General features: G+C 43.2%; 70 protein-coding genes, 2 rRNA genes and 2 other annotated features (2 of these 74 cut by a window edge). All 72 genes read left to right on the forward strand.

Annotated elements, in window-relative coordinates:
• Positions 1–560: ribosomal RNA gene (locus M1J35_RS03270) — 23S ribosomal RNA — on the forward strand (it extends 2,377 nt beyond the left edge of the window).
• 102 nt (positions 561–662) lie between these two features.
• Positions 663–779: ribosomal RNA gene (gene rrf, locus M1J35_RS03275) — 5S ribosomal RNA — on the forward strand.
• A gap of 562 nt (positions 780–1,341) precedes the next feature.
• Positions 1,342–1,803 (forward strand): CtsR family transcriptional regulator, encoded by a 462-nt coding sequence (locus M1J35_RS03280; protein WP_034766034.1) that lies wholly within the window; start codon positions 1,342–1,344, stop codon positions 1,801–1,803.
• A gap of 20 nt (positions 1,804–1,823) precedes the next feature.
• Positions 1,824–2,372 (forward strand): protein-arginine kinase activator protein McsA, encoded by a 549-nt coding sequence (locus tag M1J35_RS03285; RefSeq protein WP_224522363.1) that lies wholly within the window; start codon positions 1,824–1,826, stop codon positions 2,370–2,372.
• Complete coding sequence (locus M1J35_RS03290) at positions 2,369–3,451, forward strand: protein-arginine kinase McsB (RefSeq protein ID WP_079534447.1); 1,083 nt, start codon at positions 2,369–2,371, stop codon at positions 3,449–3,451. Before M1J35_RS03285 ends, M1J35_RS03290 begins: the two co-directional genes overlap by 4 nt.
• 1 nt (position 3,452) lies before the next feature.
• Complete coding sequence (gene clpC, locus M1J35_RS03295; protein WP_254652759.1) at positions 3,453–5,900, forward strand: ATP-dependent protease ATP-binding subunit ClpC; 2,448 nt, start codon at positions 3,453–3,455, stop codon at positions 5,898–5,900.
• Positions 5,901–6,356: 456 nt separating this feature from the next.
• On the forward strand, positions 6,357–7,733 hold the full coding sequence (gene radA / locus M1J35_RS03300; RefSeq protein ID WP_034766026.1) for a DNA repair protein RadA: 1,377 nt from the start codon (positions 6,357–6,359) through the stop codon (positions 7,731–7,733).
• Positions 7,734–7,736: 3 nt separating this feature from the next.
• Positions 7,737–8,810 (forward strand): DNA integrity scanning diadenylate cyclase DisA, encoded by a 1,074-nt coding sequence (gene disA / locus M1J35_RS03305; protein ID WP_034766024.1) that lies wholly within the window; start codon positions 7,737–7,739, stop codon positions 8,808–8,810.
• Between the two features lie 213 nt (positions 8,811–9,023).
• Positions 9,024–10,115, forward strand: coding sequence for a PIN/TRAM domain-containing protein (locus M1J35_RS03310; protein ID WP_060674161.1), 1,092 nt, complete (start codon positions 9,024–9,026; stop codon positions 10,113–10,115).
• 80 nt (positions 10,116–10,195) lie between these two features.
• On the forward strand, positions 10,196–10,900 hold the full coding sequence (ispD, locus tag M1J35_RS03315) for a 2-C-methyl-D-erythritol 4-phosphate cytidylyltransferase (protein ID WP_254652760.1): 705 nt from the start codon (positions 10,196–10,198) through the stop codon (positions 10,898–10,900).
• Positions 10,893–11,369 (forward strand): 2-C-methyl-D-erythritol 2,4-cyclodiphosphate synthase, encoded by a 477-nt coding sequence (ispF, locus tag M1J35_RS03320; RefSeq protein WP_229597117.1) that lies wholly within the window; start codon positions 10,893–10,895, stop codon positions 11,367–11,369. Before ispD ends, ispF begins: the two co-directional genes overlap by 8 nt.
• Positions 11,370–11,454: 85 nt before the next feature.
• Entirely contained in the window at positions 11,455–12,912 is a 1,458-nt protein-coding gene (gene gltX / locus M1J35_RS03325) for a glutamate--tRNA ligase (RefSeq protein WP_254652761.1), read from the forward strand.
• A gap of 43 nt (positions 12,913–12,955) precedes the next feature.
• Positions 12,956–13,173 (forward strand) — a binding site (T-box leader).
• A gap of 67 nt (positions 13,174–13,240) precedes the next feature.
• Positions 13,241–13,891: a serine O-acetyltransferase gene (gene cysE, locus M1J35_RS03330; RefSeq protein ID WP_254652762.1), complete on the forward strand. Its 651-nt coding sequence runs from the start codon at positions 13,241–13,243 to the stop codon at positions 13,889–13,891.
• Positions 13,888–15,288, forward strand: coding sequence for a cysteine--tRNA ligase (gene cysS / locus M1J35_RS03335; RefSeq protein ID WP_254652763.1), 1,401 nt, complete (start codon positions 13,888–13,890; stop codon positions 15,286–15,288). Before cysE ends, cysS begins: the two co-directional genes overlap by 4 nt.
• On the forward strand, positions 15,288–15,713 hold the full coding sequence (locus tag M1J35_RS03340; RefSeq protein ID WP_034766015.1) for a Mini-ribonuclease 3: 426 nt from the start codon (positions 15,288–15,290) through the stop codon (positions 15,711–15,713). Before cysS ends, M1J35_RS03340 begins: the two co-directional genes overlap by 1 nt.
• Entirely contained in the window at positions 15,710–16,453 is a 744-nt protein-coding gene (gene rlmB, locus M1J35_RS03345) for a 23S rRNA (guanosine(2251)-2'-O)-methyltransferase RlmB (protein ID WP_034766014.1), read from the forward strand. The genes M1J35_RS03340 and rlmB overlap by 4 nt, the downstream gene beginning before the upstream one ends.
• 5 nt (positions 16,454–16,458) lie before the next feature.
• A complete protein-coding gene (locus tag M1J35_RS03350; protein ID WP_224522355.1) occupies positions 16,459–16,968 on the forward strand; it encodes an NYN domain-containing protein in 510 nt (169 codons plus the stop codon).
• A 116-nt stretch (positions 16,969–17,084) separates the two neighbouring features.
• A complete protein-coding gene (gene sigH / locus M1J35_RS03355; protein WP_229597131.1) occupies positions 17,085–17,690 on the forward strand; it encodes an RNA polymerase sporulation sigma factor SigH in 606 nt (201 codons plus the stop codon).
• A gap of 72 nt (positions 17,691–17,762) precedes the next feature.
• Positions 17,763–17,909, forward strand: a complete 147-nt coding sequence (gene rpmG, locus M1J35_RS03360) for a 50S ribosomal protein L33 (protein WP_224522353.1) — start codon at positions 17,763–17,765, stop codon at positions 17,907–17,909.
• A gap of 46 nt (positions 17,910–17,955) precedes the next feature.
• On the forward strand, positions 17,956–18,135 hold the full coding sequence (gene secE, locus M1J35_RS03365; protein ID WP_034766010.1) for a preprotein translocase subunit SecE: 180 nt from the start codon (positions 17,956–17,958) through the stop codon (positions 18,133–18,135).
• A gap of 170 nt (positions 18,136–18,305) precedes the next feature.
• A complete protein-coding gene (gene nusG / locus M1J35_RS03370; protein ID WP_034766009.1) occupies positions 18,306–18,839 on the forward strand; it encodes a transcription termination/antitermination protein NusG in 534 nt (177 codons plus the stop codon).
• A gap of 177 nt (positions 18,840–19,016) precedes the next feature.
• Positions 19,017–19,442, forward strand: a complete 426-nt coding sequence (gene rplK, locus M1J35_RS03375; protein WP_032085258.1) for a 50S ribosomal protein L11 — start codon at positions 19,017–19,019, stop codon at positions 19,440–19,442.
• Positions 19,443–19,522: 80 nt separating this feature from the next.
• Positions 19,523–20,269: a 50S ribosomal protein L1 gene (gene rplA / locus M1J35_RS03380; RefSeq protein ID WP_269146717.1), complete on the forward strand. Its 747-nt coding sequence runs from the start codon at positions 19,523–19,525 to the stop codon at positions 20,267–20,269.
• 51 nt (positions 20,270–20,320) lie between these two features.
• Positions 20,321–20,465: a sequence feature (ribosomal protein L10 leader region), on the forward strand.
• A 42-nt stretch (positions 20,466–20,507) separates the two neighbouring features.
• On the forward strand, positions 20,508–21,008 hold the full coding sequence (gene rplJ / locus M1J35_RS03385; RefSeq protein WP_034766005.1) for a 50S ribosomal protein L10: 501 nt from the start codon (positions 20,508–20,510) through the stop codon (positions 21,006–21,008).
• A gap of 58 nt (positions 21,009–21,066) precedes the next feature.
• A complete protein-coding gene (gene rplL / locus M1J35_RS03390; RefSeq protein ID WP_034766003.1) occupies positions 21,067–21,426 on the forward strand; it encodes a 50S ribosomal protein L7/L12 in 360 nt (119 codons plus the stop codon).
• Between the two features lie 122 nt (positions 21,427–21,548).
• Positions 21,549–22,157 (forward strand): class I SAM-dependent methyltransferase, encoded by a 609-nt coding sequence (locus M1J35_RS03395; protein ID WP_254653679.1) that lies wholly within the window; start codon positions 21,549–21,551, stop codon positions 22,155–22,157.
• A gap of 232 nt (positions 22,158–22,389) precedes the next feature.
• A complete protein-coding gene (gene rpoB, locus M1J35_RS03400) occupies positions 22,390–25,947 on the forward strand; it encodes a DNA-directed RNA polymerase subunit beta (protein ID WP_034766001.1) in 3,558 nt (1,185 codons plus the stop codon).
• Positions 25,948–25,998: 51 nt separating this feature from the next.
• Complete coding sequence (rpoC, locus tag M1J35_RS03405) at positions 25,999–29,598, forward strand: DNA-directed RNA polymerase subunit beta' (protein ID WP_034765999.1); 3,600 nt, start codon at positions 25,999–26,001, stop codon at positions 29,596–29,598.
• Between the two features lie 160 nt (positions 29,599–29,758).
• Positions 29,759–30,007: a 50S ribosomal protein L7ae-like protein gene (locus M1J35_RS03410; RefSeq protein WP_034765997.1), complete on the forward strand. Its 249-nt coding sequence runs from the start codon at positions 29,759–29,761 to the stop codon at positions 30,005–30,007.
• A gap of 99 nt (positions 30,008–30,106) precedes the next feature.
• Entirely contained in the window at positions 30,107–30,529 is a 423-nt protein-coding gene (rpsL, locus tag M1J35_RS03415) for a 30S ribosomal protein S12 (RefSeq protein WP_034765995.1), read from the forward strand.
• A 44-nt stretch (positions 30,530–30,573) separates the two neighbouring features.
• A complete protein-coding gene (gene rpsG / locus M1J35_RS03420; RefSeq protein ID WP_034765993.1) occupies positions 30,574–31,044 on the forward strand; it encodes a 30S ribosomal protein S7 in 471 nt (156 codons plus the stop codon).
• A gap of 51 nt (positions 31,045–31,095) precedes the next feature.
• Positions 31,096–33,174 (forward strand): elongation factor G, encoded by a 2,079-nt coding sequence (gene fusA / locus M1J35_RS03425; RefSeq protein ID WP_034765991.1) that lies wholly within the window; start codon positions 31,096–31,098, stop codon positions 33,172–33,174.
• Between the two features lie 128 nt (positions 33,175–33,302).
• Complete coding sequence (gene tuf, locus M1J35_RS03430; RefSeq protein ID WP_034765989.1) at positions 33,303–34,493, forward strand: elongation factor Tu; 1,191 nt, start codon at positions 33,303–33,305, stop codon at positions 34,491–34,493.
• 1,006 nt (positions 34,494–35,499) lie between these two features.
• The gene (gene rpsJ, locus M1J35_RS03435) at positions 35,500–35,808 is read left to right on the forward strand and encodes a 30S ribosomal protein S10 (protein WP_007085291.1); all 309 of its coding nucleotides are present in this window, start codon (positions 35,500–35,502) and stop codon (positions 35,806–35,808) included.
• Between the two features lie 35 nt (positions 35,809–35,843).
• Complete coding sequence (gene rplC / locus M1J35_RS03440) at positions 35,844–36,473, forward strand: 50S ribosomal protein L3 (protein ID WP_060674124.1); 630 nt, start codon at positions 35,844–35,846, stop codon at positions 36,471–36,473.
• Between the two features lie 30 nt (positions 36,474–36,503).
• Positions 36,504–37,127 carry a 50S ribosomal protein L4 gene (gene rplD, locus M1J35_RS03445; RefSeq protein ID WP_034765984.1) on the forward strand — a complete coding sequence of 208 codons (624 nt, stop codon included), beginning with the start codon at positions 36,504–36,506 and terminating at the stop codon, positions 37,125–37,127.
• Positions 37,127–37,411 (forward strand): 50S ribosomal protein L23, encoded by a 285-nt coding sequence (gene rplW / locus M1J35_RS03450; protein ID WP_034765982.1) that lies wholly within the window; start codon positions 37,127–37,129, stop codon positions 37,409–37,411. The genes rplD and rplW overlap by 1 nt, the downstream gene beginning before the upstream one ends.
• A 31-nt stretch (positions 37,412–37,442) precedes the next feature.
• A complete protein-coding gene (gene rplB / locus M1J35_RS03455) occupies positions 37,443–38,273 on the forward strand; it encodes a 50S ribosomal protein L2 (RefSeq protein ID WP_034765980.1) in 831 nt (276 codons plus the stop codon).
• A 60-nt stretch (positions 38,274–38,333) separates the two neighbouring features.
• On the forward strand, positions 38,334–38,612 hold the full coding sequence (rpsS, locus tag M1J35_RS03460) for a 30S ribosomal protein S19 (protein WP_034765978.1): 279 nt from the start codon (positions 38,334–38,336) through the stop codon (positions 38,610–38,612).
• 19 nt (positions 38,613–38,631) lie between these two features.
• A complete protein-coding gene (gene rplV / locus M1J35_RS03465; protein WP_034765976.1) occupies positions 38,632–38,973 on the forward strand; it encodes a 50S ribosomal protein L22 in 342 nt (113 codons plus the stop codon).
• Positions 38,974–38,976: 3 nt separating this feature from the next.
• Positions 38,977–39,633, forward strand: coding sequence for a 30S ribosomal protein S3 (gene rpsC, locus M1J35_RS03470; RefSeq protein WP_034765973.1), 657 nt, complete (start codon positions 38,977–38,979; stop codon positions 39,631–39,633).
• 2 nt (positions 39,634–39,635) lie between these two features.
• On the forward strand, positions 39,636–40,070 hold the full coding sequence (rplP, locus tag M1J35_RS03475; RefSeq protein ID WP_034765971.1) for a 50S ribosomal protein L16: 435 nt from the start codon (positions 39,636–39,638) through the stop codon (positions 40,068–40,070).
• Entirely contained in the window at positions 40,060–40,263 is a 204-nt protein-coding gene (gene rpmC, locus M1J35_RS03480; RefSeq protein WP_032085278.1) for a 50S ribosomal protein L29, read from the forward strand. The genes rplP and rpmC overlap by 11 nt, the downstream gene beginning before the upstream one ends.
• Before the next feature lie 20 nt (positions 40,264–40,283).
• Positions 40,284–40,547, forward strand: a complete 264-nt coding sequence (gene rpsQ, locus M1J35_RS03485; protein WP_032085279.1) for a 30S ribosomal protein S17 — start codon at positions 40,284–40,286, stop codon at positions 40,545–40,547.
• Between the two features lie 44 nt (positions 40,548–40,591).
• Positions 40,592–40,960 (forward strand): 50S ribosomal protein L14, encoded by a 369-nt coding sequence (gene rplN, locus M1J35_RS03490; RefSeq protein WP_032085280.1) that lies wholly within the window; start codon positions 40,592–40,594, stop codon positions 40,958–40,960.
• 40 nt (positions 40,961–41,000) lie between these two features.
• A complete protein-coding gene (gene rplX, locus M1J35_RS03495; RefSeq protein ID WP_034765969.1) occupies positions 41,001–41,312 on the forward strand; it encodes a 50S ribosomal protein L24 in 312 nt (103 codons plus the stop codon).
• Between the two features lie 26 nt (positions 41,313–41,338).
• Complete coding sequence (gene rplE / locus M1J35_RS03500) at positions 41,339–41,878, forward strand: 50S ribosomal protein L5 (protein WP_034765967.1); 540 nt, start codon at positions 41,339–41,341, stop codon at positions 41,876–41,878.
• Positions 41,879–41,902: 24 nt separating this feature from the next.
• Complete coding sequence (locus M1J35_RS03505; protein WP_010191505.1) at positions 41,903–42,088, forward strand: type Z 30S ribosomal protein S14; 186 nt, start codon at positions 41,903–41,905, stop codon at positions 42,086–42,088.
• A gap of 30 nt (positions 42,089–42,118) precedes the next feature.
• The gene (gene rpsH, locus M1J35_RS03510) at positions 42,119–42,517 is read left to right on the forward strand and encodes a 30S ribosomal protein S8 (protein WP_034765964.1); all 399 of its coding nucleotides are present in this window, start codon (positions 42,119–42,121) and stop codon (positions 42,515–42,517) included.
• 30 nt (positions 42,518–42,547) lie between these two features.
• Positions 42,548–43,087, forward strand: coding sequence for a 50S ribosomal protein L6 (gene rplF, locus M1J35_RS03515; protein WP_034765962.1), 540 nt, complete (start codon positions 42,548–42,550; stop codon positions 43,085–43,087).
• Positions 43,088–43,120: 33 nt separating this feature from the next.
• Positions 43,121–43,483 (forward strand): 50S ribosomal protein L18, encoded by a 363-nt coding sequence (gene rplR, locus M1J35_RS03520; protein WP_034765960.1) that lies wholly within the window; start codon positions 43,121–43,123, stop codon positions 43,481–43,483.
• A 23-nt stretch (positions 43,484–43,506) separates the two neighbouring features.
• Complete coding sequence (gene rpsE / locus M1J35_RS03525) at positions 43,507–44,007, forward strand: 30S ribosomal protein S5 (protein ID WP_034765958.1); 501 nt, start codon at positions 43,507–43,509, stop codon at positions 44,005–44,007.
• 13 nt (positions 44,008–44,020) lie between these two features.
• Complete coding sequence (gene rpmD, locus M1J35_RS03530; protein WP_034765956.1) at positions 44,021–44,203, forward strand: 50S ribosomal protein L30; 183 nt, start codon at positions 44,021–44,023, stop codon at positions 44,201–44,203.
• Positions 44,204–44,235: 32 nt separating this feature from the next.
• Positions 44,236–44,676 (forward strand): 50S ribosomal protein L15, encoded by a 441-nt coding sequence (rplO, locus tag M1J35_RS03535; RefSeq protein WP_034765954.1) that lies wholly within the window; start codon positions 44,236–44,238, stop codon positions 44,674–44,676.
• On the forward strand, positions 44,676–45,968 hold the full coding sequence (gene secY / locus M1J35_RS03540; RefSeq protein WP_034765953.1) for a preprotein translocase subunit SecY: 1,293 nt from the start codon (positions 44,676–44,678) through the stop codon (positions 45,966–45,968). The genes rplO and secY overlap by 1 nt, the downstream gene beginning before the upstream one ends.
• A 61-nt stretch (positions 45,969–46,029) precedes the next feature.
• Entirely contained in the window at positions 46,030–46,680 is a 651-nt protein-coding gene (locus M1J35_RS03545; RefSeq protein WP_034765951.1) for an adenylate kinase, read from the forward strand.
• Positions 46,680–47,426 carry a type I methionyl aminopeptidase gene (gene map, locus M1J35_RS03550; RefSeq protein WP_034765949.1) on the forward strand — a complete coding sequence of 249 codons (747 nt, stop codon included), beginning with the start codon at positions 46,680–46,682 and terminating at the stop codon, positions 47,424–47,426. The genes M1J35_RS03545 and map overlap by 1 nt, the downstream gene beginning before the upstream one ends.
• A gap of 15 nt (positions 47,427–47,441) precedes the next feature.
• Positions 47,442–47,765, forward strand: coding sequence for a KOW domain-containing RNA-binding protein (locus M1J35_RS03555; RefSeq protein WP_034765947.1), 324 nt, complete (start codon positions 47,442–47,444; stop codon positions 47,763–47,765).
• Entirely contained in the window at positions 47,758–47,976 is a 219-nt protein-coding gene (infA, locus tag M1J35_RS03560) for a translation initiation factor IF-1 (RefSeq protein ID WP_034765945.1), read from the forward strand. Before M1J35_RS03555 ends, infA begins: the two co-directional genes overlap by 8 nt.
• 38 nt (positions 47,977–48,014) lie before the next feature.
• Positions 48,015–48,128: a 50S ribosomal protein L36 gene (rpmJ, locus tag M1J35_RS03565; protein WP_003156543.1), complete on the forward strand. Its 114-nt coding sequence runs from the start codon at positions 48,015–48,017 to the stop codon at positions 48,126–48,128.
• 24 nt (positions 48,129–48,152) lie between these two features.
• Positions 48,153–48,518 (forward strand): 30S ribosomal protein S13, encoded by a 366-nt coding sequence (gene rpsM / locus M1J35_RS03570; protein ID WP_034765943.1) that lies wholly within the window; start codon positions 48,153–48,155, stop codon positions 48,516–48,518.
• A 25-nt stretch (positions 48,519–48,543) separates the two neighbouring features.
• The gene (gene rpsK / locus M1J35_RS03575; protein ID WP_032085294.1) at positions 48,544–48,933 is read left to right on the forward strand and encodes a 30S ribosomal protein S11; all 390 of its coding nucleotides are present in this window, start codon (positions 48,544–48,546) and stop codon (positions 48,931–48,933) included.
• Positions 48,934–49,103: 170 nt separating this feature from the next.
• A complete protein-coding gene (locus M1J35_RS03580) occupies positions 49,104–50,048 on the forward strand; it encodes a DNA-directed RNA polymerase subunit alpha (RefSeq protein ID WP_034765941.1) in 945 nt (314 codons plus the stop codon).
• Positions 50,049–50,094: 46 nt separating this feature from the next.
• Positions 50,095–50,457, forward strand: coding sequence for a 50S ribosomal protein L17 (gene rplQ / locus M1J35_RS03585; protein ID WP_034765940.1), 363 nt, complete (start codon positions 50,095–50,097; stop codon positions 50,455–50,457).
• Positions 50,458–50,736: 279 nt separating this feature from the next.
• Positions 50,737–51,573 carry an energy-coupling factor ABC transporter ATP-binding protein gene (locus tag M1J35_RS03590; RefSeq protein WP_254652764.1) on the forward strand — a complete coding sequence of 279 codons (837 nt, stop codon included), beginning with the start codon at positions 50,737–50,739 and terminating at the stop codon, positions 51,571–51,573.
• Positions 51,549–52,418, forward strand: coding sequence for an energy-coupling factor ABC transporter ATP-binding protein (locus M1J35_RS03595; protein WP_254652765.1), 870 nt, complete (start codon positions 51,549–51,551; stop codon positions 52,416–52,418). Before M1J35_RS03590 ends, M1J35_RS03595 begins: the two co-directional genes overlap by 25 nt.
• Positions 52,415–53,212, forward strand: coding sequence for an energy-coupling factor transporter transmembrane component T family protein (locus tag M1J35_RS03600; RefSeq protein WP_224522349.1), 798 nt, complete (start codon positions 52,415–52,417; stop codon positions 53,210–53,212). The genes M1J35_RS03595 and M1J35_RS03600 overlap by 4 nt, the downstream gene beginning before the upstream one ends.
• Before the next feature lie 14 nt (positions 53,213–53,226).
• Positions 53,227–53,979 carry a tRNA pseudouridine(38-40) synthase TruA gene (gene truA, locus M1J35_RS03605; RefSeq protein ID WP_254652766.1) on the forward strand — a complete coding sequence of 251 codons (753 nt, stop codon included), beginning with the start codon at positions 53,227–53,229 and terminating at the stop codon, positions 53,977–53,979.
• 408 nt (positions 53,980–54,387) lie between these two features.
• Positions 54,388–54,825: a 50S ribosomal protein L13 gene (gene rplM, locus M1J35_RS03610; protein WP_034765935.1), complete on the forward strand. Its 438-nt coding sequence runs from the start codon at positions 54,388–54,390 to the stop codon at positions 54,823–54,825.
• A gap of 22 nt (positions 54,826–54,847) precedes the next feature.
• Positions 54,848–55,240 carry a 30S ribosomal protein S9 gene (gene rpsI, locus M1J35_RS03615; protein ID WP_034765933.1) on the forward strand — a complete coding sequence of 131 codons (393 nt, stop codon included), beginning with the start codon at positions 54,848–54,850 and terminating at the stop codon, positions 55,238–55,240.
• Positions 55,241–55,475: 235 nt separating this feature from the next.
• Complete coding sequence (locus tag M1J35_RS03620; RefSeq protein ID WP_034765931.1) at positions 55,476–55,922, forward strand: DUF2521 family protein; 447 nt, start codon at positions 55,476–55,478, stop codon at positions 55,920–55,922.
• 91 nt (positions 55,923–56,013) lie between these two features.
• On the forward strand, positions 56,014–56,379 hold the 5' portion of the coding sequence (gene cwlD / locus M1J35_RS03625) for an N-acetylmuramoyl-L-alanine amidase CwlD (protein ID WP_224522347.1). The gene runs 354 nt beyond the window's last position; the window shows 366 of its 720 coding nt (coding positions 1–366); its start codon is at positions 56,014–56,016; its stop codon lies off the right edge, out of view.

Below are 56,379 nucleotides of genomic sequence, written 5' to 3' on the forward strand. Positions count from 1 at the left end.
AGCTTGACTGCGAGACCTACAAGTCGAGCAGGGACGAAAGTCGGGCTTAGTGATCCGGTGGTTCCGCATGGAAGGGCCATCGCTCAACGGATAAAAGCTACCCCGGGGATAACAGGCTTATCTCCCCCAAGAGTCCACATCGACGGGGAGGTTTGGCACCTCGATGTCGGCTCATCGCATCCTGGGGCTGTAGTCGGTCCCAAGGGTTGGGCTGTTCGCCCATTAAAGCGGTACGCGAGCTGGGTTCAGAACGTCGTGAGACAGTTCGGTCCCTATCCGTCGTGGGCGCAGGAAATTTGAGAGGAGCTGTCCTTAGTACGAGAGGACCGGGATGGACGCACCGCTGGTGTACCAGTTGTCTTGCCAAAGGCATCGCTGGGTAGCTATGTGCGGAAGGGATAAGTGCTGAAAGCATCTAAGCATGAAGCCCCCCTCGAGATGAGATTTCCCATCACGTAAGTGAGTAAGATCCCTAGAAGATGACTAGGTAGATAGGTCAGAGATGGAAGCATGGCGACATGTGGAGTTGACTGATACTAATCGATCGAGGACTTAACCACAAAAAGTCATATTTATATGAACAACAATTGGTCGATATTCGGCTTTCTTGACATCAATCCTTTATCTAGTTTTGAAGGAACAATCCTTCAATTGAATAGTCGTCTGGTGATAATGGCGAAGAGGTCACACCCGTTCCCATGCCGAACACGGAAGTTAAGCTCTTCAGCGCCGATGGTAGTTGGGGGATCTCCCCCTGTGAGAGTAGGACGTCGCCAGGCAAATGTGAAGAAAGAGTAGCTCTTAGGAGTTACTCTTTTTTGGTTGATTGTTTTAAATGGACGTATGGTGAGTCTGTTTATGGTATTATATGGTAAAAAACGCAATAAACGAAAAAATGACGCAAAAAATTAAAAAATAACGCAATCATCCTTCGAAATGACGCAAAAAAATGAAAAACGACGCAATTCCCACGAATTTCTTAAAAGCCACACTCATATCAACAGTCAATATATCAGTATTTGTAGTAATGAGATCACTTTCATTATCTATCGATGTGATTGTCCATATGAAATCATCAACTCCCTCACCCATCATAAACATTTAATCCGGTATTCCAAACCACCAATCAAAAACCCTCATAGAACCACTCCCCATCCACAATACTCACACTCACCCAGTGCCCCATTTCCAAATTTCTATCCAACAATCTCATATTCACACGTTTAAAACCTTCCTTAAACAGGAAAACTTCTAAGGTCAAACTTCATAATTGCAAAGTTTAAAACGCGGTTGTATAATTATAGTCAAATATAGTCAAAGTCAAAATGAGGAGGAGGTTTGATGAGGAACATATCCGACATCATTGAAAATTATTTAAAGAATGTGTTAGAACTGAGTGAAAGTGAGATAGTCGAGATTAAAAGAAGCGAGATCGCTGATAAGTTTCAATGTGTTCCTTCTCAAATTAATTATGTGATTAATACCCGCTTTACTGTAGAACGAGGGTATGTAGTAGAAAGCAAACGTGGCGGCGGTGGATACATCCGGATCATGAAGGTGAAGGCCCACGATCAGGTTCACTTGATCGACCAGTTAGTGGCATTGATTACACAAACGATCAGTCAGAATACGGCAGCTGATATTGTTTTTCGGTTAGTGGAAGAAGAGATCATTTCCGAAAGAGAAGCCAAGATCATGCTGAGTGTGATGGATCGATCGGTCATCATGGTCGAATTACCGGAACGGGATATCCTGAGAGGAAGAATGCTTAGAGCCATGCTGGATACATTGAAGTATGAGTAAGGGTTAAAGAGGTGAATGGGATGGTTTGTCAAGAGTGTAACGAAAGACCTGCGACCCTTCATTTTACCAAGGTGGTAAACGGGGAAAAGACAGAGGTTCACTTATGTGAGCAATGCGCTCAGGATAAGGGTGAGATGTTTATGTTTGATTCTTCTCCCGGCTTTTCAGTGAACAATCTATTGGCAGGTCTTCTAAATATAGCTCCTGCATTTAAGCAGGCAAAGGAAACCGAGATTCCTAAGACAGAAGTTTTGCAGTGTGAAAAATGTAAAATGACGATTCATCAGTTCATTAATGTGGGACGCTTCGGCTGTGCCCATTGTTATGAGACGTTTAAAGATGAACTCACTCCATTATTAAAGCGTGTTCATAATGGCAATGTCGAGCATCATGGAAAGGTTCCGGAGCGTATGGGCGGAGCCATCCATGTGAAAAAGAAGGTTTTACAGTTGAAGTCTGAATTGCAAGCTATGATTGCGGATGAAGAGTTTGAGAAAGCAGCCGAGATCCGAGACGAAATCCGCTCCCTGGAAAAGGAGATAAAGAAAGAGGGAGGCGATAAAGAATGAGTCTTGAGAAGTTCTTGAGTAATGCCGTCAGTTCCTGGATGAGTGAAGAGGGACCGAATTCGGATATTGTCCTCAGCTCCAGGGTAAGGCTTGCGAGGAATCTGACAGACTTCCGTTTTTCCACACTTTATTCTTCAGAGGAAGCCAGGGAAATCGTGGATCGGGTAAGGGAGAAGCTCACATCATACCCGAAGAATTTAGGAGAATTAGAATTTTTACCTACAAGTGAGATTCAGCCTCTCCAAAAGAGGGTATTAATGGAGAAACACCTTATAAGTCCGAATTTGGCAGAGGAAACGAATTATGGAGCTGTCCTTTTATCAAGTGAGGAAGATATTAGCATAATGGTAAACGAAGAAGACCATATTCGAATACAGTGTTTATATCCAGGTCTGCAATTGAAGGAAGCTTTACAGAAAGCCAATCAGATCGACGATTGGTTTGAAAGTGAATTTGACTTTGCGTTTGATGAGAAGCATGGCTACTTAACGACTTGTCCTACCAACGTGGGGACGGGTCTCAGGGCTTCCGTCATGATGCATTTGCCGGGACTGGTGTTGACGCAGCAGTTAAACCGTATCATTCCCGCCATCAATCAACTGGGGTTAGTGGTGAGAGGGATTTACGGAGAAGGCAGCGAAGCGCTGGGGAACATCTTTCAAATCTCCAATCAAACGACACTTGGTAAGTCGGAAGAAGATATCGTAGAAGATTTGTTAAGCGTTGTGAAGCAGATCATTGAAAAAGAGCAATCGGCAAGGGACGCATTAGTTCAAACGTCAAACATACAATTAGAGGATAGGATCTTCCGTTCTCTAGGGGTGCTGGAGCATAGCAGGATCATTGAGTCCAAGGAAGCTGCGAAATGTTTATCGGATGTCAGGCTTGGAATTGATTTAGGATACATCAAAGTGATATCTAAGAATATATTGAATGAACTAATGATTTTAACCCAACCTGGTTTTTTACAACAATATTCTGGAGGTCCACTGAGACCAAATGAACGAGATATAAGAAGGTCTTCTTTGATTCGGGAGCGAATTAAGTTAGATAAAGATACATGTGAGGAGGAAAAATAATATGATGTTTGGTCGATTTACAGAAAGAGCCCAAAAAGTATTGGCATTAGCTCAAGAAGAAGCGATTCGTTTGTCGCACAGTAATATTGGTACTGAACATATTTTATTGGGACTTGTCCGCGAAGGTGAAGGAATCGCTGCCAAGGCACTTACGGCATTGGGACTGAGCCCTGAAAAGATCCAGAAGGAAGTTGAAGGGTTAATCGGGAAAGGAACCGAGAAATCTCAAACAATCCATTACACACCTCGTGCAAAGAAAGTGATTGAACTTTCCATGGATGAAGCCCGTAAGCTGGGTCACTCATATGTTGGAACGGAACATATTTTACTAGGGTTGATCCGCGAGGGTGAAGGAGTGGCAGCCCGGGTACTCGGTAATCTTGGTGTGAGCTTGAATAAAGCGAGACAGCAGGTATTGCAATTGCTTGGAAGCAATGATTCAAGCAACCATCAGGGTGGAGGCAACGCCAATGCCAATACACCTACACTTGACAGCTTAGCCCGTGATTTGACAGCCATTGCACGTGAAGGCAGCTTAGATCCGGTCATTGGTCGAAGCAAGGAAATTCAGCGCGTCATTGAAGTGCTGAGTCGTCGTACGAAAAACAACCCGGTGTTGATCGGTGAGCCCGGAGTAGGTAAGACTGCAATCGCAGAAGGCCTCGCACAACAGATCATCGCCAATGAAGTGCCTGAAATCCTGCGCGACAAACGCGTGATGACCCTTGATATGGGTACAGTTGTAGCCGGTACGAAATACCGCGGGGAATTCGAGGACCGACTGAAGAAGGTCATGGATGAAATCCGTCAGGCGGGTAACATCATCCTCTTCATCGATGAGCTCCATACGTTAATCGGAGCAGGAGGGGCGGAAGGTGCGATCGATGCATCGAATATCTTAAAGCCATCTCTTGCACGTGGGGAATTGCAGTGTATCGGTGCCACGACATTAGATGAGTACCGTAAATATATTGAAAAAGATGCAGCGCTAGAGCGCCGTTTCCAACCAATCCAAGTCAATGAGCCGACAGCTTCAGAGTCCATCCAAATCCTTAAAGGATTACGTGATCGTTATGAGGCTCATCACCGCGTGTCGATTACGGATGAAGCGATTGATGCTGCAGTGAAGCTTTCTGATCGCTATATTTCAGACCGCTTCCTACCGGATAAGGCCATCGATTTAATTGATGAAGCAGGTTCCAAGGTGCGCTTACGTTCTTATACGACGCCGCCAAACTTGAAAGAGCTTGAAGCAAAGCTGGAAGAAATCCGCAAAGAGAAGGATGCAGCGGTTCAGAGCCAGGAATTTGAAAAAGCAGCTTCTCTAAGAGATTCAGAACAAAAGCTTCGTGAAGAGCTGGAAGAAACAAAGAACACATGGAAAGAAAAGCAAGGACAGGAAAATACAGAAGTGACTGTTGAAGATATTGCGAAGGTTGTTTCGAACTGGACGGGAGTACCGGTATCGAAATTGGCTCAAACGGAAACGGATCGCTTACTCAAATTAGAGGAAATCCTTCATTCCAGAGTCATCGGGCAATCAGAAGCAGTCGTTGCGGTTTCGAAAGCCGTGCGCCGTGCACGGGCCGGCTTGAAAGATCCGAAGCGTCCGATCGGTTCCTTCATTTTCTTAGGACCTACTGGAGTCGGGAAAACGGAATTGGCACGAGCACTTGCAGAGTCCATGTTCGGTGATGAAGATGCGATGATCCGCATTGATATGTCCGAGTACATGGAAAAGCATTCGACCTCCCGTTTGGTCGGTTCACCTCCAGGATATGTGGGATACGAGGAAGGCGGTCAGTTAACGGAAAAGGTTCGCCGCAAGCCATATTCGGTCGTTCTTTTAGATGAAATTGAAAAAGCACATCCGGATGTATTCAATATTCTCCTTCAAGTTTTAGAGGATGGCCGTTTAACAGACTCTAAAGGAAGAACGGTAGACTTCAGGAATACAGTCCTGATCATGACTTCAAACGTTGGTGCACAGTCCCTTAAGAGCAATAAATACGTAGGGTTCAATATTCAGGACGGAAAACAGGATTACAAAGATATGAAAGGAAAGGTCATGGAAGAGCTGAAACGTGCTTTCCGACCTGAATTCCTTAACCGTATCGATGAAATCATCGTGTTCCATTCCCTTGAAAAAGACCACTTGAAAGAGATTGTGACATTGATGTCGAACCAATTGACAACCCGCTTGAAAGAGCAGGATATTCATTTAGAGCTTTCACCTGCTGCCAAAGAGAAGATAGCAGATGAAGGATTTGATCCTGAATACGGTGCACGACCTCTCCGTCGCGCTATCCAGAAATATGTTGAGGATAAACTGTCGGAAGAATTGTTAAGAGGAAAAGTGCTGACAGGACAGAATATTTTGATCGACGTAGAAGATAGTGAATTTGTTGTAAAGGTTAAAGAAGAGGAAGCAGCCAATACACCGACATAATAGCAAGGATGATGAAGAGGTACACGTATATGTTTTTCGTGTACCTCTTTTATCATAATGGTTACCTTACGTGGTGGGCGGGCCTGACCAAGCCGGCTCCGCTTTTCTTGATTGTCTAGCTCCGCCGGCTAGAGGCTCGAGGTCATAAGGCAATTGAACCAAAAAGGCAAAGGGCGCCTTTCCGGTTCACTCGTCTTATGCTTGTCGCCTCTACCCAAGCCGGCTCCGCTTTTCTGATTGTCTAGCTCCGCCGGCTAGTCCCTCGAGGTCATAAGTCAATCTCGCCAAAAAGGCAAAGACCGCCTTTTCAGCGAGCTCGTCTTATGCTTGTCGGGCCTGACCAAGCCGGCTCCGCTTTTCAATTGAATCTAGTACATAAAACCGATACAATCATTCCAAATGGTATTATCGTGAATAGTTAAGAGTACAAATAGGATAATAGAGGGGAAGAATAGATTGGCAAAGAAAAAGACTAAGTTTGTGTGTTCATCTTGTGGATATGAGTCTGCTAAATGGATGGGGAAATGTCCGGGGTGTAACGAGTGGAATACGATGGTGGAAGAGGTTGAAATGACAGGGAAGAAACCCCGGACGTCGTTTATGCACTCAGAAAATACCGGTCCATCTAAAGCAGAGAAGCTGATCTCCATTGAAACCAAGCAGGAGCCAAGGGTATTGACCGAGTCGAAAGAGTTGAACCGGGTGCTTGGGGGAGGAGTAGTACCAGGGTCGCTGATATTGATTGGTGGAGACCCGGGGATCGGAAAATCCACTTTGTTGTTGCAGGTTTCGGCCCAGCTTGCTGATCAGAAGCAGAAGGTATTATACATTTCCGGAGAGGAATCCATCAAGCAAACCAAGCTGCGGGCAGATCGACTGCATGTGAAATCAGATGATTTATATATATTTGCGGAAACAAATCTTGAGCTGATTCATCAAACGATTGAGCAAATCTCACCGGATTTCGTCATCATCGACTCGATTCAGACAGTCTTTCATCCTGATGTGACGTCTGCTCCCGGAAGCGTATCCCAGGTAAGGGAGTGTACGGCAGAACTGATGAGAATCGGGAAAACAAAGGGCATTGCCATCTTTATTGTAGGGCATGTTACCAAGGAAGGCTCGATTGCAGGACCTAGATTATTGGAGCATATGGTCGATACCGTACTGTATTTTGAAGGGGAACGTCACCACTCCTATCGTATTTTAAGAGCGGTGAAGAACCGTTTCGGATCTACGAATGAGATGGGGATTTTTGAAATGAAGGAATTGGGCCTTGAGGAAGTGGCCAATCCGTCTGAGATATTCCTGGAAGAGCGCTCACAAGGTGCGGCGGGTTCAACGGTCGTTGCCTCGATGGAAGGAACGAGGCCGGTTCTTGTGGAGATTCAAGCTCTTGTGACCCCAACCAGTTTTAACAACCCCCGAAGGATGGCAACAGGGATTGATCATAGCCGGGTTTCACTGATCATGGCTGTGTTGGAAAAGCGTGCAGGCATGCTCTTGCAACAGCAAGATGCGTATCTGAAAGTGGCTGGCGGGGTGAAACTGGATGAACCGGCGATTGATTTGGCCGTTGCTGCAAGTATCGCTTCCAGTTTTCGTGACAGAGCGTCCAGTGCCCATGATTGCATTATCGGTGAAGTCGGTTTAACAGGTGAGATCAGAAGGGTATCAAGAATTGAGCAGCGCGTACAGGAAGCAGCCAAGTTAGGGTTTAAGAGAGTGATTATTCCCCAGAATAACTTAAGCGGATGGCAGCCTCCTTCTGATATAGAGGTCAAAGGGGTATCGAATATTAATGAAGCACTGTCAATTATTTTAGGAGGATAAGAAATGGAAGATAAGAAGGCAAGAGATAAGTCCATGTCGGATATACTGCAATTCGTTGCTCCGGGTGCCCCGATCAGGGACGGCATTGATAATGTGCTGAGAGCCAATACGGGGGGACTTATTGTTGTTGGGTACAATGATAAGGTGAAGTCTGTTCTGGACGGGGGCTTTCATATCAATTGTGCATTCTCTCCCAGCTATCTGTATGAACTGGCCAAGATGGATGGGGCCATCATCCTGAATGAAGCGGGAACGAAGATCATTTTGGCGAATGCACAGTTGGCTCCTGATGTGTACGTGCCTTCCACTGAAACGGGTATGAGACATCGGACGGCAGAGCGGGTTGCGAGGCAAACAAATGCCCTTGTCATTGCCATCTCTCAACGGAGAAACGTCATCACCCTGTATCAAGGGAATTTCCGATATGCACTAAAGGACATCTCTGTCATCTTGACGAAAGCCAACCAGGCGATCCAAACCTTGGAGAAATATAAGGTGGTTCTCGATCAAAGCATTTCTAATTTATCCGTCCTTGAGTTTGAGGAGCTTGTCACCCAAAGCGACTTACTGCAGGTTCTTCACCGCTTCGAGATGGTTCTCAGGATCAAGAATGAGCTATTGACGTATCTCAGCGAGCTCGGTGTCGAGGGCAGATTGATCCGCCTTCAGATGAATGAACTGTTGGCGGATATTGAGGATGAGGCGATGCTCATCATCAGGGACTATTCCCAGGAAAGGAACATCAAACCGTTCGAACTTCTCTATAAATTCCAGGAGCTTGTTCACTCTGAAGTGTTAGAGGATAATGTCTTATTAAAATTACTGGGATACCACGGATATGTTCACCATGATGATGCGATTTATCCCCGAGGATACCGCGTGTTGAATAAGATCCCCCGTCTGCCGATCGTCATCATTGAAAATCTTATCACGAGATTTGAAACCCTCCACCATGTAGTGAGGGCTTCAGTCGATGATTTGGATGAAGTCGAAGGGATCGGTGAAGTAAGGGCAAGGAAAATCAAAGAGGGGTTAAAACTGATTAAGGAACAGACGTTTGCAGATCGACAGCTGTAGGCAGAGAGGCCTATATATGGCAGAAATGGGATAATTGTATCATTTTCAAAAAATTGACAGTTCGATTTAGACGTGTTAGCCTTCATGTAAGGAAGCTAGTAAGCTGGGATAAGTGTATCAAAATCGTATCCGTTGTATTAAATTCAAATTTTCAAGGCCTTAGACGTTTCAAAAATAGTAAATTGTTTATAATGAGTAGGAGGAGGTGAGGGAATGTTAAAAAGAATCGTTCAAGCGTGCTTCCTCATTGTCGGGGGAACACTTGGGATATTTCTACTTCCCGAATTATTTACCGTCATAAATCTATCGGACATTCCTTTAATTAATAACCCTTATATGACTGCTATATTTGGTGCCATCATTTTTTATATTCTTACGTTTTGGGCAGTCGAGTATGTCGTCAATTTCGTCAAGTGGTTTGAAGATAGCTTGGTAAAGGCACCGGTAACGGATTTGTTATTTGGCAGTTTAGGCCTGATTATCGGTTTATTTGTTGCGTATTTGTTTGGGATCCCCTTCAATCAAATGGAGATTCCGATCGTCAATACGGTGATTCCCATTCTATTAACATTGCTTCTTGGATATTTAGGGTTCCAGGTTGGATTTAAGAAAAGGGACGAATTGGTCAATCTATTCGGCACGGCAAACCGAGGTAAGAAAAAAGGGTCGGAAGAGGATTTGGATGAAGAGGGTGTGAAGACCCTTAAGATATTGGATACGAGTGTGATCATTGACGGCCGTATCGCGGATATCTGTCAAACAGGATTTTTAGAAGGAATCGTGGTGATTCCGCAATTCGTACTGGAAGAGCTCCAGCATATTGCCGACTCTTCCGATGTATTGAAACGAAATCGCGGACGCCGGGGTCTGGATATTTTAAACCGCATCCAAAAAGAGCTTCCTGTTGAGGTCCAGATTTATGAAGGGGACTTCGAGGAAATTCAGGAAGTGGATTCGAAGCTTGTGAAATTAGCGAAGCTTACGAATGGTATCGTTGTAACGAATGATTTCAACCTGAATAAAGTATGTGACCTTCAAGGTGTACAAGTATTGAACATCAATGACCTGGCCAACGCCGTCAAGCCGGTTGTTCTTCCTGGAGAAGAATTGAAGGTACAGGTCATCAAAGATGGTAAGGAGCATAACCAGGGAATTGCTTACCTGGATGATGGTACGATGATCGTCGTGGAAGAAGGGCGTAATTACATCGGTAAGTATATCGATGTCCTTGTCACATCCGTTCTTCAGACATCTGCAGGCAGGATGATCTTTGCGAAACCGAAGCAACTGGAAAAAGCACTGTAAGAAAACGGTTTGCAGCCTGACTCCATTGATGCAGTAAGGTATAATGAATAGTATTACTTGTGTGTTAAAGGAGTTATATTATGGAATATGTAGTGATCATTCCGGCTGCAGGGCAGGGAAAACGGATGAAAGCGGGCAAAAACAAACTGCTCCTTGAGTTGAATAGCTGTCCTGTCATCATTCATACATTGCGTGTGTTCGAGCATGACATCCTTTGTAAGGGAATCTATTTAGCCATCCATCCTTCAGAGCGACAAGTGTTTCAAGGACTCTTGGAGCGCTACGGCATCAAGAAGGTCGTGAAGCTTGTCGATGGTGGGGAAGAAAGACAGCATAGTGTATACAATGCATTGCTTGAGGTTGATCATGAGATTGTTCTGGTACATGACGGAGCAAGACCATTTATTAAAGAATCCACGATTCACCAATTAGTCGAAAAGACATATTCAACAGGGGCTGCCATTGCGGCGGTTCCTGTTAAAGATACGATCAAGAAAGTACTGGATGGCGAAGTCGAGGAAACGATTGAACGCTCAAGCTTGTGGATGGTTCAGACCCCACAAGCTTTTCGCGTTTCCGTTTTAACACAGGCACATAAAGAAGCCGATCAAGATGGTTTCCTCGGTACAGATGATGCTTCACTGGTGGAAAGGTCTGATGTTGAGGTCGCTGTCGTTGAAAGTGATTATGACAATATTAAACTGACAACCCCTGAGGATTTATATTTTGCCGAGGCGATTTTGAAGAAGCGAGAGGAAATGAGTGGAGGAGAGAAACATGTTTAGGATCGGACAAGGATTTGATGTTCATCAGTTAGTGGAAGGGAGACCCCTTATCATGGGGGGGATTACGATTCCGTATGAAAAGGGACTATTGGGGCACTCTGATGCAGATGTCCTGTTACATGCTGTAGCGGATGCGTGTCTGGGTGCCATTGCGGCCGGGGATATCGGGAAGCATTTTCCTGACACAGACCCGGAGTTCAAGGATGCTGATTCGGCAAAGCTTCTCCAGCACGTATGGGCCCTTGTGAAAAAGGAAGGCTATGAATTAGGGAATATCGATTGCACGATCATTGCCCAGAAGCCTAAGATGGCTCCTTATATTGATGAAATGAGACAAAGTATCGCTGCGCTACTGGAAGCGGATATAGGGGAAGTGAACGTGAAAGCCACTACTTCCGAGAAGCTTGGCTTTACCGGAAGAGGCGAGGGGATTGCCGCCCAAACCACCATATTGATTAAAAAGAAGTAGGGGAGAAATTCGCTTTATTCCCGTACTTAACGGTGTTAAAATAGGTCTTAGACTTTAAAGAGTAATCATTATAGGAGGAACATACATGACAAAGGAAGTACGCGTCCGTTATGCCCCGAGTCCAACGGGTCATTTACATATTGGAAATGCAAGAACCGCTTTATTTAATTACCTTTACGCCCGCAGCACAGGTGGAAAGTTCATCATCCGTATTGAAGACACGGATAAGAAACGTAATATCGAAGGTGGAGAAGAAAGTCAGCTCAAGTATCTTCAGTGGCTGGGGATCGACTGGGATGAAAGTACAGATAAGCCGGGTGAATACGGGCCTTATCGTCAATCCGAGCGTAATCATATTTATGAGCAGTATTTAAATGAGCTGCTGGAAAGTGGACAGGCGTATAAGTGTTACTGTACGGAGGAAGAGCTGGAAGCGGAACGTGAAGCACAATCAGCCTCTGGTCAAATGCCCCGCTACTCCGGTAAATGCCGTAACCTGACGAAAGAGGATCAGGAGAAATTGGCAGCAGAAGGCCGCAAGCCGAGCATCCGTTTCCGTGTACCGGCAGGGAAAGTATATTCCTTCAACGATATCGTGAAAGAGGATGTCTCATTTGAATCAGATGGTATCGGTGATTTTGTCATTGCGAAAAAAGACGGTACACCGACGTATAACTTTGCCGTTGCAGTGGATGATTATCTGATGAAAATCACACATGTTCTTCGCGGAGAAGATCATATTTCCAATACACCGAAGCAGTTGATGATCTTTGAAGCACTTGGTTGGGAAGCACCTGTTTACGGACATATGACATTGATCGTCAATGAAAGCCGTAAAAAGTTGAGTAAGCGGGATGAGAGCATCATTCAGTTCATCGAGCAATACGAAGCATTGGGGTATCTTCCAGAAGCGTTGTTCAACTTCATCGCACTACTCGGCTGGTCTCCAAAAGGAGAAGAAGAGCTGTTTTCGAAAGAGGAGTTCATTGAAATCTTTGATCCTGAACGTTTATCCACTTCTTCTGCCCTGTTTGATAATCAGAAGCTTACATGGATGAACAATCAGTACATGAAGAACTTGGAATTGGCTCAAGTGGTGGAGCTATCCCTCCCTCATTTAATCAGTGCGGGTAAATTGGATGAGAACATGTCCGATGAACAGCGCGAGTGGGCGAGCAGAGTCATTTCTTTATACCAGGAGCAAATGAGCTTCGGTGCTGAAATCGTGGAGCTGTCCGAAATGTTCTTCAAGACAGATCTTAAATATGATGAAGAGGCGAAAGCGGTACTCGAAGAAGAGCAAGTACCAGAAGTCCTTCAAGCTTTCTTGAATGAAATTGAAGCACTTGAAACGTACGAAGCGGCAGAAATCAAATCTTCTATCAAAGCTGTCCAGAAATCGACGGGCCATAAAGGGAAGAAGCTGTTCATGCCGATCCGTGTAGCCGTTACAGGCCAGACACACGGTCCTGAATTGCCGAATGCCATTGAGCTTTTAGGGAAAGATACAGTTAAACATCGTCTTCAAAGTCTTTTAGGTTAACATTTTGAAGGGTTTGTAATATAGTAAGAGTATCACGTTAAATGATATCGCGTTGATGAGGAGAAGTAAGAAAAGGATGCTTAGTAGAGAGAACCATCACCGGCTGAAAGTGGTTTAAGCCCCTCCGATTCTGAAATGCACCTCTGAGCCCGTTACTGAAATAAAGTAGGTAAAGGCGGTTTCCTACCGTTAACAGGATTCGAGTTGGAGAAGGTTTGTCTTCTCAATCAGAGTGGAACCGCGCCTACAAGCGTCTCTGTCAGTTTATTGACAGGGGCGTTTTTTTATTGTTATCAGTTTTTTAAAAAAGGAAGGGGGATGGATCCGAATGTTTAAGTCGTTTAGGGAAGATATAGATGTGGTGTTTGATCAGGATCCGGCTGCGAGGAATTATGTGGAGGTCATCCTTACGTATTCGGGTCTCCATGCCATTTGGGCCCATCGTGTTGCCCATGCATTTTTTAAACGGAAATTCTTTTTCATTGCCCGGGTCATTTCACAGGTCAGCCGTTTCTTCACCGGTGTGGAGATTCACCCCGGAGCTAAGATCGGCCGCCGCTTTTTCATCGATCATGGAATGGGTGTGGTGATAGGAGAGACGTGTGAAATCGGAGACAATGTCACGCTCTTTCAAGGGGTCACCCTCGGTGGAACCGGGAAGGAAAAGGGTAAACGTCACCCGACGATCCAGGATAATGCGTTGATTGCGACAGGTGCAAAAGTATTAGGATCGATCGTTGTTGGGGAAAATTCTAAGGTAGGGGCAGGATCCGTTGTCCTGAAAGATGTTCCGCCCAATTCAACCGTAGTCGGTATCCCGGGTAAGGTGGTCATTCAGGACGGTGTGAAGATACAGAAGGATCTGAATCACTGTGATCTGCCCGATCCGATGAACGACCGAATGAAACAGCTTGAAAAAGAAGTGAATGAATTGAAATCATTATTAAGGGAATATGAGGGAAGGAGTCAATCATCATGACGATTCGTTTATATAACACACTGACAAGGCAGAAAGAGGAATTCAAACCCCTGGAAGAGGGTAAGGTCAAAATGTATGTGTGCGGTCCGACGGTTTATAACTATATTCATATAGGGAACGCCCGTCCTGCGATTGTGTTTGACACAGTGAGACGTTATCTGGAATACAGGGGATATGATGTTCATTTCGTCTCTAACTTCACGGATGTGGACGATAAATTAATTAGAGCGGCCAAGGAACTGGGAGAAGATGTCCCTACGATTGCCAAACGCTTTATCGATGCTTACTTCGAAGATACGGGAGCCCTCGGTTGCCGGAAAGCCGATGTACATCCGACAGTGACAGAGAATATTGACACCATTGTTGATTTCATCTCAGCCCTTGTAGAAAAAGGCTATGCCTATGAATCCCAGGGAGACGTTTATTATCGTACCAGAAAGTTTGATGGGTACGGTAAGCTGTCTCATCAACCGATAGATGAACTGAAAGCGGGAGCCCGCATCGATGTGGGGGACAAAAAAGAAGATGCCCTTGATTTCGTTTTATGGAAAGCGGCGAAAGAAGGGGAGATTTCCTGGAAGAGCCCGTGGGGTGAGGGACGTCCAGGCTGGCATATTGAATGTTCAGCCATGGCTAAGCGCTATTTGGGGGATACCATCGACATCCACGCCGGGGGACAGGATCTGACCTTCCCTCATCATGAGAATGAAATCGCCCAGTCAGAGGCCCTTACAGGTAAGGCATTCGCCAATTACTGGATGCACAATGGGTATATTAATATCGATAACGAGAAGATGTCGAAATCACTCGGTAATTTCGTATTGGTGCACGACATTATTAAAGAACAAGATCCGCAGGTACTTCGTTTCTTCATGCTATCCGTTCATTACCGTCATCCGATCAACTACAATCTTGAGCTTCTGCAGAATGCAGAGACTTCTTTAGATCGAATCAAAACAGCGTATGAGAACCTGAAGCATCGCAAGGAATCAAGTACAAACTTAACGGACAATAATCAGGAATGGCTGGACAAAATCCATGAGTTGAAAGCTCAATTCATTGCTGATATGGACGATGATTTCAATACGGCAAATGCGATTTCCATTCTATTCGAACTATCCAGACAAGCGAACTATTACTTGATGGAGAAAAATACAGCAACAGAAGTCATTGACGGGTTCTTACACCAGTTTGAAGATTTCTTCTCTGTACTCGGTCTGACGTTGCAGGAAGCGGGAATATTGGACGAAGAAGTGGAAGAGATGATCGAAAAGCGCATTCAAGCCCGTAAAGACCGAAACTTCCAACTGGCCGATGAGATCCGGGACACATTGAAGGATATGGATATCATTTTGGAAGATACTCCTCAAGGCACCCGCTGGAAAAGGGGATCTTAATGCTGTACGAGACAAATGAACAAATCGATGCGAAACAAATCAATGCACTTGCACTTGCTTATATGGGGGATGCTGTATATGAAACATATGTACGGCAGCTCCTGTTGACCAAGGGGAAGATCAAACCGAATCAACTGCACAGGGCTGCGACGAAGTATGTGTCTGCTAAAGCGCAGGCGGCCATTCTCAGAACGCTGTTCGATCAGGACCTCTTATCGGAAGAGGAGATATCGATCGTCAAGCGCGGCCGGAATGCGAAATCGGGGACAACGCCTAAAAACACGGATGTACAGACGTATAAACACAGCACTGCTTTTGAGGCTCTTATTGGATATTTGTTTTTACTTAATCGGACGGATCGATTAGAGGAACTGTTGAAGATCATTTTTGAACAAGCCCAGGCAGGAAAGGAGGAACAGAAATGAGTAAAGATTTTATCGGAGGAAGAAATCCTGTCATAGAAGCGTTAAAGTCAGGAAGGGACATCAATAAGATTTGGATAGCGGAAGGTTCTCAAAAAGGCTCGATCCAGCAAATCGTCGGACTTGCCAAGGAATCCAATGTCATGGTCCAGTATGTCCCGAAGAAGAAAATCGAGCAGATGGTATCGGAGAATCACCAAGGGGTCGTCGCTTCCGTTGCTGCTTATCAGTATGCTGAACTGGATGATCTATTTCAAAAGGCAGAACAAAAAGGGGAGGATCCTTTTATTCTGATCCTGGATGAACTGGAGGATCCCCATAACCTTGGATCCATCATGAGGACGGCTGATGCAGCGGGTGCCCATGGGATCATCATCCCGAAGCGAAGAGCGGTGGGACTTACTTCTACAGTAGCCAAGGCTTCCACTGGAGCGATTGAACATATTCCCGTCGCACGTGTGACGAATCTGTCGAGAGCGGTGGATGAATTGAAAGAGCGCGGTGTTTGGATCGCTGGGACGGATGCGAAGGGGAAGCAGGATTTCCGCCAGCTGGACGGTACGCTTCCGATCGGTCTGATTATTGGCAGTGAAGGAAAAGGGATGAGCCGTATTTTGCGGGATAAATGTGATTTCCTTGTTCAGTTGCCTATGATTGGTCATGTTACATCACTAAACGCCTCGGTGGCAGCTAGTATTTTAATGTATGAGGTATATCGTAAACGCCACCCATTGGGAGAATAGGGAAGATGGATATCCTCCTTGTGGATGGCTATAACATAATCGGTGCCTGGCCGGAATTGAATGATTTGAAGCATAAGGACCTAGCCGCAGCGAGAGACCGCCTGGTGGAACAAATGGCAGAATATCAGGGGTATACGGGCTACCGTGTCATTGTTGTATTTGATGCATACTACGTACAGGGAATCGCCCGGAAATATCAAAATTATAAAGTGGAAGTGCTTTTCACAAGAGAAAATGAAACGGCAGATGAACGAATTGAAAGATTGGCCATTGAATTAAGCAATATTAAAACGCAGATTCATGTAGCCACTTCTGATTTCACAGAGCAATGGGCCATCTTTGGGCAGGGAGCCCTTCGCAAATCAGCGAGGGAGCTCTTGACCGAGGTGGAAGTCATTGAAAAAAAGATTGAAAGAAAAGTAAGGAATTCGAGCGAGAAAAGGCCGGCTTCCAAGATCCAATTATCAGAAGAAGTTGCTGAAATTTTCGAAAAATGGCGCCGCGGGGAACAATGATAGGTTGACGATTGAATTTTCTGTAATGTATAATATTTCTATCTATTGTTTTGCTCGGGGGGATGCGTGTGAGCAATATCATCAGAACAGAAGCATTTGATAATCGATTAGAAGGCATGGATGATGAAGAGATCATAGAAGCCGTCCATCAGGGTCACAGCGAAGCGCTCGATTTTTTGATCAGGAAATACCGTAATTTTGTGAGAGCGAAAGCCCGCTCGTATTTTTTAATCGGGGCAGATAAGGAAGATATCGTCCAGGAGGGTATGATTGGATTGTACAAGGCAATCCGTGATTATAAGGAGGACAAGCTGACCTCTTTTAAAGCGTTTGCAGAGCTTTGTATCACAAGACAGATCATTACAGCCATTAAGACAGCCACGAGACAGAAGCATATACCACTGAATTCGTATGTTTCACTGGATAAACCCATTTATGATGATGAATCTGACCGAACGCTATTAGATGTCATTTCAGGTGCGAAAGTAATGGATCCGGAAGCGCTGATTATCAATCGCGAGGAATTCGATAATATGGAGGATAAGATGGCCCAGCTGTTAAGCGATCTTGAGAGGAAAGTACTGGCCCTTTATTTGGACGGGCAGTCCTATCAGGAGATATCAGAAGAGCTGAACCGCCATGTGAAATCCATCGACAATGCATTACAGCGAGTGAAACGGAAGCTTGAACGATACTTGGAAGTTCGCGAAATAACGATGTAAAGCCATATTGACACATTTTGGTGGTCGTGTTATTTTTGATAGGACTTACTATGTATAGTATAGGTGGAATATATGACTACTAAACTAATACTGGCTTGTACGGTATGCGGTACCAGGAATTATTCCGTGCCGGGAAACCGTAATCAGGCCGTTCGATTAGAACTAAAGAAATTCTGTAATACATGTAATGCTCATACCCTACACAAAGAGACTAAATAGAGTGTAGAAGTCTTGCGTATTGATATTAGTTGGAGGTTACTAACGGATGTTTAAATTCTTTCGCAATGTTGCATCAGAAATGAGAAAGGTCAGCTGGCCTAAACGTAAAGAGTTAACGCGCTATACGATCACGGTTATTACGACAGTGATATTTGTTGCCCTTTTCTTTGCTGTTATCGACCTGGGCATCTCAGAACTTATGCGATTGATCATTGGTTCTAAGTAAGAGAAACATAGAATTAGTTGTATATATACCATGAAAGCATGGTATAATGAATGTTAATAGAGTACATGACCTTAGAGCCCGTTATCTTTTTACGGGTTTTTTCATTTGGAGAAAAAAGGCGAATGAGTATTCTTAAATAGCGAGGAGGGACGGACGTTTAGTCCTATGAAATGGAGAAGAATTGGTATGTAGTCCATACTTATTCAGGATACGAGAATAAGGTAAAAGCAAACCTTGAGAAGCGTGTTGAAACGATGGGGATGCAAGATAAGATCTTCCGCGTGATCGTGCCTGAAGAAGAAGAGACGGATTTTAAGAACGGCAAGAAGAAAGTAATTAAGAAGAAGGTATTCCCTGGTTATGTGATCGTGGAAATCGTCATGACGGATGATTCTTGGTATGTTGTCCGTAACACACCTGGAGTGACCGGTTTCGTCGGTTCATCAGGCTCAGGATCAAAACCTACACCATTATTGCCGGAAGAAGTAACAAACCTTCTGAAACAAATGGGCATGACAGAGAAAAAGGTAGAGATCGACTTCGAATTAGGAGAAACAGTAAGGGTGAACGAAGGTCCGTTTGCGAACTTCACCGGCTCGATCGAAGAGATTGACAATGCTAAAGCAAAAGTGAAGGTACACGTTAATATGTTTGGTAGAGATACCCCGGTAGAACTGGATTTCTCCCAAATTGATAAATTATAATGGAAAAGAACTTGAAATCATTCTGAAAAAATGGTACTATTTCATAAGTCAGTGCGTCTCCACAAAGAGATACTGAACCTAATAGACGTTCTTTATGTTGATAAAGACATTTTTTACATTTGAGTGGGAGGGTGAAAAACCCAATAACCACATCACGGACTTAAGGAGGTGTGTCTCGTGGCTAAAAAAGTTATCAAAATGGTTAAATTGCAGATTCCTGCCGGTAAAGCTAATCCAGCTCCACCAGTTGGTCCTGCACTAGGTCAAGCAGGTGTTAACATCATGGGATTCTGTAAGGAATTCAATGCTCGTACAGCAGATCAAGCTGGCTTAATCATTCCTGTTGAAATCACGGTATTTGAAGACCGTTCATTTACATTCATCACAAAAACTCCACCCGCTGCTGTTCTTCTTAAGAAAGCTGCAGGTATCGAGTCTGGTTCAGGCGAACCAAACAGCAAGAAAGTGGCAACACTTAAACGCGATAAAGTACGTGAAATTGCTGAAACAAAAATGCCTGACTTAAATGCAGCTAGTGTTGAATCAGCTATGCGCATGGTAGAAGGAACTGCACGCAGCATGGGTATCGTCATCGAAGACTAATCCCTGCTTCGTTAAAGTAGAGGTTCCTGTTGAACGAGGTTGCGATGATGAAATGTACGTTTCACTCGCAACCTTATTTCGTGGGAGGTTATTCCGCTAAAACCACATATAGGAGGAAATTTATAATGGCTAAAAAAGGTAAAAAGTTTCTTGAAGCTCAAAAGCTTGTAGATCGTACTACAGCTTATTCAGTGGAAGAAGCAATCGAACTAGTTAAGAAAACAAACTTCGCTAAGTTTGACGCAACGATTGAAGTAGCGTTCCGCTTAGGTGTAGATACTCGTAAAAACGACCAGCAAATCCGTGGAGCAGTTGTACTTCCTCATGGAACTGGTAAAACTCAAAAGGTTCTTGTATTCGCTAAAGGAGATAAAGCAAAAGAAGCAGAAGCTGCTGGCGCTGATTTCGTAGGTGATGCAGAACTGATCAACAAAATCAACCAAGGTTGGTTCGAGTTCGACGTAATCGTTGCAACTCCAGACATGATGGGTGAAGTTGGTAAACTTGGTCGCGTATTGGGACCTAAAGGTTTAATGCCAAACCCTAAAACTGGAACAGTAACATTCGACGTAACGAAAGCCGTTAATGAAATCAAAGCTGGTAAAGTTGAATACCGTGCTGACAAATCAGGTAACGTTCACGTTCCTGTTGGAAAGATTTCATTCGACAACGAAAAGCTTGTTGAAAACTTTGCTACAATGTATGAAACAATGCTTAAAGTTAAACCTGCTGCTGCAAAAGGAACTTACATGAAAAATGTTTCTGTAACTTCTACAATGGGACCTGGCGTTAAAGTCGATCCTTCCACTTTCGCAGTTAAGGCATAATTTGGTATTGACTTACTGAGGACTAGTGATTATAATTAGTTCTGTTGTTAAAAAACGAATACATTTGTACCGTAGACAGTAGGGGCTCATGACGAGCTTAATATCCTGCCGAGGTAATTGCGATAAAATAACCGCTTATAGCGTGTTTGCAATGCCCTTATGTCTACCTTGATATAAGGGCATTTTTTATTGGATGACGGTATAAATGTTCATCAGTCAATCTACAGGAGGTGTAATGATGAGCAGCATTCTAGATCAAAAGAAACACATCGTTGGAGAAATCTCTGACAAGCTAAAAAACAGTGTATCTACAATCGTTGTAGATTACCGTGGCCTAGACGTTTCCGAAGTAACTGAACTTCGTAAACAACTTCGTGAAGCTGGCATCGAGTTCAAAGTGTACAAAAACACTATGGTACGTCGTGCGGCAGAAGAAGCTGGTCTTGAAGGGTTAAACGAATTCTTAACTGGTCCTAACGCAATCGCGTTCAGTTCAGAAGAAGTAGTTGCACCTGCAAAGATCCTTAACAGCTTTGCTAAAGAACACGAAGCACTTGAAATCAAAACGGGTGTCATCGAAGGAACGATCACTTCAGTTGAGGATGTTAAAGCAATCGCTGAACTTCCAAACCGCGAAGGACTTCTTTCTATGCTACTCAGCGTGCTACAAGCACCAATGCGCAACTTCGCGTTGGCAACAAAAGCCGTTGCAGATCAAAAAGAAGAGCAAGGCGCGTAAGCTAAAGCAAGTCGTTTAAATAAAAAATTAAGCAAACATCACAAGGAGGAAATTTAAAATGAGTAAAGAGCAAATCATTGACGCGATTAAAGAAATGTCAGTTCTTGAACTAAATGATCTAGTTAAAGCAATCGAAGAAGAATTCGGAGTAACTGCTGCTGCACCTGTAGCTGCTGCTGCTGGTGGCGCTGACGCTGCTGCAGAACAAACTGAATTCGACGTAATCCTTGAGAGCGCTGGTTCTCAAAAAATCAAGGTTATCAAAGTTGTTCGTGAAATCACAGGTCTTGGCCTTAAAGAAGCGAAAGAAATGGTTGATAACACTCCTAAAGCTCTTAAAGAAGGTATTTCTAAAGAGGAAGCTGAAGAACTTAAAGCTAAACTTGAAGAAGTTGGAGCTGGCGTAGAAGTTAAGTAATGATTGTATAGATGAAAAGCTCGCTATATTTGGCGGGCTTTTTTCTTGTCTGGCATCTATCTTTACCCGATTTTGGAAGAGATGGTTACCATGAGGATCTATCAATGGATGGAGATGATATAATGACCAATCACTATTATTCCCGTAACCCCGATGTGGAAAGTAACCCGGGTATGATTGCCTTTGAATTAAGGGGACAGTCATTCCGTTTTAAAACAGACCAGGGCGTCTTCTCAAAAAAGGAAGTGGACTTCGGTTCAAGAGCCTTGATTGAATCGTTTGAATTACCTGATGTAAAGGGGCCGATACTTGATGTTGGCTGCGGTTATGGCCCGGTCGGATTATCCTTGGCCAAAGACTTTGGTGATCGGATGGTCCACATGATCGATGTAAACGAGAGGGCTCTATCTTTAGCGAAAGAAAATGCTGGAGTAAATAAAGTTCAAAACGTTAAAGTCTATCAAAGTGACCGGTATACCAATGTCGTTGAAAAGGGATTTGCCGCTATTTTAACGAACCCTCCGATACGAGCAGGGAAAGAAACGGTTCATTCGATTCTTGAGAGTAGTTACGAACATCTGACGGAACGAGGAGAATTGTGGGTCGTTATTCAGAAAAAGCAAGGTGCTCCCTCTGCGATGGAGAAAATGGAAAAAATCTTTTCGAATGTAGAAATCGTCATCAGAAAAAAGGGATACTACATCTTGAAATCGGTAAAAGAAATCCGTTGACGTAGCTTAACTGCTATGATAACATTATAAAATGCAAAAATATTATTTTCCGGTATTATGTCCATATGTATACATGTTGGATAAATTGGAAAAGATTATAAAATAATAGTTCGTCATATGAAAATGAGGTTTTATCATTAAAACCCTTTTTCTTTTTGTCTTGTGTAGAGTAGTAATCCTACTTTAAGGCATATAGACACAACCAAAACGCTTGATTTGAGGGGTGAATCAGTTGACAGGTCAACTAGTTCAGTATGGACGACACCGCCAACGCAGAAGTTTTGCGCGTATCAGTGAAGTTTTAGAATTACCGAATTTAATCGAAATTCAAACTTCCTCGTATCAATGGTTTCTTGATGAGGGGTTAAGAGAAATGTTCCGTGACATTTCTCCGATTGAGGACTTCACTGGTAATCTCTCTTTGGAATTTATTGATTATAGTCTGGGAGAGCCAAAGTACTCGGTGGAAGAATCAAAGGAAAGAGATGTTACTTACTCTGCACCGCTTAGAGTAAAAGTCCGTCTTGTGAACAAGGAAACAGGAGAAGTGAAAGATCAAGACGTATTTATGGGTGATTTCCCATTAATGACAGACACAGGTACGTTTGTCATCAATGGTGCTGAGCGCGTTATCGTATCTCAGCTAGTGCGTTCACCTAGTGTTTACTTTAGCGGAAAAGTAGATAAAAACGGAAAGAAAGGGTTTACTGCTACCGTTATACCAAACCGCGGAGCTTGGCTTGAGTATGAAACAGATGCAAAAGATGTTGTATATGTGCGAATTGATCGAACTCGCAAACTACCGGTAACGGTTCTTTTACGTGCCCTTGGGTTTGGCTCTGATCAAGAAATCATCGATTTGATCGGTGATAATGAGTACATTCGTAACACGCTCGAGAAAGACAACACGGAAGGTATCGACAAGGCATTGCTCGAGATTTATGAGCGTCTGCGTCCGGGAGAGCCTCCTACAGTAGAAAATGCAAAAAGTTTACTCGTTTCTCGTTTCTTTGATCCTAAGCGTTATGACTTAGCAAACGTTGGACGTTACAAAATGAACAAAAAGCTTCACATTAAGAATCGTTTATTCGGTCAAACTCTAGCAGAAACTCTAGCAGATCCGGAAACGGGCGAGATTCTGGCAGAGAAAGGCACGGTTCTTGACCGTCGCGCCCTGGATAAGGTCATCCCTTATTTAGAAAACGGCATTGGTTTCAAAAACTACCAACAGTCCGGCGGCGTATTAGAAGAAGACGTAGTTCTTCAATCTATCAAAATCTATTCTCCTAACGAAGAGGGAGATTTTGAAATCAACGTAATCAGCAACGCGTATGTTGAAGAAGAGGTTAAGTACATTACACCTGCTGATATCATCTCTTCCATTTCTTACTTCTTTAACTTGTTACATGGAGTAGGACTGACAGATGATATTGACCATTTAGGTAACCGTCGTTTACGTTCGGTTGGTGAATTGCTACAGAACCAATTCCGTATCGGTTTATCACGTATGGAGCGTGTGGTTCGTGAAAGAATGTCCATTCAGGACACGAACACGATCACTCCTCAACAACTGATCAACATCCGTCCTGTTATTGCATCCATTAAAGAGTTCTTTGGAAGCTCTCAATTGTCTCAATTCATGGATCAAACGAATCCTCTTGCAGAATTAACGCACAAACGCCGTCTTTCTGCTTTAGGGCCCGGTGGATTAACGCGTGAACGTGCTGGATTCGAAGTACGTGACGTCCATTATTCCCACTATGGCCGTATGTGTCCGATTGAAACACCTGAGGGTCCGAACATCGGACTGATCAACTCACTTTCCTCCTTTGCGAAGGTGAATAAATTCGGCTTTATCGAAACGCCGTATCGTCGTGTCGACCCCGATACCGGGAAAGTAACCGATCGCATCGATTACTTGACGGCAGACGAAGAAGATAACTATGTAGTGGCACAGGCGAACGCACGTCTTGGAGACGACGGTGCATTCCTTGATGAAGAAGTCATCTCCCGTTTCCGCGGTGAGAACACGGTCATCAAGCGTGAACGTCTCGACTACATGGATGTATCTCCTAAACAAGTAGTATCAGCTGCGACAGCATGTATTCCGTTCTTAGAGAACGATGACTCCAACCGTGCTCTAATGGGAGCGAACATGCAGCGTCAAGCAGTACCTTTGATGAATCCGGAATCACCGATCGTCGGAACGGGTATGGAACACGTATCTGCGAAAGACTCCGGTGCAGCTGTGATCTGTAAATACGAAGGTATTGTGGAGAAGGTTGAAGCGAAACAAGTTTGGGTGCGTCGTGTGAAAGAAATCGACGGTCAGGAAGTAAAAGGTGACCTCGATAAGTATCGTATGCAGAAATTCATCCGTTCTAACCAAGGTACATGTTACAACCAGCGTCCAATCGTAAGTGAAGGCGACCGTGTAGTAAAAGGTGAAATCCTTGCTGATGGTCCTTCAATGGAAAAAGGTGAGTTAGCCTTGGGACGTAACGTCATGGTTGGATTCATGACTTGGGACGGTTACAACTATGAAGATGCGATCATCATGAGTGAGCGTCTTGTAAAAGACGATGTCTATACTTCTATTCATATTGAAGAATATGAGTCAGAATCCCGTGATACGAAATTGGGACCTGAAGAAATCACTCGTGATATTCCTAACGTTGGTGAAGATGCACTTCGCAATCTTGATGAGCGTGGAATCATCCGTATCGGTGCTGAAGTAAAAGATGGCGACCTGCTTGTTGGTAAAGTAACGCCTAAAGGTGTAACGGAACTGACAGCTGAAGAGCGTCTATTACATGCAATCTTCGGTGAGAAGGCCCGTGAAGTCCGGGATACATCCCTTCGCGTACCACACGGTGGCGGCGGAATCATCCTTGATGTAAAAGTCTTCAACCGTGAAGATGGCGATGAATTACCACCAGGTGTGAACCAGCTTGTACGTGTATACATCGTTCAGAAACGTAAGATCTCTGAAGGTGACAAAATGGCTGGTCGTCACGGTAACAAAGGTGTTATCTCAAGAATCCTTCCTGAAGAAGACATGCCGTTCTTACCAGACGGCACACCAATCGATATCATGCTTAACCCACTAGGGGTACCATCACGTATGAATATCGGTCAGGTGCTTGAGCTTCACTTGGGAATGGCAGCAAGATACCTCGGCATTCATGTCGCTTCACCAGTATTTGATGGAGCACGTGAGGAAGATGTATGGGCAACAATTGAAGAAGCAGGTATGGCACGCGATGCCAAAACCGTTCTTTACGATGGTAGAACGGGTGAACCGTTTGATAACCGTGTATCAGTTGGAATCATGTATATGATCAAACTTGCTCACATGGTTGATGACAAACTTCACGCACGTTCAACCGGACCTTATTCACTTGTTACGCAACAGCCACTCGGTGGTAAAGCCCAATTCGGTGGACAGCGTTTCGGTGAGATGGAGGTATGGGCACTTGAAGCTTATGGTGCTGCTTACACTCTACAAGAAATTCTTACAGTTAAGTCCGATGACGTTGTGGGCCGTGTGAAAACATACGAAGCCATCGTCAAGGGTGAAAACGTTCCTGAACCTGGTGTTCCGGAATCATTCAAAGTTCTGATCAAAGAGCTTCAAAGTTTAGGTATGGATGTTAAGATCCTCTCTAGTAACGAAGAAGAAATCGAAATGCGGGACTTAGAGGACGAAGAAGAAGTACAACAAGCAGACACGCTAAATATCTCTGAATCTAATGCACAAGAATCCGAGACAGTAGGGTCTAAAGAATAAATTTAGAGCAATTAGGGTTAGAGCCTGTAGATTAAAAGGGAGGTAGGCCCCTTGCTAGATGTAAATAATTTTGAGTATATGAAAATTGGTTTAGCTTCTCCCGATAAGATCCGTTCATGGTCTTTCGGGGAAGTTAAAAAGCCCGAGACGATTAACTATCGTACGTTAAAACCAGAAAAAGATGGTTTGTTCTGTGAACGTATTTTCGGTCCTACGAAGGACTGGGAATGTCATTGTGGTAAATACAAGCGTGTCCGTTATAAAGGCGTCGTTTGTGACCGCTGTGGTGTCGAAGTAACAAAGGCTAAAGTTCGTCGTGAACGTATGGGCCACATTGAACTTGCCGCACCTGTTTCTCACATCTGGTACTTCAAAGGAATCCCAAGCCGTATGGGTCTTGTTTTAGATATGTCCCCGCGTGCTTTGGAAGAAGTCATCTATTTCGCTTCCTATGTTGTAACGGAACCAGGTGACACGGCTCTTGAAAGAAAACAACTTCTTTCTGAAAAAGAATACCGTGCATACCGTGAGAAGTACGGAGTGAAATTCCAAGCTGCAATGGGAGCGGAAGCCATTAAAAAGCTTCTGCAGGACATTGACCTGGATAAAGAAGCTGATTTCTTGAAAGAAGAACTGAAAACAGCTCAAGGTCAGCGCCGTACCCGTGCAATCAAACGATTGGAAGTAGTGGAATCTTTCAGAAACTCAGGGAATGATCCGGACTGGATGATCCTTGATGTTCTTCCTGTCATTCCTCCAGAGCTTCGCCCGATGGTTCAACTTGACGGTGGACGCTTTGCGACTTCTGACCTGAATGATTTATACCGTCGTGTTATTAACCGTAATAACCGTCTTAAGCGTTTATTGGACCTTGGTGCCCCAAGCATCATCGTTCAAAATGAGAAGCGTATGCTACAAGAAGCGGTTGATGCTTTAATTGATAATGGTCGTCGTGGCCGTCCAGTTACTGGACCGGGTAACCGTCCGTTAAAATCCCTTTCACATATGCTTAAAGGGAAGCAAGGTCGTTTCCGTCAGAACCTTCTTGGTAAACGTGTTGACTACTCCGGCCGTTCTGTAATCGTTGTTGGACCTAACCTTAAGATGTATCAATGTGGTCTTCCTAAGGAAATGGCTCTTGAGTTATTCAAACCATTCGTTATGAAAGAACTTGTTGAAAAAGGATTGGCTCACAACATCAAGAGTGCCAAGCGCAAGATTGAACGCGTCCAGCCGGAAGTATGGGATGTATTAGAAGGCGTCATCAAAGAACATCCGGTACTGTTAAACCGTGCACCTACACTTCACAGACTTGGTATTCAAGCATTTGAACCAACGCTTGTCGAAGGTAGAGCGATCCGTCTTCACCCACTTGTATGTACAGCATACAACGCGGATTTTGATGGTGACCAAATGGCGGTTCACGTACCACTATCTTCTGAAGCTCAAGCTGAAGCGCGCATGCTCATGCTTGCTGCCCAAAACATCCTAAATCCGAAAGACGGTAAACCTGTTGTTACACCGTCCCAGGATATGGTATTAGGTAACTATTACCTGACACTTGAACGTGAAAATGCTGTTGGTGAAGGTATGATCTTCAATGATGCGAATGAAGTCATCCTTGCATATCAAAATGGTTATGTACACTTGCATACCCGTATTGCGATCCATGCAAGCACCATTAACAACAAAACGTTCACCGAGAAGCAAAACAAACAATTATTATTAACAACGGTAGGTAAAGTAATCTTCAACGAGATCTTACCTGATACATTCCCGTTCATCAACGAACCAACAAGAACGAACTTGGAAGTTGCGACTCCTGAGAACTACTTTGTTGATCCGTCAACGGACGTGAAGGAAGTATTCCAAAGCCGTGAGTTAATCAATCCGTTCAAAAAAGGTTTCTTAGGGAATATCATCGCGGAAGTGTTCAAGAAGTTTGCCATCACGGAAACGTCTCGTATGCTTGATAAGATGAAGGACCTTGGATTCAAATATTCTACAAAAGCCGGTATTACGGTTGGTATCGCAGATATCGTCGTACTAGCGGAAAAAGAAGAGATCTTGATCGAAGCGCAAAGTAAAGTAGACAACGTATTGAAACAATTCAAACGCGGTCTTATTACAGAAGATGAAAGATACGATCGTGTCATTTCCATCTGGAGTGCTGCGAAAGATACGATTCAAGGTAAGTTAATGGCAACATTGGATAAACGCAATCCGATCTTCATGATGAGTGACTCAGGTGCCCGTGGTAACGCATCTAACTTCACTCAGCTTGCCGGTATGCGTGGACTAATGGCCAACCCGGCTGGTCGTATCATCGAGTTACCGATCAAATCAAGTTTCCGTGAAGGTCTGACGGTTCTTGAGTACTTCATCTCTACCCATGGTGCCCGTAAAGGTCTTGCCGATACAGCACTGAAAACAGCTGACTCAGGTTACTTGACGCGTCGACTCGTTGACGTTGCACAGGACGTTATCGTTCGTGAGGAAGACTGTGGAACGGACAGAGGCTTACTTGTAGGCTCCATTAAAGAGGGTACGGAAATCATCGAACCTCTTGAAGAACGTTTACTCGGTCGTTATTCACGTAAGACATTACGTCACCCTGAAACAGATGAAATCATCATTACAGAAAACCAGCTGATCACAGAAGACTTGGCTAAGACGATCATTGACGCTGGCGTCGAACATGTTTCGATCCGTTCTGCCTTCACATGTAACACACGACACGGTGTGTGTGAAAAATGTTACGGAACGAACCTTGCGACAGGTCAAAAAGTCGAAGTTGGGGAAGCTGTCGGTATCATCGCTGCTCAATCCATCGGGGAACCGGGTACTCAGTTAACGATGCGTACGTTCCATACAGGTGGGGTAGCAGGAGACGATATCACTCAAGGTTTACCGCGTATCCAAGAGATCTTCGAGGCGCGTAATCCTAAAGGTCAAGCTGTCATCTCTGAAATCGATGGTGTGATCACTTCAATCAGTGAAGGAAAAGATCGTCAGTACGAAATTACCGTACAAGGTGATGTGGAAACGAGAAGTTACACAGCTCCTTACACAGCGCGCTTGAAGTTCGCTGTAAACGATAAGGTCGCACGAGGTCAGGAAATCACTGAAGGTTCGATCGATCCGAAAGAACTTCTTAAAGTCCGTGATGTGTCTGCCGTTCAAGAATACTTGCTACGCGAAGTACAAAAGGTATATCGTATGCAAGGGGTTGAAATCGGCGACAAACACGTTGAGGTCATGGTCCGTCAAATGTTACGTAAAGTCCGCGTCATCGATGCTGGTGAATCTGAAGTACTACCAGGTACTCTAATGGATATCCACCAATTCAGAGATGCGAACGAGAAAGCATTGTTCGGCGGTAAGCTTCCGGCAACAGGACGCCCTGTTCTGCTCGGGATCACCAAAGCTTCACTTGAAACAGATTCCTTCTTATCCGCAGCATCATTCCAGGAAACAACTCGTGTGTTAACGGACGCTGCGATCAAAGGAAAACGTGATGAGTTACTAGGATTGAAAGAAAATGTTATCATCGGTAAGCTGGTTCCAGCAGGAACAGGTATGCAACGTTACCGTAAAGCAGAACCGGTTTTAGCAGAAGACACTAGTGAAGAAACAGTAACAGTAGAGTAATCTATTTAGGCTAACTCTTAGGCGGGTTTGATTGCTCAAACAACAGCTCTAAGAGTTAGCTTTTATAAATCTTTTAAATCTTTGTTGACATAGAGATTTTAAGATGATAATATATTCAAGGTTGCTCCTATTAATAACCTGTTACTTTGGAGGATATGAAATGTCTTATGAAAAAGTAGCGCAGGCTAAAGAAATTATTGTAGGAACAAAGCAAGCAGTGAAAGCTCTAAAAACAGGTCATGTACTCGAAGTTGTAATTGCGGAGGATGCTGATCCCAAGGTTACAGCAAAAGTAGTCCAGGCCGCGATTGATCTTAATGTACCGGTTAACAAAGTGGATTCAATGAAGAAACTTGGTAAATCGTGCGGAATAGATGTTGGAGCAGCAGCTGTTGCGATTATACAGTAAAATAGTTTTTGTAGAAGCGATCTACAAAAACTTTACTTTTACCCAAAAAAGAACCACCTGGATGTGTGGGCTTACCAAATAAGAAGGGAGGAAAACAAAATGCCAACTATTAACCAATTAGTTCGCAAGCCTCGTCAGTCAAAATCAACTAAATCAAAGTCACCAGCTCTTAACAAAGGTTATAACAGCTTTAAGAAGGTGCACACGAACTTGTCTTCTCCACAAAAACGTGGTGTATGTACTCGTGTTGGTACAATGACTCCAAAGAAACCGAACTCGGCGCTACGTAAATATGCACGTGTTCGTTTGACAAATGGAATCGAGGTTACTGCTTACATCCCTGGTATCGGACACAACCTTCAAGAGCACAGTGTTGTTCTTATCCGTGGAGGACGTGTAAAGGATTTACCGGGAGTACGTTATCACATCGTACGTGGTGCGCTTGATACAGCTGGAGTTGACGGCCGTATGCAAGGACGTTCTAAATACGGAACTAAGCGCCCTAAAGCAGCTAAAAAATAATAAAACAACTATAAATTCATTTCTCGTTGAAAGGAGGAAATCACATGCCACGTAAAGGTCCTGTAGCAAAAAGAGACGTTTTACCTGATCCAATGTACAATTCTAAACTAGTTACTCGTTTAATCAACAAAATCATGATTGACGGTAAAAGAGGTAAAGCTCAAAAGAAATTATACGCAGCGTTTGATATCATTAGCGAGCGTTCAGGTAAAGATGCAATGGAAGTATTCGATGCAGCTCTAAAAAATATCATGCCGGTATTAGAAGTTAAAGCTCGTCGTGTAGGTGGTTCAAACTATCAAGTACCTGTAGAGGTGCGTCCAGAGCGTCGTACTACATTAGGTCTTCGTTGGTTAGTAAACTACTCTCGTCTTCGCGGTGAGAAGACAATGGAAGAGCGTTTAGCTAACGAAATCCTTGATGCAGCTAACAACACTGGAGCTTCTGTCAAGAAGCGTGAAGATACACACAAGATGGCTGAAGCGAACAAAGCGTTTGCTCACTATCGTTGGTAATCTGACCTTAATCAAACAAATCATTCTTATATAAGGAAGGAGAAAGACCGCATGCCTAGAGAGTTCTCCTTAGAAAACACTCGTAATATCGGTATCATGGCTCACATCGATGCCGGTAAAACAACTGCAACTGAGCGTATCCTATTTTATACAGGTCGTATCCATAAAATTGGAGAAACTCACGAAGGTGCTTCTCAAATGGACTGGATGGAGCAAGAGCAAGAACGTGGTATCACTATCACTTCTGCTGCGACAACAGCTCAATGGAAAGGCCATCGTATCAACATCATCGATACACCGGGTCACGTAGACTTCACTGTTGAAGTTGAACGTTCCCTGCGCGTACTTGATGGTGCAGTAGCAGTACTTGATGCTCAATCTGGTGTTGAGCCTCAAACTGAAACTGTTTGGCGCCAAGCAACTACTTACGGGGTTCCCCGTGTAGTGTTCGTTAACAAAATGGACAAAATCGGTGCTGACTTCCTTTACTCTGTAGGTACACTACATGAGCGTCTACAAGCTAATGCACATCCTATTCAGCTTCCAATCGGTGCTGAGGATGACTTCGAAGGAATCATCGACTTAGTAGAAATGAAAGCATATTTCTATGAAGATGACCTTGGGACTCGCGCAGAAGCTCGTGACATTCCTGAAGAGTACAAAGATCAAGCTGAAGAATACCGCGGAAAATTAATTGAAGCTGTATCTGAACTTGACGAAGAGCTTATGATGAAGTACTTAGAAGGTGAAGAGCTTTCTAACGAAGAAATCAAAGCTGCTATCCGTGCGGCTACACTAACTGTCGAGTTCTACCCGGTAGTATGTGGATCTGCATTCAAAAACAAAGGGGTTCAATTACTAATTGACTCAGTTATCGATTATCTTCCAGCACCAACAGATGTTGAAGATATCAAAGGCTTTGTACCTGATACAGAAGAAGAAGTAACTCGTCCATCTGCTGACGATGCTCCATTCTCTGCATTAGCGTTCAAAGTTGCAACTGACCCTTATGTTGGTAAATTAACATTCTTCCGTGTGTACTCAGGAACATTAGATTCTGGTTCATACGTAAGAAACTCTTCTAAAGGTAAACGTGAGCGCGTAGGACGTATCCTGCAAATGCACGCTAACTCCCGTGAAGAGATCTCTACTGTATACGCTGGAGACATTGCAGCAGCTGTTGGTCTTAAAGATACTTCTACTGGAGATACACTATGTGATGAAAAGAGCCTTGTTATCTTAGAATCAATGGTATTCCCAGAGCCGGTTATCTCTCTATCTGTTGAGCCTAAGTCAAAGGCTGACCAAGATAAAATGACTACTGCTCTACAAAAACTTCAAGAGGAAGATCCAACATTCCGTGCGCATACTGATCAGGAAACTGGACAGGTTATCATCGCAGGTATGGGTGAGCTTCACTTAGATATCATCGTTGACCGTATGAGACGTGAATTCAAAGTAGAAGCAAACGTAGGTGCTCCTCAAGTATCTTACCGTGAGACTTTCCGTGATACGGCTAAAGTTGAAGGTAAGTTCGCCCGTCAATCTGGTGGACGTGGACAATTCGGACACGTTTGGATCGAATTCTCACCTAACGAAGAAGGTAAAGGATTCGAATTCGAGAACGGTATCGTCGGTGGTGTAGTTCCTCGTGAATACATCCCTGCTGTACAAGCCGGTCTATCTGACGCTTTAGAAAATGGTGTCTTAGCTGGTTTCCCACTTGTTGATGTTAAGGCAAGATTATTCGATGGTTCATACCATGACGTCGACTCCTCTGAGATGGCGTTCAAAATCGCTGCATCAATGGCCCTTAAGAATGCTGCTTCTAAATGTAAGCCAGTCATCCTTGAGCCAATGATGAAAGTTGAGGTTGTTATCCCTGAGGAATACCTTGGAGATATCATGGGTGACGTTACTTCCCGTCGTGGACGCGTAGAAGGTATGGAAGCACGCGGTAACGCTCAAGTCGTTAAAGCGTTCGTACCTCTATCTGAAATGTTTGGATATGCAACTTCATTACGTTCTAACACACAAGGACGTGGAACATACTCCATGCACTTCGATCACTACGAAGAAGTACCTAAATCGATTTCTGAAGAAATCATCAAAAAAAATAAAGGTGAATAATTGATTTATTCGCTTTTATAAAGTATAAATACTAATGTAAGCAATTGTTGTGTCAGAGAGGGTTTTTAACCGTCTCTGAGGCACCCAAAATATACTTATTTTCTTTAAAATCAAAGGAGGATTTTCAAATGGGTAAGGAAAAATTTGATCGTTCCAAGCAACATGCGAATATCGGTACAATCGGTCACGTTGACCATGGTAAAACAACTCTAACAGCTGCAATCACAACTACACTTCACAAGAAGTATGGTCGTGGAACTGCAATGGCTTATGACCAAATCGACGGTGCTCCAGAAGAAAGAGAACGTGGAATCACAATCTCTACTGCACACGTTGAGTACGAAACTGATACTCGTCACTATGCACACGTTGACTGCCCAGGACATGCTGACTATGTTAAGAACATGATCACTGGTGCAGCACAAATGGATGGTGGGATCCTAGTAGTATCTGCTGCTGACGGCCCAATGCCACAAACTCGTGAGCACATCCTTCTTTCTCGTCAAGTAGGTGTTCCATACCTAGTTGTATTCATGAACAAATGTGACATGGTAGACGACGAAGAACTACTTGAATTAGTAGAAATGGAAGTACGTGACCTTCTTTCTGAGTACGATTTCCCTGGCGATGACGTACCAGTAATCAAAGGTTCTGCTCTTAAAGCTCTTGAAGGAGATGCTGAGTGGGAAGCGAAAATCTTCGAACTTATGGAAGCTGTAGATAGCTACATCCCAACTCCAGAGCGTGACACTGACAAGCCATTCATGATGCCTGTTGAGGACGTATTCTCAATCACAGGTCGTGGAACAGTTGCTACTGGTCGTGTTGAGCGTGGACAAGTTAAAGTTGGAGACACTATCGACATCATCGGTCTTTCTGAAGAGCCTAAATCTACAACTGTAACAGGTGTAGAAATGTTCCGTAAGCTTCTTGACTATGCTGAAGCTGGAGACAACATCGGTGCACTACTTCGTGGTGTAGCTCGTGAAGATATCCAACGTGGACAAGTACTTGCTAAGCCAGGTACAATCACTCCACACACAAAGTTCAAAGCAGAAGTTTATGTTCTTTCTAAAGAAGAAGGTGGACGTCACACTCCATTCTTCACTAACTACCGCCCACAGTTCTACTTCCGTACAACTGACGTAACTGGTATCTGTAACCTTCCTGAAGGTGTAGAAATGGTTATGCCTGGCGATAACATCGAAATGACTGTTGAGCTTATCGCTCCAATCGCTATCGAAGAAGGTACTAAGTTCTCTATCCGTGAGGGTGGACGTACTGTAGGTGCTGGAGTAGTAGCTACAATCACTGAGTAATCATTGATATCAAAAACAGATGGACCTTGTGTCCATCTGTTTTTTTATGTTCATTTTTTGAGAAGGAAGATAATTGCCTTTACCGAACGAACTGAACCTAATCTTAAGATCAATATGGATTCAGTTTGTAACACCGCTGTTGATTTCCGGGCAAGACTTCGCTTTCCTCGGGCGGAAGGCGAGCCTCCTCGTCGCTGGCGCTCCTGCGGGGTCTCACCTATTCCGCTTTTCCCGTAGGAGTCTCCGTCTTGCCCTCCAATCAACAGCTAGCGACTGCAAACTATCTAATATATCCTTCTAAATAACCATAAAAAAATGAATGACTTAGATAATGAACCAAGAAAGTTAAACGATACTTCTGTTTTTTCCTTATGCCAATCACTTTCATTTTTATAATGAAGAATCTAGATTCATCATTATTTTTACAACTTTCTTCTATATAAATGTAATGCACGAGCTTAATTAAGGCTATTGCACGAATTCTAACTTCCAACATACCTATAAGATTTTAGTGACTGTATTCTCTATACCAATAAATATAATACCCATTGTTGATTGCAACGGAAGGCAGCTCGACTCCTGCGGGAAATGTGGGACAGGTGAGACCCCGCAGGCGAAGCCGAGGAGGCTCACCGCCCACCCCGCGGAAAGCGAGCTGCCTTAAGTGGAAATCAACATGCACTCACTCATTTAGAAATGGTATTATCACTGGCTAATGTTCAATGCCATTATATTATTACCCGCTATATTAAATATTGTGAAAATATCACATAACCTTGAAAATATGATGGTTCGTTTGTATAATAGAGAAAGTGTGCAAAACATAAAGAAATTGCAAGAAACCCTTGCTTCTTCTGGGTGTTTTAGTTATAATAGACAATGTTGGTCTTTGACTGCGATGAAACAGAAGGTTGCTGACACACACGGCCGCTTTGCCATGGCGAGTGTGTGGGAAATTTCTGTGGAGAATGTCTATTCAAAAATAGGCGATAAAGGAGGGAAAATAATGGCAAAACAAAAGATTCGTATCCGTTTAAAGGCTTATGATCACAGAATCCTTGATCAATCAGCTGAGAAAATTGTTGAAACAGCAAAACGTTCTGGTGCGGCGGTTTCTGGACCGATCCCACTACCGACTGAAAAGTCTGTTTACACAATCCTACGTGCTGTGCACAAATACAAAGATTCTCGTGAGCAATTCGAAATGCGTACTCACAAACGCTTAATCGACATTGTAAATCCGACACCACAAACAGTTGATGCGCTTATGCGTTTAGACTTACCATCAGGTGTAGATATCGAAATCAAACTTTAATTCATAAAAACCATAATAATCAGGAGGTGTGACTAATGACCAAAGGAATCTTAGGAAGAAAGATTGGTATGACTCAAGTTTTCGCTGAAAACGGTGATCTTATCCCTGTAACTGTTATCGAGGCTGCTCAAAACGTGGTACTTCAAAAGAAATCTACAGACGTTGATGGCTACGAAGCTATCCAAGTAGGTTTTGAAGACAAACGTGAAAAGCTTTCTAACAAACCAGAGAGAGGCCACGTTGCTAAAGCTGAAACTGCTCCTAAGCGCTTCATCCGTGAAATCCGCGGTGTAAACGTAGAAGAGTACGAAGTTGGTCAAGAAGTCAAAGTTGATATTTTCGCTGCAGGCGAAATCGTAGATGTAACAGGAGTTTCAAAAGGTAAAGGTTTCCAAGGTGCTATCAAGCGTCACAACCAATCACGCGGACCTATGTCCCATGGTTCTCGTTACCACCGTCGTCCCGGTTCAATGGGTCCTGTTGATCCAAACCGTGTATTCAAAGGTAAATTACTACCTGGACGTATGGGTGGAGAGCAAATTACAATTCAAAACCTTGAAATTGTAAAAGTTGATGCTGAACGTAACCTTATCTTAGTTAAAGGTAATGTACCTGGACCTAAGAAACAACTGATCAAAGTAAAGTCAGCTATTAAAGCAAACTAATAGAACTTTTCAAGAAAGGAGGAAACAAGAATGCCGAAAGTAGCATTATTTAACCAAAGCGGTTCTAAAGTTGGTGATATCGAACTTAATGACACTGTTTTTGGTATTGAACCAAACACACACGTGATGACTGAAGCAGTATTGATGCAAAGAGCGTCTTTACGCCAAGGTAATCATAAAGTAAAAAATCGTTCTGAAGTACGTGGCGGTGGGCGTAAGCCTTGGCGTCAAAAAGGAACAGGCCGTGCTCGTCAAGGGTCAATCCGTTCTCCACAATGGCGCGGTGGTGGTACTGTATTTGGACCAGTTCCACGCAGCTACAGCTACAAACTTCCTAAGAAAGTTCGTCGCTTAGCAATTAAATCTGCACTTTCTTCTAAAGTTGTAGAAGAAAACATCTTAGTATTAGAAGCATTATCATTCGATGCTCCTAAAACAAAAGAATTTGCTAGCGTTCTAAAAGGCCTTTCTGTTGATTCTAAAACATTAGTAATCACTGACGGTCTTGACGAAAACGTAGCACTTTCAGCTCGTAACATCCCTGGTGTAACTGTTGTTACTGCAGAAGGAATTAGCGTTCTGGATGTATTAGGACATGACAAACTAGTGATGACTAAATCAGCTGTTGAAAAAGTAGAGGAGGTGCTCGCATAATGGATGTACGTGAAATCATTAAGCGCCCCGTAATTACAGAGGCTTCAACTGATCTTATGTCTGAGAAAAAGTATACTTTCGAAGTTGATACTAGAGCTAATAAAACTCAAGTAAAAGACGCCGTTCAAGCAATCTTTGACGTGAAAGTAGATAAAGTAAACATCATGAACTACAAAGGTAAGTTCAAGCGTATGGGTAAACACGCTGGTTACACTAACAAGCGTCGTAAAGCTATCGTTAAGCTTACTGCTGACAGTAAAGAAATCGAATTCTTTGAAGTATAAAATTCTTTAATTAAGAAGAGGAGGGAAAAACATGGCGATTAAAAAGTATAAACCTACCTCTAATGGTCGTCGCGGCATGACTAGTTCTGATTTCGCTGAAATCACGACTGATTCTCCGGAAAAGTCACTTTTAGCACCCCTACACAAAAAGGGTGGCCGTAACAACCAAGGTAAGTTAACAGTTCGTCATCAAGGTGGCGGCCATAAGCGCCAATACCGTATCATCGATTTCAAACGTGAAAAAGATGGTATACCTGGACGCGTTGCTACGATCGAATACGATCCGAACCGCTCAGCTAATATTGCACTAATCAACTACGCTGATGGGGAAAAACGTTACATCCTTGCACCTAAAACACTTGTTGTGGGTATGGAAGTAATGTCTGGACCAGAAGCAGATATTAAAGTAGGTAATGCATTACCTCTTATCAACATCCCAGTTGGTACAATCGTACACAATATTGAACTTAAACCTGGTAAAGGTGGTCAGCTAGTTCGTTCTGCTGGTACATCTGCTCAAGTACTTGGTAAAGAAGGTAAATATGTACTTGTACGTTTGAACTCTGGTGAAACTCGTATGATCCTTTCTGCTTGTCGTGCTACTGTAGGTCAAGTTGGAAATGAACAACACGAACTAATCAACATCGGTAAAGCCGGACGTTCTCGTTGGTTAGGTAAACGCCCAACAGTTCGTGGTTCTGTCATGAACCCTAACGATCACCCACACGGTGGTGGTGAAGGACGTGCTCCAATCGGACGTAAATCACCAATGTCTCCATGGGGTAAACCTACTCTTGGATACAAGACACGTAAGAAAAACAACAAATCTGATAAATTTATTGTGCGTCGTCGCAAAAAATAACGGGATTGTGCTACGGTTCCTGAAAAGAGCCGTAGGTCAATCACGAAGGGAGGTTCAAACATGGGTCGTAGCTTAAAAAAAGGACCTTTTGTTGATGATCATTTAATGACTAAGATCGAAAAATTGAACGAAACTGAAGGCAAACAAGTTGTGAAAACTTGGTCTCGTCGCTCAACGATCTTCCCAGCATTCATCGGTCACACGATCGCAGTTTACGATGGTCGTAAACATGTACCTGTATACGTCACTGAAGACATGGTAGGACACAAGCTTGGTGAATTTGCACCATCTCGTACTTACAAAGGTCACGCAAGTGATGATAAGAAAACAAGACGCTAATTGAGAGGAGGGTATCCTAATGCAAGCAAAAGCTGTTGCAAGAACAGTACGTATTGCTCCTCGTAAAGTACGTTTAGTCGTTGATCTAATCCGAGGTAAGCAAGTTGGAGAAGCGGTTGCTATCTTAAAGCACACACCTAAAGCTGCTTCACCAGTAATCGAAAAAGTACTTAAGTCTGCTATTGCGAACGCAGAGCACAACTTTGACATGGATATTAATAGCCTAGTGGTAACTGAGGCTTATGTAAATGAAGGACCAACACTTAAACGTTTCCGTCCTCGTGCGATGGGACGTGCAAGTCAAATCAACAAACGTACAAGTCACATTACACTTGTCGTATCAGAAAAGAAGGAGGGATAAGCTGTGGGTCAAAAAGTACATCCGGTCGGACTTCGTGTCGGTATAATCCGTGATTGGGAATCTAAATGGTACGCAGATAAAGATTACGCTAATCTATTACACGAAGACATTAAAGTACGTGAATATATTGCAAAACGTTTAGTTGACGCATCTGTTTCTAAAGTAGAAATCGAACGCGCAGCAAACCGTATTAACATTACCGTTCATACAGCTAAGCCTGGTATGGTTATCGGTAAAGGTGGTACAGAAGTTGAAGCACTTCGTAAAGCATTGAACGAACTTACTTCAAAACGTGTACACATCAACATCGTTGAAATCAAAAGAGCTGACGTTGATGCGAAATTAGTAGCTGAAAACATCGCTCGTCAATTAGAAAACCGTGTTTCTTTCCGTCGTGCTCAGAAGCAATCAATCCAACGTGCGATGCGTGCTGGTGCAAAAGGAATCAAAACACAAGTATCTGGTCGTTTAGGCGGAGCAGATATCGCTCGTGCAGAACATTACAGTGAAGGTACTGTTCCACTTCATACTCTACGCGCTGACATTGACTATGCTCATGCAGAAGCTGATACAACTTATGGTAAGCTTGGCGTTAAAGTATGGATCTATCGTGGAGAAGTTCTTCCTACAAGAAAGAAATCTGAGGAAGGAGGCAAATAATTATGTTATTACCTAAACGCGTTAAACATCGTCGCGAACACCGCGGAAAAATGCGTGGACGTGCTAAAGGCGGTCAAGAAGTAGCGTTCGGTGAATACGGTTTACAAGCAGTTGAGGCTTCTTGGATCACAAACCGTCAAATCGAATCAGCTCGTATCGCTATGACTCGTTACATGAAACGTGGCGGTAAAGTATGGATTAAAATCTTCCCTCATAAACCTTACACTGCAAAACCTTTAGAAGTACGTATGGGTTCAGGTAAAGGTGCTCCAGAAGGTTGGGTAGCAGTAGTTAAGCCTGGAAAAATCATGTTTGAAATCGCTGGTGTTTCTGAAGAGGTTGCTCGTGAAGCGCTTCGTCTGGCATCACATAAACTTCCAATCAAAACGAAGTTTGTAAAACGTGAGGAAATTGGTGGTGAATCAAATGAAAACTAATGAAATTCGTGACCTAACCACTGCTGAAATAGAACAAAAAGTAAAGACTCTGAAAGAAGAGTTATTTAACCTTCGCTTCCAACTTGCGACTGGGCAATTAGAAAACACAGCTCGCATCCGTGAAGTCCGCAAAGGGATCGCTCGTATGAAAACTGTAATCCGTGAAAGAGAGATCGGGGTTAACAATCGATAAATGAGAGGAGGTTTGCTTAAATGAGTGACCGCAACCAACGTAAGGTATACACTGGCCGTGTTGTTTCCGACAAAATGGATAAAACAGTAACGGTTATGGTAGAAACTTATAAAAAGCATTCTCTATACGGCAAGCGCGTTAAGTACTCTAAGAAGTTTAAAACTCATGATGAGAACAACGAAGCAAAAGTAGGCGATATCGTACGTATCATGGAGACTCGTCCACTATCTGCTACAAAACGTTTCCGTTTAGTAGAAGTTGTTGAAAAAGCAGTTATTATCTAATATATTTGTTCGGATATTTTATATTCCGAAGGGAGGTTACCTACATGATTCAACAAGAATCACGTTTAAAAGTTGCTGACAACTCTGGTGCTCGTGAAGTATTAACTATCAAAGTACTTGGTGGTTCTGGACGCAAGACGGCTAACATCGGTGATGTTATCGTGTGTACAGTAAAACAAGCAACACCAGGTGGCGTTGTTAAAAAAGGTGACGTAGTGAAAGCAGTTGTTGTTCGTACTAAGTCTGGTGTACGTCGTCAAGACGGTACTTACATCAAGTTCGACGAGAACGCTTGTGTCATTATCCGTGACGATAAGGGACCACGTGGAACTCGTATCTTCGGACCTGTTGCCCGTGAACTACGTGACAGCAACTTTATGAAAATTGTATCTTTAGCTCCAGAAGTTCTTTAATAGATATTTAGCATTGGGCCATTCAAGGAGGTGCGATGAAATGCATGTAAAAAAAGGCGATAAAGTAATGGTCATTACTGGGAAAGACAAAGGCAAAACAGGTGTTGTTCTTGCTTCATTCCCAAAAAAAGACCGAGTGCTAGTTGAAGGTATCAACGTTGTGAAAAAACACGCTAAGCCTTCACAGATGAACCCGCAAGGTGGAATCATCAGCCAGGAAGCATCTATCCATGTATCAAATGTTATGCTTCTAGATCCGAAATCTAACGAGCCAACTCGTGTAGGTTATAAGACAGAAGACGGCAAAAAAGTACGTGTAGCAAAAAAATCAGGTGAAGTTCTAGATAAATAGTACGATTAAGAAGGGAGGTATTCTGAATGAACCGCCTAAAAGAAAAATTCCAACAAGAAATCAGTCCAGCTCTAGTTAGCAAATTCAATTACAAATCAGTAATGGAAGTACCTAAAGTTGAAAAGATCGTTGTCAACATGGGTATCGGTGATGCTGTTCAAAACTCAAAAGCTCTTGATGTAGCTGTTGATGAATTAACTCAAATCACTGGTCAAAAGCCAGTTGTAACAAAAGCTAAGAAATCAATCGCAGGCTTCCGTCTTCGTGAAGGTATGCCAATCGGTGCAAAAGTTACTCTACGCGGAGAGCGTATGTACCAATTCTTAGATAAATTAATTTCTGTTTCACTTCCACGTGTACGTGACTTCCGTGGTGTTTCTAAAAAAGCATTCGACGGTCGCGGTAACTACACATTAGGAGTTAAAGAGCAATTGATTTTCCCTGAGATTGACTATGATAAAGTGTCTAAAGTACGTGGTATGGATATCGTAATCGTAACAACTGCGAACACAGACGAAGAAGCTCGTGAATTGTTGACACAAATCGGAATGCCATTCCAAAAGTAATCGCTATATAAGGGAGGCGAAAATGTGGCTAAAAAATCTATGATTGCGAAACAAAAACGCACGCCAAAGCATAATGTTCAAGCGTATACTCGTTGCGAACGTTGCGGACGTCCTCATTCAGTTATCCGTAAATTCAAGCTTTGCCGTATTTGTTTCCGTGAACTTGCATACAAGGGTCAGATTCCTGGCGTTAAGAAAGCTAGTTGGTAATACCCTATATTGGGAAGGAGGTAAATTATTATGACAATGACAGATCCAATTGCAGATTTGCTAACTCGCATCCGTAATGCGAACATGGTTCGTCACGAAAGATTAGAAGTTCCTGCTTCTAACATCAAGAAAGAAATTGCAGAAATCCTTAAACGTGAAGGTTTCGTACGTGACGTTGAATATGTAGAAGATAACAAGCAAGGTGTTATCCGCATTTTCTTAAAATATGGAGCAAACAACGAACGAGTAATTACTGGATTAAAGCGTATCTCTAAACCTGGTTTACGTGTATATGCAAAATCAACAGAGGTACCTAAAGTACTAAACGGTTTAGGTATCGCACTTGTTTCTACTTCTACAGGTGTTTTAACTGATAAAGAAGCTCGTGCTCAACAAGTAGGCGGAGAAGTACTAGCTTACGTTTGGTAATATTTTTTATATGAATGGAGGTGCAACAGGATGTCACGTGTAGGAAAACTACCAGTAGAAATTCCATCTGACGTTACTCTAACAGTAGGTGAAGATAACACTGTAACTGTAAAAGGACCTAAAGGGGAACTTTCTCGTACATTCAATTCTGATATTAAAGTTGAATTAGAAGGAAACGTAGCGACAGTTACTCGTCCTTCTGATGCAAAAGAACACCGCGCGTTACACGGTACAACTCGTGCCCTAATCGCGAACATGGTTGAAGGTGTATCTAAAGGATTCCAAAGAAATCTTGAGCTAGTCGGTGTAGGTTACCGTGCTCAAAAGCAAGGTACTAAGCTTGTCCTTAACGTTGGTTACTCTCACCCAGTTGAGATCGAACCAGAACAAGGTATCGAGATCGAAGTACCGGCTAATACAAAGATATCTATCAAAGGTATCGACAAAGAACGTGTTGGAGCATTAGCTGCTAACATTCGTGCTGTACGCTCTCCTGAGCCTTACAAAGGAAAAGGTATTCGCTACGAAGGTGAATATGTTCGTCGTAAAGAAGGTAAAACAGGTAAATAATGCCGCGTAGGCAAAAGAAAGGAGTGACCGTAGGTGATTACTAAGCCAGATAAGAACAAAACACGTAAGAAGAGACATGCTCGTGTCCGTTCAAAGATTACTGGAACTGAAACTCGTCCTCGTTTGAACGTTTTCCGTTCTAACAAAAATATCTACGCTCAACTTATCGATGATATGAATGGTGTTACTCTAGTTAGTGCATCTTCTCAAGATAAAGATTTCAACCTAGATTCTTCTGCAACAACTGATGCAGCAGCAAAAGTTGGAGAACTAGTTGCGAAACGTGCAGTAGAAAAAGGATTAAAATCTGTAGTATTTGACCGTGGTGGATATTTATATCATGGCCGTATCAAAGCTTTGGCTGAAGCAGCTCGTGAAAACGGCTTAGAATTTTAATAAAAAAAGGAGGGACAATCCAGATGCGTCGTATTGACTCAAGCAAACTAGAATTTGAAGAACGCGTAGTTACAATCAATCGTGTTGCGAAAGTAGTTAAAGGTGGACGTCGTTTCCGTTTCGCTGCTCTTGTAGTAGTGGGCGATAAAAACGGTCACGTTGGTTTCGGAACTGGGAAAGCACAGGAAGTACCTGATGCGATCCGTAAAGCGATTGAAGATGCGAAAAAGAATCTAATTGAAGTTCCTATGGTTGAAGGTACTACACCTCACCTAGTAACTGGACGATTTGGTGCTGGTCAGATCCTGATCAAACCTGCTTCTGCGGGTACAGGAATCATCGCCGGTGGACCTGTTCGTGCCGTACTTGAATTAGCTGGTGTTCAAGATATCCTATCTAAATCATTAGGATCTAACACTCCAATCAACATGGTTCGCGCTACTATCGAAGGTTTAAAACAATTAAAGCGTGCTGAAGACGTAGCTAAACTACGTGGTAAATCAGTAGAAGAGATCTTAGGTTAAGGGAGGGATAACGATGGCTAACAAACTAGAAATTACCCTCACTCGCAGCATCATTGGCCGTCCTCAAGATCAACGCAAAACGGTTGAAGCTTTAGGACTTCGCAAAATGCACCAAACGGTTGAGCAACAAGATAATGCTGCTATCCGCGGTATGATCAACAAAGTCGCTCACCTTGTAACTGTAACTGAAAAATAATTCTTAACGTTTAAAAAGAAGGAGGTGCCGACATGAAATTACATGAGTTAAAGCCTACAGAAGGTTCACGTAAAGTCCGCAATCGTGTAGGACGTGGTATTGGTTCAGGTAATGGAAAGACTGCTGGTAAAGGTCATAAAGGACAAAACGCCCGTTCAGGTGGCGGAACTCGTCCTGGCTTCGAGGGTGGTCAAACACCATTGTTCCAACGTCTACCTAAACGTGGATTCACGAACATCAATCGTAAAGAATATGCAATCGTCAACCTTGACGCATTGAATCGCTTCGAAGATGGTACAGAAGTTACTCCAGCTCTACTTGTAGAATCTGGTGTAGTGAGTAACGAAAAAGCAGGAATTAAGATTCTTGGTAAAGGTAAAATCGAGAAAAAGCTTACAGTAAAAGCACAAAAATTCTCAACCACTGCTAAAGAAGCTATCGAAGCTGCTGGCGGTACATCCGAGGTGATCTAATGTTTCAAACTGTCTCCAATTTTATGCGCGTGGGTGATATAAGAAACAAAATTATCTTCACCCTTCTAATGTTAATAGTCTTTCGTCTTGGTACCTTCATTCCGGTACCAAACGTAGACGCTAATGTATTGAAAATGCAAGACCAGGCAGGGATCCTTGGATTCCTGAATACATTTGGTGGCGGTGCGTTAAAGAACTTCTCCATTTTCGCGATGGGAATCATGCCTTATATCACGGCTTCGATCATCGTGCAGCTCCTGCAAATGGATGTTGTACCGAAGTTTACTGAGTGGTCTAAGCAGGGTGAAGTCGGGCGCCGTAAATTAGCTCAGTTCACACGTTATTTCACTATCATTCTTGGATTCATCCAGGCTTTAGGAATGTCCTATGGCTTCAATAGAATTTACGGTGGAATGCTTATCCAAAGCCCCGGAGTCAGTACGTACCTACTAATAGCTTTAGTTCTAACAGCTGGTACGGCTTTTCTTATGTGGTTGGGTGAACAAATCACGGCTAAAGGCGTTGGGAATGGTATTTCGATCCTGATCTTTGCAGGTATCGTTGCTGCAATCCCCAACACTGTAAACCAAATCTATGCTCAACAAATCGAGGGAGCAGGCGAACAGCTCTTCCTTCGTATTGTGGTTCTTGCACTTCTTGTTTTAGCAGTTATTGCAATCGTGGTTGGTGTCGTGTTTATCCAACAAGCACTTCGTAAGATTCCGATTCAATATGCAAAACGTTTAGTGGGGCGTAGTCCGGTTGGTGGACAATCAACACATCTACCATTAAAGGTGAATGCTGCGGGTGTTATTCCAGTTATCTTTGCGATTTCTTTCATTATCACGCCACAGACCATTTCATCGTTCTTTGGAGACAATGATGTGACCAGTACGATTCAGTACATCTTTGATTACACCAAGCCAGTTGGTATGATCATCTATGTAGCTCTGATCATTGCCTTTACGTATTTCTATGCTTTCATTCAAGTGAATCCGGAACAAATGGCTGAAAACTTGAAGAAGCAAGGTGGATATATCCCTGGTATTCGTCCAGGTAAAACCACACAAGAGTATCTCACTCGCGTTCTGTATCGTCTAACATTTGTTGGGGCCATTTTCTTAGCTGTTATCGCAGTCCTTCCAGTTTTCTTCATTAACTTTGCAGGATTACCACCTGCAGCTCAAATCGGTGGAACAAGCTTACTGATCGTAGTAGGGGTTGCACTAGAGACAATGAAGCAACTAGAGGCACAGTTAGTGAAACGTCACTACAAAGGATTTATTAAATAAGAGGGTTTTCGGGAACATCTTGTTCCTGAAACCATTTTATAGACAATTAGGGGGAGTACGAGTGAATATAGTTCTTATGGGCTTACCAGGCGCAGGAAAAGGCACTCAAGCTGAAAAAATCGTAGATAAATATGGTATCCCCCATATCTCTACTGGTGATATGTTCCGTGCAGCTATCAAAGAAGGTACTGAACTAGGCTTGAAGGCTAAATCATTCATGGATAATGGCGACCTTGTTCCTGATGAAGTGACAATCGGTATCGTCCGTGAGCGATTAAGCAAAGAGGACTGTGAAAAAGGCTTCTTACTGGATGGGTTTCCAAGAACGGTTGCTCAGGCAGAAGCACTTGAAAACATCCTAGCTGATCTTGGTAAAAAAATGAATTATGTCATTAATATAAATGTAGATAAGGACATCCTGATGGAGCGCTTGACAGGTCGCAGGATCTGTAAAGAGTGCGGCGCTACTTATCATCTTGTCTTTAATCCGCCAACAGAAGAGGGCGTTTGTGATCGCTGCGGCGGCGAGTTATATCAACGCGCAGATGATAACGAAGAAACGGTACAAAACCGCTTGGACGTAAACATCAAACAAACCCAACCACTATTGGCTTACTACGAAGATAAAGGCTATCTGAAAAACATTGACGGTCAACAAGACATCCATAGAGTGTTTGATGACATTGATGAACTACTTGGAGGCCTTTCATAATGATCATTTCTAAAACTCCGAGAGAGATTGAGATCATGCGGCATGCTGGTAAGATTGTTGCATTGACTCATGCGGAATTGCAAAAGTATATTTCTCCGGGAATATCGACGAAGGAATTGGATGCAATTGCTGAAAAATTCATTCGTAAACATGATGCAATTCCATCTTTTAAAGGGTATAATGGGTTTCGTGGCAGCATCTGTGCTTCAGTCAACAATGAGTTGGTACATGGAATTCCAGGCGATCGGGTATTGAAAGATGGCGATATAATCAGCATCGATATCGGTGCTAAATATAATGGTTATCACGGTGACTCGGCTTGGACATATCCAGTTGGAACAATAGATGATGAAACCCGGAAGCTTCTTGATGTAACGGAAGAATCATTATTTCTGGGCCTTAAAGAAGCGAAACCAGGCGAGCGTCTGTCGAATATCTCTCATAGTATACAAACTTTTGTTGAAGCTAATGGCTTTTCAATCGTTCGGGAGTATGTGGGACACGGAGTTGGTCAAGACTTACATGAGGACCCTCAAATCCCTCATTATGGACCACCCAACAAAGGTCCGCGTCTGAAGCCTGGCATGGTACTGGCTATTGAACCAATGGTTAATGCAGGAAGTCGATATGTTAGAACGTTATCAGATAACTGGACAGTCGTCACAGTAGATGATAAAATGTGTGCGCACTTTGAACACACCATAGCAATTACTGAAGACGGCTATGAGATATTGACGAAAGCCTAAGTGAAGGTGATTGGATTGATCGAGTCAGAATCAACGGTTCCGAGGATAGGCCAGATTGTTCAAACCCTCAAAGGGAGAGAGACTGGAAGCTACTCGGTCGTTATTCAGCAGTTGGATGAACGTTTTGTACTGATAGCAGATGGGGATAGACGAAAGTTCGATCGCGCCAAGCGAAAGAACATCGCTCATCTTCACTTGTGTGACTATGTTTCTCCAGAAGTTCAAAACAGTATTATAGAATCAGGCAGAGTAACGAACGGTAAACTGCGTTATGCTGTTTCAAAGTTTGTTAACGAAGTATTAAATGATGAGAAGAAGGGAGACATGTTCGATGGCTAAGGATGATGTAATTGAAGTTGAAGGTAAGGTCGCCGAGACTTTGCCCAATGCGATGTTTAAGGTAGAATTAGAAAATGGTCATACAGTACTGGCACATGTTTCAGGAAAGATCCGTATGCATTTCATTCGTATCCTACCTGGTGACAAGGTAACAGTGGAATTATCACCGTATGACTTAACTCGTGGTAGAATCACTTATCGTTATAAATAATCTATTGCACTCCGTACTATTAAGGAGGTTAGAATAAGATGAAAGTTAGACCATCTGTTAAACCAATCTGCGAAAAATGTAAAGTTATTCGTAGAAAAGGTAAAGTCATGGTTATCTGTGAAAACCCTAAACACAAACAAAAACAAGGCTAATCTTAAAGGAGGTGCGCTATCACTATGGCACGTATTGCTGGTGTAGACATTCCACGTGACAAACGTGTTGTCATTTCATTAACATACATCTACGGTATTGGTAAAAATACTGCAGCGAAAATCTTATCTGAAGCTGGTGTATCTGAGGATACTCGCGTTCGCGATCTAACTGACGACGAACTAGGAAAGATTCGTGATATCGTTGATAAATTAAAAGTAGAAGGTGATCTTCGTCGTGAAGTATCACTAAACATCAAACGTCTTATGGAAATCGGTTCATACCGCGGTCTTCGTCACCGTCGTGGACTACCTGTTCGTGGACAACATACGAAGAACAATGCTCGTACACGTAAAGGTCCTCGTAAGACTGTAGCTAACAAGAAAAAATAATAGGTAAAGGAGGTTACTTCTTAGTATGGCACGTAAAACTAATACTCGTAAACGTCGTGTGAAAAAGAATATCGAAGCTGGTATTGCACACATTCGTTCTACATTCAATAACACAATCGTAACTATTACTGATGTTCACGGAAACGCTGTTGCATGGTCAAGTGCAGGTTCGCTAGGATTCAGAGGTTCTCGTAAATCCACTCCATTCGCAGCGCAAATGGCAGCTGAAACAGCAGCTAAAGCTTCTCAGGAACACGGTTTAAAAACTCTTGAAGTAACAGTTAAAGGTCCTGGTGCTGGTCGTGAAGCAGCTATCCGTGCTCTTCAAGCAGCAGGTCTAGAAGTTACTGCAATCAGAGACGTTACTCCAGTTCCTCATAATGGATGCCGTCCACCAAAACGTCGCCGCGTTTAATTTTCTGTATAAATTTTGTATCGTTGTCTATAATGGGATATGATACAAGATACGTTCATTCAGAAAAGTAACCAGTTGTTGGTGCACAATAGGGAACGTAAACATGGGGAATTTCGGACTTTATCTTATTTAGCCCGGAGTTTCGACGTTTTGAAGGAGGGTAAATATTAATGATCGAAATTGAAAAGCCAAAAATTGAAACGGTTGAGATCAGCGATGATGCCACATATGGAAAGTTCGTCGTAGAACCACTTGAGCGTGGATATGGTACAACTTTGGGTAACTCCTTACGTCGTATCCTATTATCGTCACTCCCAGGTGCTGCTGTCACATCTATTCAAATAGATGGAGTACTGCATGAGTTTTCAACAATTGAAGGCGTCGTAGAGGATGTTACATCCATCATTTTGAATATCAAGAAGCTGGCGTTGAAGATCTACTCTGATGAAGAAAAAACGCTAGAGATTGATGTACAGGGTGAAGGAGTCGTAACGGCTGCGGATATTACTCATGATAGTGATGTTGAAGTGTTAAATCCTGATTTACACATCGCAACGTTATCTAAGAGTGGTCATTTCCGTGTGCGTTTAAGTGCATCCCGTGGTCGTGGGTACAGACCAGCAGACCAAAACAAACGTGAGGATCTTCCTATTGGCGTGATCCCAATCGATTCTATTTACACTCCAGTTTCACGCGTTAACTATCAAATAGAAAATACTCGTGTTGGTCAAATGACGAACTACGATAAACTTTCTCTTGATGTATGGACTGATGGAAGTATTGGACCGAAAGAAGCGATTTCTTTAGGTGCTAAGATTCTAACAGAACACTTAAATATTTTCGTTGGCCTTACAGATGAAGCGCAGAATGCTGAAATCATGGTAGAAAAAGAAGAAGACCAAAAAGAAAAAGTTCTTGAGATGACTATCGAAGAACTAGATCTTTCTGTTCGTTCTTATAACTGCCTGAAGCGTGCTGGAATCAATACTGTTCAAGAGCTTGCTAACAAGACTGAAGAAGATATGATGAAAGTGCGTAACCTAGGACGTAAATCCCTTGAAGAGGTTAAAGTTAAACTTGAAGACCTTGGACTTGGATTACGTAAAGACGACTGATAACATCTTCTTTCATATATAGATTCAACAAAGGAGGGAACCCTTAATGGCTTACAGAAAGTTAGGACGTACCAGTGCTCAACGTAAAGCAATGCTACGTGATTTAGCTACAGACCTAATCATTAACGAGCGCATCGAAACAACTGAAACTCGTGCGAAAGAGCTTCGTTCAGTTGTGGAAAAAATGATCACACTAGGTAAACGTGGTGACATTCACGCGCGTCGTCAAGCTGGTGCATTCATTCGTAAAGAAGTTGCAAACGCTGAAAACAACCAAGATGCTTTACAAAAGTTATTCTCTGACATCGCTCCACGTTACACAGAGCGTCAAGGCGGATATACTCGCATTATGAAGGTTGGTCCTCGCCGTGGTGACGGTGCTCCAATGGCAATCATCGAATTAGTTTAATAATTCGTGACTTCTAACATTAAGGGCGGGACAGTTAATCCTTAACTGCTTCTTTGCCCTTTTTGTATAAGTGCATGTGATGAAAAGCAGAGCGTTACGATGAGCAGCGCTGTCTGACTCGTCTAGCTCGTGCACCCCTTCCAACTTCTATGTTCATAGAAGCTGTTCAATGGATGAACAAGAAAAGATGTTCTTTTCTTTGGTCGGGGTGCAGGCTTTTTTTTATATGCAAAGGTTTTAGCAGAGCTGAGTAAGGATAGCGTAGAGGAGGTTACAGAATTGAAGGAAATCATTAAAGTGGACGATGTGCACTTCAGATACCCTGATCAGAATACGTATGCCTTAAAAGGCATCAGCCTGACGGTCAATCAAGGTGAGTGGCTCGCGATCGTCGGACATAACGGATCCGGTAAATCCACCCTTGCCAAGATGCTGAATGGGCTTCATTTCCCCGAGAAGGGACTAGTGACGGTGGACGGGATCACTCTTGAGGAAAGTTCTATCTGGGACATCCGTTCAAAGCTGGGTATGGTTTTTCAGAATCCCGATAATCAATTTGTTGGTGCTACAGTAGAGGATGATGTGGCTTTTGGGTTAGAAAACCATGGGGTACCTTATGAATCGATGGTACAGAGAGTCAATGATGCTTTAAAAAGTGTCCATATGGAAGATTTTCTTGATCAAGAGCCGCACCATTTATCAGGGGGTCAAAAGCAGCGTGTGGCGATTGCAGGGGTAGTAGCACTGCAGCCATCTATCATCATATTGGATGAAGCCACTTCGATGCTAGACCCTAAGGGAAGACAGGAAGTTCTTGAAACAGTCAGGAAGCTGAAAGAAGAAGAGAACCTGACGGTGATCTCCATCACCCATGACCTGGAGGAAGCAACGAAGGCAGATCGTATGATTGTCTTGAATCAAGGCAGTGTTTTTAAGGAAGGGATACCGGAAGAGATTTTCCTATTAGAGGATGAGCTTATAAAGCTTGGATTGGATTCTCCTTTCACGATCAAGCTTGCCGGGGCACTGAAGGAAGCAGGGATCCCCCTGTCTAAAACATACTTTACAGAAGAAGAGTTGGTGGATGAATTATGCAGATCACATTTCAACAGGTAGAATACCGATATTCATTCAACACTCCATTCGAAAAACTTGCCCTTCAAGATATCAACCTTTCAATTCCAACCGGTCAGTTTCTCGCGGTAATCGGTCACACCGGTTCAGGCAAGTCTACACTGTTGCAGCATCTCAATGGATTATTAAAGCCTACTGAAGGGCTTGTGCAAGTAGGCGAGCACCAGATCAAGGCAAAGGAAAAGGCAAAGAATTTAAAGCCTGTTAGACAGAGGGTAGGGATTGTCTTTCAATTTCCTGAACATCAACTGTTTGAAGAAACCGTTCTTAAAGATATTTGTTATGGTCCGATGAACTTTGGTGTATCCGAGGAAGAAGCGATACAAAGAGCGAAAGACTTGATTCTAAAGGTTGGTTTGTCTCACGATGTACTGCAGAAATCCCCATTCGATCTTTCAGGTGGACAAATGAGACGGGTTGCCATTGCTGGTGTATTGGCTATGGATCCAGACGTCATTGTCCTGGACGAGCCTACAGCAGGACTTGATCCAAGAGGACAGAGAGAGATCATGGACATGTTCTATGCCCTTCATAAGGAAAAAGGGCTGACCACCATTCTCGTCACTCATAGCATGGAAGACGCCGCTCACTATGCAGAAGAGATCGTCATCATGCAAAAGGGTCGTTTAAAACGGAAAGGGACCCCTGCAGAAATCTTCTCCCAGACGGACGAACTGTTTGAGATGGGGCTGGACGTACCGGATGTGGTTCGTTTTCAATACCGGTTTGAAAAAAAGACCGGAAAGAAACTTCCGAAGACGTGTCTGACAATAGATGAATTGGCTTCAGCCATCCGTGCAATACAGGACGGAGGTGAAGGACTATGATGGAAAAAATGATCTTCGGTCGTTATGTGCCGGCCAAATCCATTCTTCACCAAATGGATCCGAGGGCAAAGCTTTTATTTATTTTTGGTTTTATAGGTGTCGTCTTTTTGGCCAATAATGCTGTCACTTACGCACTGCTCGGTCTTTTTACGTTTAGCGCACTCATACTATCCAACCTTTCCATCCGTTTTATCATCGGAGGACTGAAGCCCATTCTATGGCTAATTTTGTTTACATTTTTCTTACATGTGTTTTTCACAAAGGAAGGTCCCGTCATTTTGGACCTGGGTATCTTGTCGGTGCATGAGGAAGGGCTGAGACAGGGGATCTTTATATCATTACGATTCTTTTATCTAATCCTTGTTACGTCATTATTAACGCTTACGACCTCACCCATCACGATAACAGACGGGCTTGAAACGCTTCTGAATCCATTGAAGAAAGTGAAATTCCCTGTACATGAACTCGCACTCATGATGTCAATTTCCCTGCGGTTCATACCAACGCTGATGGAGGAAACGGATAAAATCATGAAGGCACAGATTGCCAGGGGGGCAGAGTTTTCATCAGGTCCCATCAAAGATCGGATCAAAGCGATCATCCCTCTATTGATTCCTCTCTTCGTCAGTGCATTTAAACGCGCCGAAGACTTGGCAACGGCCATGGAAGCAAGAGGATATCAAGGAGGGGAGGGCAGGACGAAATACCGCCTGTTATCCTGGCATAAGAAGGATACGGGAGCGTTAATCGTTCTTGCCCTCCTCACAACGGTATTAATTATTTTCAGAGGATAATGGGAGTGTCATGTATGCAGAGAGTGAAGTGTACCATCGCATATGATGGAACATATTTTCATGGTTATCAGGTACAACCTAGAGAGCGTACCGTCCAGGGACTGATAGAAAGCATCCTGTCCACTATCCATAAAGGCGTTTCGGTCCGGATCAGCGGGTCTGGCCGGACCGACGCAGGTGTCCATGCTAACGGTCAAGTCTTTCATTTTGACACACCTTTATCCATTCCGGAAGAGAAATGGCCGGTCGTGCTGAATACAAGGTTACCGGATGAAGTGACCGTGAAAGAAGCCGTGTTTGTTTCAACGGACTTCCACTCGCGGTTTTCCGTGGAGCAGAAAGAATACCGTTACCGAATCTATACAGGGGAAGCAAGAAGTCCGTTCAACCGGCATTTCGCCCTTCACTATCCCCATACGCTTTCCGTTCCTGATATGGAGCGTGCTGCCCGGCACCTGATCGGGGAGCATGACTTCACAAGTTTTTGTTCAGCAAAAACGGAAGTCGAAGACAAAGTAAGAACCATTCACCGCATTGACATTCAGGAACATGAAGAAGAAATCATTTTTTCTTTTGTGGGGAACGGTTTTCTATATAATATGGTGAGGATCCTGGTCGGTACTTTATTGGAGGTAGGTTCTGGGAATATACCAGTGGATGAGATACCTGGAATACTGGAAGCACGAGATCGTAATGAGGCAGGAAAGACCGCACCGCCACATGGATTGTATTTGTGGAAGGTGGATTATGGTTCTGATGAAATTTAGTGTGGGTTTAGCCTTTTGAAAAAGGTAGTAAGCATCCTTTTGTTGATTGTAGCGGAAGGTGCTCGACTCCTGCGGGAAACGCGTGAAAGTTGAGACCCCACAGGGCTTTAGCCCGAGGAGGCTCAACTCACGCCCCGCGGAAAGCGAGCACCTGCAGCGGAAATCAACGGCCGCTATCTTATACAGAACAACAGTTTTTCAATGAAAACCTTGAACATGCATTATAAATGATAATCATGTTTCAAAAAAAATACTAAAACAACTAATCCTGGTGTAACATTCTCTTGACAATAGACTGGGAACAAGATAATATAGCATATGGTATGTTATTAACCCCACGATAAGCCCCGGAAACTTATTGTGATTAGAAAATAAATACTACGGATTCATTAAATAGGAGGTTAAATCATGCGTACAACGTATATGGCAAAAGCCAACCAAATCGATCGTAAATGGTTCGTTGTAGATGCTGAAGGTAAAACTCTTGGACGTCTATCCAGTGAAGTTGCTTCAATTCTACGCGGAAAACACAAACCAACATTCACACCACATGTTGACACTGGTGATCATGTAATCATTCTTAATGCTTCAAAAATTGAACTTACTGGGAAGAAGTTAACGGACAAGATCTACTACCGTCACACTAATCACCCTGGTGGTTTAAAACAACGTACAGCATTAGAAATGCGTACAAACTACTCAGAGAAAATGCTTGAGCTTACTATCAAAGGTATGCTTCCAAAAGGTTCTCTAGGTCGTCAAATGTTCAAGAAATTACATGTATATGCTGGAGCAGAGCATCCACATCAAGCACAACAACCTGAAGTTTACGAACTTCGTGGATAATTAATAAGAGGAGGTTATTATCTTGGCTCAAGTTCAATATTACGGAACTGGTCGTCGTAAGAGCTCAGTAGCTCGTGTACGTTTAGTACCAGGTAACGGAAACATTGTTATCAATGATCGTGAAGTAGAAGTTTATATCCCATTCGCAGCACTAAGAGAAGTAATTAAGCAACCACTAGTTGCAACTGAAACTCTTGGTAACTATGACGTTTTAGTAAACGTTAATGGTGGAGGCTATGCTGGTCAAGCTGGTGCGATCCGTCACGGAATCGCTCGTGCTTTACTACAAGCAGACCCTGAATACCGTGGAACTCTAAAACGCGCTGGATTATTAACTCGTGACTCTCGTATGAAAGAGCGTAAAAAATACGGTCTTAAAGGTGCACGTCGCGCGCCACAATTCTCTAAGCGTTAATTATTATTTCACACAAAAGCTCAGCCGATTCTGTCGACTGGGCTTTTTTTATATGGGTTGGAGGGACGGACCTCCAATTTGCATATCATTCAGCTGCAAAATCCCTTTATATCAGGAAATGACAACTCCCAGAAGGGTCGATATGGAGGTCCGTCCCTCAAAGAAAATTGGTAACAGTTACTCGAATGAAGTGGTGGGTTAAGTAGGAAAATACGTTCAAAGGGGTGAATGATTTTTGAACGTTATTACAACTTTCAATACAAAGAGAAGAGAGAAGCAGATCAAGACGGAAAGAACGTTACTGAAAGAAATTTCAATTAAGATGCTGCAGGAGAGTGTCCGGCGGCATTTTGGATATATAAAGGTTCAAGGCGGCGTGTTCATGCAGCAGGGATTTGATGAGGCATGTTTTGATGTTGCCATAGAAGCTTATCTCCTTGGAGGGAAAATCAGCAAATTCGGATACTCAGGTGAAGATACCACATTAGTGAAAAAGCGTTGTGAGGAAGAAATGAAGCATTTTATTGATACACTTTATAATTTCTGGCTTTATTGGTCCGAGATGGGTGTATCGAATGAAGTAGATGAGTCCTTTTATTTCTGTTGTGAGCACTTTGTGGAAACATGGTGGTCAGAAGGATACGAAAAAGGCATTAAGCGTCACAAATTACGGTTGCATTAATTTCAGTTCTAAAACCCATTCTTGTCCCATATTTTTTAGTAAAGGCCTCGGGGCTTCTTCCGTCGCCAAGACTTGAAATAGGAGGACTGGAATGGTTCAGAAACTGAAGGTTATCGGGATAATTTCTGCACTGGCTATTTTATTATTCATCATTCAATATAAAATATTAGACAAAGATACATGGGATTCGTGGAACCTTCCCTTATCAGGAAAGATCATCTATATAGATCCGGGACATGGTGGACCGGACGGCGGGGCCGGGGATCAGAATGCACTTGAGAAGGACATCGCATTGAATGTCTCACTGATGATAAGGGATTATCTTCAGGAACAGGGTGCCCTCGTGATCCTGACGCGTGAGAAGGATGAAGATCTTGCAGATGAAGGGACGAGAGGATACAGCCGAAGAAAAGTGGAAGATCTAAAGAAAAGGCTGAGCTTGATCAATGAATCCCAA

Source organism: Rossellomorea sp. KS-H15a (genome assembly GCF_024195245.1).
Lineage (GTDB): Bacteria > Bacillota > Bacilli > Bacillales > Bacillaceae_B > Rossellomorea > Rossellomorea vietnamensis.

What these genes read in the sequence shown, in the direction of transcription:
- rplQ (WP_034765940.1), top strand. Translation starts at nt 50,095, where the DNA reads ATGGCTTACAGAAAGTTAGGACGTACCAGTGCTCAACGTAAAGCAATG.
- gltX (WP_254652761.1), top strand. Translation starts at nt 11,455, where the DNA reads ATGACAAAGGAAGTACGCGTCCGTTATGCCCCGAGTCCAACGGGTCAT.
- rplV (WP_034765976.1), top strand. Translation starts at nt 38,632, where the DNA reads ATGCAAGCAAAAGCTGTTGCAAGAACAGTACGTATTGCTCCTCGTAAA.
- rplD (WP_034765984.1), top strand. Translation starts at nt 36,504, where the DNA reads ATGCCGAAAGTAGCATTATTTAACCAAAGCGGTTCTAAAGTTGGTGAT.
- nusG (WP_034766009.1), top strand. Translation starts at nt 18,306, where the DNA reads ATGGAGAAGAATTGGTATGTAGTCCATACTTATTCAGGATACGAGAAT.
- rplX (WP_034765969.1), top strand. Translation starts at nt 41,001, where the DNA reads ATGCATGTAAAAAAAGGCGATAAAGTAATGGTCATTACTGGGAAAGAC.
- infA (WP_034765945.1), top strand. Translation starts at nt 47,758, where the DNA reads ATGGCTAAGGATGATGTAATTGAAGTTGAAGGTAAGGTCGCCGAGACT.
- fusA (WP_034765991.1), top strand. Translation starts at nt 31,096, where the DNA reads ATGCCTAGAGAGTTCTCCTTAGAAAACACTCGTAATATCGGTATCATG.
- rpsQ (WP_032085279.1), top strand. Translation starts at nt 40,284, where the DNA reads ATGAGTGACCGCAACCAACGTAAGGTATACACTGGCCGTGTTGTTTCC.
- M1J35_RS03600 (WP_224522349.1), top strand. Translation starts at nt 52,415, where the DNA reads ATGATGGAAAAAATGATCTTCGGTCGTTATGTGCCGGCCAAATCCATT.
- M1J35_RS03290 (WP_079534447.1), top strand. Translation starts at nt 2,369, where the DNA reads ATGAGTCTTGAGAAGTTCTTGAGTAATGCCGTCAGTTCCTGGATGAGT.
- rpmG (WP_224522353.1), top strand. Translation starts at nt 17,763, where the DNA reads ATGACTACTAAACTAATACTGGCTTGTACGGTATGCGGTACCAGGAAT.
- rplE (WP_034765967.1), top strand. Translation starts at nt 41,339, where the DNA reads ATGAACCGCCTAAAAGAAAAATTCCAACAAGAAATCAGTCCAGCTCTA.
- tuf (WP_034765989.1), top strand. Translation starts at nt 33,303, where the DNA reads ATGGGTAAGGAAAAATTTGATCGTTCCAAGCAACATGCGAATATCGGT.
- rpsH (WP_034765964.1), top strand. Translation starts at nt 42,119, where the DNA reads ATGACAATGACAGATCCAATTGCAGATTTGCTAACTCGCATCCGTAAT.
- rlmB (WP_034766014.1), top strand. Translation starts at nt 15,710, where the DNA reads ATGAGTAAAGATTTTATCGGAGGAAGAAATCCTGTCATAGAAGCGTTA.
- rpmD (WP_034765956.1), top strand. Translation starts at nt 44,021, where the DNA reads ATGGCTAACAAACTAGAAATTACCCTCACTCGCAGCATCATTGGCCGT.
- M1J35_RS03285 (WP_224522363.1), top strand. Translation starts at nt 1,824, where the DNA reads ATGGTTTGTCAAGAGTGTAACGAAAGACCTGCGACCCTTCATTTTACC.
- rplO (WP_034765954.1), top strand. Translation starts at nt 44,236, where the DNA reads ATGAAATTACATGAGTTAAAGCCTACAGAAGGTTCACGTAAAGTCCGC.
- rplM (WP_034765935.1), top strand. Translation starts at nt 54,388, where the DNA reads ATGCGTACAACGTATATGGCAAAAGCCAACCAAATCGATCGTAAATGG.
- M1J35_RS03280 (WP_034766034.1), top strand. Translation starts at nt 1,342, where the DNA reads ATGAGGAACATATCCGACATCATTGAAAATTATTTAAAGAATGTGTTA.
- rpsE (WP_034765958.1), top strand. Translation starts at nt 43,507, where the DNA reads ATGCGTCGTATTGACTCAAGCAAACTAGAATTTGAAGAACGCGTAGTT.
- rpsL (WP_034765995.1), top strand. Translation starts at nt 30,107, where the DNA reads ATGCCAACTATTAACCAATTAGTTCGCAAGCCTCGTCAGTCAAAATCA.
- cysS (WP_254652763.1), top strand. Translation starts at nt 13,888, where the DNA reads ATGACGATTCGTTTATATAACACACTGACAAGGCAGAAAGAGGAATTC.
- secY (WP_034765953.1), top strand. Translation starts at nt 44,676, where the DNA reads ATGTTTCAAACTGTCTCCAATTTTATGCGCGTGGGTGATATAAGAAAC.
- disA (WP_034766024.1), top strand. Translation starts at nt 7,737, where the DNA reads ATGGAAGATAAGAAGGCAAGAGATAAGTCCATGTCGGATATACTGCAA.
- truA (WP_254652766.1), top strand. Translation starts at nt 53,227, where the DNA reads ATGCAGAGAGTGAAGTGTACCATCGCATATGATGGAACATATTTTCAT.
- ispF (WP_229597117.1), top strand. Translation starts at nt 10,893, where the DNA reads ATGTTTAGGATCGGACAAGGATTTGATGTTCATCAGTTAGTGGAAGGG.
- rpsS (WP_034765978.1), top strand. Translation starts at nt 38,334, where the DNA reads ATGGGTCGTAGCTTAAAAAAAGGACCTTTTGTTGATGATCATTTAATG.
- M1J35_RS03410 (WP_034765997.1), top strand. Translation starts at nt 29,759, where the DNA reads ATGTCTTATGAAAAAGTAGCGCAGGCTAAAGAAATTATTGTAGGAACA.
- cysE (WP_254652762.1), top strand. Translation starts at nt 13,241, where the DNA reads ATGTTTAAGTCGTTTAGGGAAGATATAGATGTGGTGTTTGATCAGGAT.
- rpsG (WP_034765993.1), top strand. Translation starts at nt 30,574, where the DNA reads ATGCCACGTAAAGGTCCTGTAGCAAAAAGAGACGTTTTACCTGATCCA.
- rplN (WP_032085280.1), top strand. Translation starts at nt 40,592, where the DNA reads ATGATTCAACAAGAATCACGTTTAAAAGTTGCTGACAACTCTGGTGCT.
- rpsM (WP_034765943.1), top strand. Translation starts at nt 48,153, where the DNA reads ATGGCACGTATTGCTGGTGTAGACATTCCACGTGACAAACGTGTTGTC.
- rpsJ (WP_007085291.1), top strand. Translation starts at nt 35,500, where the DNA reads ATGGCAAAACAAAAGATTCGTATCCGTTTAAAGGCTTATGATCACAGA.
- rplL (WP_034766003.1), top strand. Translation starts at nt 21,067, where the DNA reads ATGAGTAAAGAGCAAATCATTGACGCGATTAAAGAAATGTCAGTTCTT.
- rplJ (WP_034766005.1), top strand. Translation starts at nt 20,508, where the DNA reads ATGAGCAGCATTCTAGATCAAAAGAAACACATCGTTGGAGAAATCTCT.
- secE (WP_034766010.1), top strand. Translation starts at nt 17,956, where the DNA reads ATGTTTAAATTCTTTCGCAATGTTGCATCAGAAATGAGAAAGGTCAGC.
- clpC (WP_254652759.1), top strand. Translation starts at nt 3,453, where the DNA reads ATGATGTTTGGTCGATTTACAGAAAGAGCCCAAAAAGTATTGGCATTA.
- M1J35_RS03580 (WP_034765941.1), top strand. Translation starts at nt 49,104, where the DNA reads ATGATCGAAATTGAAAAGCCAAAAATTGAAACGGTTGAGATCAGCGAT.
- sigH (WP_229597131.1), top strand. Translation starts at nt 17,085, where the DNA reads ATGGATGATGAAGAGATCATAGAAGCCGTCCATCAGGGTCACAGCGAA.
- M1J35_RS03595 (WP_254652765.1), top strand. Translation starts at nt 51,549, where the DNA reads ATGCAGATCACATTTCAACAGGTAGAATACCGATATTCATTCAACACT.
- rpmC (WP_032085278.1), top strand. Translation starts at nt 40,060, where the DNA reads ATGAAAACTAATGAAATTCGTGACCTAACCACTGCTGAAATAGAACAA.
- rplC (WP_060674124.1), top strand. Translation starts at nt 35,844, where the DNA reads ATGACCAAAGGAATCTTAGGAAGAAAGATTGGTATGACTCAAGTTTTC.
- ispD (WP_254652760.1), top strand. Translation starts at nt 10,196, where the DNA reads ATGGAATATGTAGTGATCATTCCGGCTGCAGGGCAGGGAAAACGGATG.
- rplP (WP_034765971.1), top strand. Translation starts at nt 39,636, where the DNA reads ATGTTATTACCTAAACGCGTTAAACATCGTCGCGAACACCGCGGAAAA.
- M1J35_RS03395 (WP_254653679.1), top strand. Translation starts at nt 21,549, where the DNA reads ATGACCAATCACTATTATTCCCGTAACCCCGATGTGGAAAGTAACCCG.
- M1J35_RS03350 (WP_224522355.1), top strand. Translation starts at nt 16,459, where the DNA reads ATGGATATCCTCCTTGTGGATGGCTATAACATAATCGGTGCCTGGCCG.
- rpmJ (WP_003156543.1), top strand. Translation starts at nt 48,015, where the DNA reads ATGAAAGTTAGACCATCTGTTAAACCAATCTGCGAAAAATGTAAAGTT.
- M1J35_RS03310 (WP_060674161.1), top strand. Translation starts at nt 9,024, where the DNA reads ATGTTAAAAAGAATCGTTCAAGCGTGCTTCCTCATTGTCGGGGGAACA.
- rplW (WP_034765982.1), top strand. Translation starts at nt 37,127, where the DNA reads ATGGATGTACGTGAAATCATTAAGCGCCCCGTAATTACAGAGGCTTCA.
- rpsK (WP_032085294.1), top strand. Translation starts at nt 48,544, where the DNA reads ATGGCACGTAAAACTAATACTCGTAAACGTCGTGTGAAAAAGAATATC.
- rplB (WP_034765980.1), top strand. Translation starts at nt 37,443, where the DNA reads ATGGCGATTAAAAAGTATAAACCTACCTCTAATGGTCGTCGCGGCATG.
- M1J35_RS03340 (WP_034766015.1), top strand. Translation starts at nt 15,288, where the DNA reads ATGCTGTACGAGACAAATGAACAAATCGATGCGAAACAAATCAATGCA.
- map (WP_034765949.1), top strand. Translation starts at nt 46,680, where the DNA reads ATGATCATTTCTAAAACTCCGAGAGAGATTGAGATCATGCGGCATGCT.
- rplF (WP_034765962.1), top strand. Translation starts at nt 42,548, where the DNA reads ATGTCACGTGTAGGAAAACTACCAGTAGAAATTCCATCTGACGTTACT.